The organism is Affinundibacterium amnicola (assembly GCF_014284275.1).
GTDB classification, from domain to species: Bacteria; Pseudomonadota; Gammaproteobacteria; order Burkholderiales; family Burkholderiaceae_D; genus Undibacterium; species Undibacterium amnicola.
This window is the reverse complement of sequence record NZ_JACOFU010000002.1, coordinates 57,672-115,342: the sequence shown is the minus strand read 5'-3', so window position 1 is coordinate 115,342 and position 57,671 is coordinate 57,672. Positions and strand designations below refer to the sequence as shown.

Here is a 57,671-nt window from a genome sequence, read left to right as displayed (position 1 = left end):
AATCAGATAAGCGACAATTCCTGTTAGCCAAAGAAAGATAATACCTAGTCGAAAATGTTCTGTTGGTATCCATTGCCCAGTTAGTTCGACTGACTCTAAGCTGATGCTGTGCTTACCGGGAATGACATTACCTCCAGTGATAAAACTGATCGCAACAACTTGGTCTAACTGAGGCCCCAGATGTTCAATGCTAGTGGGATGGGATTGTGTCCACCAAGACGCCACCATAAATTGACTTAATCTAAACTCCACAGATTCAGCAACCAGATTTGGGTCATAGACGACTTCATGGGGCTTGAGCGAGCCAGCTGTGTCGTTTGAATATGCAGGATTGAAATTGCGCAAGAAGACGCGGACAGGATTATGTTGTTCAGGACCAGTGCTGCGAATTTGTAATCGTAAGGTATCAAACTGATGAAGATTAATTCCAGAATTGTCGTCTTTTAATTTGATCGCTAGTTCGCAAAATGGCCATTGATAGGTGGCGGCAATTTCGCATTCCATTGTCAATGCGCGCTCACTTTTGATTAATTTTGCGACGCTATTTCCACCTTCCGGACGGTCATCTATGGCAGATACTTTGCCTTCAGACATGAAGTCAACTTGTAGGCGGCGCTTTATCCAATGCTCATTGGCATACAGTGCCAGCAAGCTGAGCACAACCAAGCCTAAAATGAATCGACGAAAAAAGTGATTCATTGATTGATGTTGAACTGACTGATTCACAATCTTCCACGAATAGCAGTAAATGATTTTTTATTCTACTCGTTTTTTACCTTACTTATTATCGAAAATCTCAAGTGAATGTGGTGAATTTGTCTAATTGATTTAATCCGCTAAAAATGCTTGCCTTACTCTCCTTATCACTAGATACTTGCACATATTTTTTAAATATATTAGCAGTGTGTATCGGTAGCTTTTTGTGTATTTAGTTCTGTTTTTAGTTCAAATTTTGGTCAATTTGGATCTAGGTTTGGATCAATTTTATTTAATGGTGGATCAATGATGAAAAGTTTTTTCTTAGTTGTGATGACGCTGCTGCTATCTGCATGTACTTTGCAAAGTAAGGAGCTTAGCGCAGGTTTGCTGCTGTGCTTCGCCTCGCTCGCCATTCTCTTTATCGGAATTTGGGCTAAGAATTTATACGCGATGCGTATTGCTGGGATTCAATGGCGATGGCCTCGACCAGTGGAAATTCTGATTGGCGCCATTACTGATTTTTTTGATACATTGGGAATCGGTTCCTTTGCACCAAGCACAGCATTTTTTCGCTTGGGGAAAATAGTTCCAGATGAATTGATTCCGGGAACCTTAAATGTTGGACACACTTTAGGAACCATCACGCAGGCGCTCATATTCATTCAAATTGTTGATGTTGCTCCTACGACTTTGTTGCCGATGATCTTGACGGCTGGCGCTGGCGCTTGGCTGGGAACGGCGATCGTTGGGAGCTTACCGCGCTTTCATATCCGCTTAGGTATGGGTGCCGCGCTCTTACTTGCAGCATTGATTATGCTGATGTCTTTGCTAGGATTGTTGCCGGCAGGATTGGATGCACTGGAGCTGACTGGTTGGAAGTGGTGGGTTGGCGTCATTGGAAATTTCGTGCTAGGGCTATTAATGCCGCTAGGAATTGGACTCTATGCGCCTTGCATGATTATGGTTAGCTTGCTTGGGATGAGCCCTTTGGCTGCATTCCCGATCATGATGGGATCTTGTGCTTTCTTGATGCCTATCAGTAGCATAGGATTTATTCGCAATCAAAAATATTTGCCATCAGCCGCACTCGGTGTCGCAATTGGTGGCGTGCCTGCCGTACTGCTCGCTGCCTTTATCGTGAAATCTTTACCGCTTGATTACGTGCGTTGGATTGTGGTGTTGGTGGTATTCATTGTTGCGATCACTTTATTGAGTTCTGCGTATCGCGAGCGGAGACTGTCAAAGGTCGCTACTTGACTGCATGAAGTTATTCGACATTTCAAAGTGATTCAATGGCTATCCTGTCACCACTAGGGACAAAACCCGGGATAAAACTAGTGATAAAAAATCGTCGCCTGCTACATATTTAGTTCAAACAAACGTTTGATTTATATGCTAGCATGCGCCTCATGAAAAAAATTGGATCACATGCAGAAGGTAAGACAAGTCCTTCCGGTAATTGTCTCGGATCAGAATCGACCGATTCTGGCTTTCGCACACCAGCAGTTGAAAAAAATGCTGCGGATAAAAATCTCCGTGCTGATGGGCAAGAGGCGCGCGAACGGTTGTTTAGTTGCGCTATGCGCTTGTTTGCTGAAAAAGGGTATGCGCGTACTTCAACGCGTGAAATCGCCATGACGGCGAAGGTGAATATTTCTGCGATTAGCTACTATTTTGGCGATAAAGCAAATCTCTATCGCACGATTTTTAATGATCCTGTAGGTAATCCTACGATACATCCAACGCAATTTTTGCAGCCCGGCCTGACTTTACGTGCAGGCTTGGAACTATTAATGCAAACATTTGTCGATAGCTTTAAGCAAAGTGAGCGTGCCCAAAATTGCATGAAATTGCATATCCGCGAAATGCTTGAGCCAACTGGATTGTGGTTAGAAGAGATTGACCACCAAATTAAACCGGCACATCAAGCCTTCGTCAGCTTTCTGGCAAAGCAACTCGGTATTCAACGCATCGATGATGATTTACATCGGCTTGCATTTGCCCTCTCTGGATTGGCTTTGACTTTAATGGTCAGCAGTGACGTGATCTTGGCGATACGACCAGGATTAATCAGTAAAGAAAAATCGATCGATGATTACGCAGAACGGCTGGTTGACTACGGCATGAGTATGTGCGAGCAGGAGCGACTGCGTCGACAGTCCAAGCGATCTGGTAAGTGATCTGGCAAGTGAGCCGACAGCCGTTGATGCTGTATGCATTTCGAAGCGATGAATAAAGTTAGATAGTGAACACAGATTTGATGAATTAACCAGATGAAGGATGTGACAATGAAGAACACCATGATGCCATTGAAGTTGTTAGTAGTAGTCTTGCTTAGTGTAGTGATTCCGGCGTATGCGCAAAGTTCTGCGAGCGCGAAAGCTAGTTCAGCAAGTGTCACAGGTGGCACAAAACCATCGCTAACGGTGACGGCAACGCAGGTCGGGCAATCACAAATGTCGACTAAGCTTGTTGCGAATGGCAGTGTAGCTGCATGGCAAGAAGCGATCATTGGATCTGAATCAAATGGTCTGCGGATCTCGGAAGTGCTGGTGAATATTGGCGATGTAGTGAGTCGTGGCCAAGTGCTGGCGCGTTTCGCGAATGAGGCGGTGAGTGCCGACGTAGCGCAAGCAAAAGCTGCGCTCGCCGAAGCAGAAGCAACTGCCGTTGAGGCGACAGTCAACGCTGATCGTGCGCGAGGCTTGCAAGCAAGTGGTGCCATCAGTAAACAGCAGATTGGACAATACCTAACCGCCGAGCAAACTGCGAAAGCGCGTGTTGCTGCGGCAAAAGCGAGTTTGGACGTGCAACAACTACGTTTGAAATACACGCAAGTATTGGCGCCGGACTCCGGTGTGATCTCCGCACGTACAGCGACGGTTGGTGCGGTTGTTGGCAATGGTGCTGAATTATTTCGCATGATCAGACAAGGGCGTTTGGAATGGCGCGCTGAAGTAACTTCTGCAGATTTGAGCAAGATTTCAAATGGTGCGCAAGCGATTGTGATCGCACCAAACGGCGAGCAAATTCAGGGCAAAGTACGGATGGTTGCACCAACAGTCGACGTCAGTAATCGTACCGGTTTAGTTTATGTTGATTTGTTGCAGCCCAAAGATAAAAAGCAAATGCACTCCTTTAAACCTGGCATGTTTGCTCGTGGAGAATTTGTTTTTGGTAGCTCACAGGCGATGACCGTACCACAGCAAGCCGTGGTGGTTCGCGATGGTTTTAGTTATGTATTTAAACTGAACGCAGATCAACGCGTAACACAAGTCAAAGTGCAGACTGGCCGTCGTATGCAGATCAATGGTAGCGAAATGATTGAGATCTTGAGTGGTGTTAATGCCGGAACTCAAATTGCTGCGAGTGGTGTTGGTTTCTTAAATGACGGCGATTTAGTCAAATTGGTGACCGCTTCATCGAGTGCTGCGGCACCGGTAAAGAAATAGAGGCGCACTATGAATTTTTCTACGCTTTCTATTCGAAACCCTATTCCGGCGATTATGCTGTTCGCATTGTTGTCACTGGCGGGTATTCTGTCTTTCCGCAGTACGATAGTACAAGATTTTCCCGATATTGAATTGCCATTGGTAACGGTCAACGCGAGTTTGCCTGGCGCCGCACCAGCACAGTTAGAGACCGAAGTCGCGCGTAAAATTGAAGACGCTGTCGCTAGTTTGCAAGGTGTTAAAAACGTTTATACCAAAGTGCTGGATGGTAATGTCTCTATTACCGTTGAGTTCATTTTAGAGAAAGTTTTATCTGAAGCGGTGAATGAGGTACGCGATGCGGTTGCCACTGTGCGTGCTGATTTGCCGAGTGAAATGCGTGATCCGACCGTGACGAAAATGTCGACAGCCGGACGTGTGATTTTGACCTACACCATCGAAGCTGCGCCACCTGCTAAAGATAATCCTAGCGTTGCTGGAGATAGCACCACACCAGATGAGCAAGATCTGAGCTGGTTTGTCGATAATACTGTCTCTAAACGTTTGCGAACTGTGCCTGGCGTCGGCGCGGTTAAACGTATGGGCGGCGTCAGTCGCGAAGTACGAATCGAATTAGATGCGAATAAGATGGCAGCCTTGAATGTTTCTGCCGTTGATGTTTCTCGTCGATTAAAAATCGTACAAAAAGAAGCACCAGGTGGAAGGGGTGATGTCAGTGGTGCAGAGCAAGCGGTACGTACAATCGCTACCGTCAAAAATGCAGAAGAGTTAGCTGCAATGGAAATTCCATTGCCAGACGGGCGTCACATCAGACTTGATCAAGTTGCGCAGGTGATGGATACCATCAGCGAGCCGCGTTCACGTGCTACATACAATGGTAAGTCGGTAGTCGGGTTTGAAGTGTTTCGTACTAAAGGCGCTTCTGAAGTCGACGTAGCAAATGGCACACGTGATGCAGTGAACGAACTGCAAAAAGCACATCCAAAATACTTGTTTAAGCATGCGATTGATAATGCCCAACCGGTCGAAGAAAACTTCGAAGGCTCGATGGAGTTATTGTATGAAGGCGCTTTGCTAGCAGTGTTAGTTGTGTGGTGGTTTTTGCGCGATTGGCGTTCTACTTTGGTAGCTGCTGCTGCCTTGCCTTTGTCCGTGATTCCTACTTTCTTAGGCCTGCAGTATTTTGGCTACACATTAAATACCGTGACCCTGTTGTCTTTAGCTTTGGTAGTTGGTGTGTTGGTTGATGATGCGATTGTCGAAATTGAGAATATCGCCCGGCACTTGCAAATGGGTAAAACACCGATGGAAGCAGCAACCGAGGCAGCTGATGAAATTGGTATGGCGGTGATCGCAACCACGTTTGCGCTGGTAGCGGTATTTTTGCCAACGGCATTTATGGGTGGTGTACCAGGTTTGTTTTTTAAACAGTTTGGCTGGACTGCGGTCATCGCGATTCTCGCCTCGCTCGTTGTGGCGCGATTGCTGACACCAATGATGGCGGCTTATATTTTGAAAGCGCCGAAGAAAGATGCCGAAGGAAATATTCATGAAAAGCCAGATAGCTGGATGATGAAACGCTATATGGCAACCATGCAATGGTGCTTGCGACATCGTCTTGTGACGATCATTTCTGCGGCAGCATTTTTCGTAGGATCGATTGCGCTTGTGGGTTTATTACCCACTGGTTTTGTGCCGCCATCGGATCGTGCACAAACACAGGTGAATATTGAATTGCCTCCTGGAAGTACTTTGTCTGAAACCAGTGAAATTTCTGAACAGGCCAGGGTTGCGATTATGTCCGTTAAGGGCATCACTGGGGTATTTAGTTCAATTGGTGGCGGTTCCAGTGGTGATGCGTTTGCGCCAGGTGCTGCGGCAGAGGCGCGTCGTGCGGTCTTGACGGTGACGGCCGTGCATAGAAATGATCGTAAAGAATCCATGTCAGATTTAGACAATGTGATTCGCAGCAAAATGAATGACATTTCTGGTGCGAAATTTTCAGTTGGGCCATTAGACACAGGCGTTAAATTGCAGTTAGTTTTGAAGAGCGAAGATCCGGTAGCTTTGTTGGAAACGGCTCGTCAGGTGGAACGAGAACTGCGCACTTTAAAAGGAATAGGGAACGTCAGTTCTAGCGCATCTTTGGTTCGTCCAGAAATTATTGTGAAACCTGATTCTGCCAAAGCAGCGGATCTTGGCGTTACTGCCGAGAGTATTGGTGAAACCGTACGCGTTGCGACAGCTGGTGATTATGATATGGCTTTGTCGAAAATGAATCTGGCGCAGCGACAAGTGCCGATTCGCGTCAAATTGCCTGACTACGTCAGGGCTGATTTGGCGGCGATTGAGCGCCTAACAGTTCCAGGAAAGTCTGGACCAGTGATGATAGGAAGTGTCGCCACCGTGACGATGGATTCTGGACCCGCTCAGATTGATCGCTTGAATCGCAGCCGTAACGTGACGCTTGATGTGGAGTTAGGTGGTCGTCAATTAGGTGAAGTTAACGAAGAGGCGCGCGCTTTACCAACGATGAAAAACTTGCCTCCTTCTGTCAGTATTGCGGAGTTGGGGGATGCGCAAGAAATGGCTGCCTTATTCGCTAGTTTTGGCATCGCCATGTTAATCGGCGTCTTGTGTATTTATGGTGTGTTGGTATTGTTGTTCAAAGATTTCTTACAACCAGTAACGATTCTTGCTGCCTTACCCTTGAGTATTGGTGGTGCGTTTGTCGCCTTATTGATCACCGGCAGAGCACTATCCATGCCGTCGATGATTGGTTTGATTATGTTGATGGGCATCGTGACTAAGAATTCGATTTTGCTGGTTGACTATGCAATTCTTGCCCGCAATGCTGGTATGGACAGATTTGCGGCATTGGTTGACGCCTGCCATAAACGTAGTCGTCCTATTATTATGACGACGATTGCAATGGGGGCAGGCATGATGCCACTAGCATTAGGGTGGGGTGCCGATCCTAGTTTCCGTTCACCGATGGCAATTGCGGTGATTGGTGGATTGATTACCTCGACTTTATTAAGTTTGTTGGTCGTTCCAGCAGTATTTACTTATGTCGATGATTTTGAGCACTGGATGAAACGCATGCTGGCGCGGGTTAAATCCTAGTTCTTTGACATGACGCTTTATATTACGTGTTTGTTTTAGGATTAAATGTAGAAGAACGCCGCGACAATGAACAAGGGCAAACTTAGTTTGCCCTTGTTCGTTTGGTTCATTTTGTTTAGTACTGCCTTCGTTAGCACGCCTAGCGGGAACAATTTTGCGTAAGCTGTATTAAGTTTGGATGATCGATTTTCAACTGACCGCTATTTGCTGAAAACCACCATAAATCAAACGTTTTCCATCAAACGGCATAGGCATATTTTCTGGTGACATGCGAGGATCTGCCATCATTTTTTCCCATCCCGCGTCACGTGCTTCTTTTGATGCCCACGTCATCCAAGAAAAGACCACAGTTTCATCCTCTTTGCACATCACAGCTTGCGGGAATGATGTGAGCTTGCCTGGCGGAACATCATCACCCCAGCAGTCAATAACGCTTAGTACGCCATATTCTTTAAATAAAACTGCCGATTGTTCTGCATAGGCTTTATATGCTTCTTTATTTGCTGTCGGTACTGCTGCAATGAATCCATCTACATAGAGCATGATCGTATTCCTTTGAGGTAAGCTTATTCGGTGTTGTAAAGTGAATTTTGCAACTGAAAGTACAGACTTCAATAGCAATTCAGAAGTGTAGAAAGCGATGCGTCGAATCGCAAGCTATATATAAAACGATAAAGCAAAACTTTTACCAAACATTGACCGAAATTTATTTTGAACTCTGGAAAAACACTGAAAAAATCCTGGTTGCACGGCTTTTCGCTTTGATAATGTGTCAAAATATCGGCTTATCGAACTTCCGCGTGATTCGTTTCTTTTTGCTGCATTAGCTCACAAGATGAGCATAAATTCTTGGAAAACATCCATTTTCCCACAGCATCGAAATGGCAATGGCAGCATACCCATGTTGCTCAGCTTGAGCCTTCACAAGTTGACTTGTTTGAAGTTGATCGGCTTGAACCATTTGCTTATGAAGAATTGAATTGTGGAATATAGGTCACATTTATTGGCAAGTAAGTTTTATTGTCAACGGATTGAGTTGCCTTCTCGTTTGATTTAGTTTTTCTTGTTCTATTAATTTTTGTAATGTCGATTTTTCTCATATTGGAGTTTTAACATGTTTCAGCACGTCGAAGCCTATGCAGGCGATCCTATCCTCTCCTTGAATGAAGCGTTCGGTAAAGATACCCGCCCAAACAAGATTAATTTGTCGATTGGGATTTATTTTGACGATAATGGCAAGATTCCGATGTTGCCTTCTGTTCGCGCTGCAGAATTAAAAGTGGTCGAAGCTGCTGGTGCACGTCCTTATTTGCCAATGGAAGGTGCTGCAAATTTCCGCACAGCGGTTCAGCATTTGTTGTTTGGTGCTGATCGTCCTGCTGTTAAAGAAGGCCGCGTCGTGACATTACAAACGGTGGGATCTAGCGGTGGTTTGAAAGTTGGTGCAGATTTCGTTAAGCGTTATTTCCCAAACACGACGATGTTAGTCAGCGATCCAACTTGGGACAATCATCGTGCGGTATTTGAAGGTTCAGGATTACCAGTCAAAACCTATCCTTACTATAACTCTGAAACAGGTGGTTTGCGTTTTGACGAAATGTTGGCGAGTCTGAAACAAGCCGAAGAAAAATCAGTGGTCTTGTTGCATGCTTGCTGCCATAACCCAACTGGTGTGGATTTAACGAAAGCGCAGTGGGAACAATTAGTACCGGTCTTGAAAGAGCGCAACCTGATTCCATTTTTGGATTTGGCCTATCAAGGTTATGGCGATGGTATTGAAGAAGATGCGTTTGCAATTCGTTTGTTGGCTGATCAAGGCTTAAGTTTCTTTGTGGCGAATTCATTCTCCAAGAGTATGAGTTTGTATGGCGAGCGTTGTGGTGCATTGAGTGTGGTTTGTCCAGATGCTGCACAGGCCGTCAATGTCTTAGGACAAATGAAAGCCATCATTCGTCGTAATTACTCTAATCCGCCTATGCACGGCGGCCAGTTGGTGGCAACAGTATTGACCGATCCAACTTTGCGCCCAATGTGGGAAGCAGAAGTGGTGGCGATGCGTGATCGTATTCAAGCAATGCGTAAAGCATTGCACGACGTATTGGTAGCGAAAGTACCTGGTCGTGATTTCAGCTATTTCTTAACGCAGCGCGGCATGTTTAGCTACACTGGTTTGACGGCAGCGCAGTGTGATCGCCTGAAAGAAGAATTTGGCGTGTATGTAGTGCGCTCAGGCCGTATGTGCGTGGCGGGTTTGAATACCCGTAATGTGGAAGCAACGGCAGCAGCGATGGCGGCGGTATTGGCTTAATTCGTTTAGTTGCTCAAAATAAAAAAGGACAGAGTTTTCTGTCCTTTTTTATTGCCGGTTGGCGGCGCAGCGGTGTGGTGCTGTGCTTGCACAGTGTTTGAAATTTTAGATATCTAATGTCCGTGCGACAGGGCTTGTTTCGCCTTGTGTGATAAATCCTAAAGCCATTTGTAAAGTGCTGGCGTCACCTGTTGTCCATGCCTGAAAAGATTGTGGTGTTTGATGACTAGCATTGCGTAAATGTTGCTTTTCCAAAAGATCAGATAAGCGTCGCGCAACTGCATCGCCGGTGTCGATGATGTGAATTGGCTTGATCTTATCTATCTGATGTTCGCGAATGACCTGGAGTATTTGCGGTTCGACGAAAGGATAGTGGGTGCAACCCAGTACCAATGTATCCACGCCCTGATCCAGCAAGGGGGAAACGTAGCGTCGCAGCAAATTCAAAATGGCGGCAGAGCTCAGATCGCCTTGTTCGATTTCATTCACCAAGCCGACACAGGCTTGCGGAATAAATTGCGTCTGGGTTTCTCGTCCTAGTTGTTCACTTAGTCGATTAAATTTTTCGCTTTGCAAAGTACTGCGGGTCGCTAATACACCGACAATTTTACTGGCACTTCTTGCCGCTGCAGGTTTGATGCCTGGCTCCATGCCGATGATAATTAAATTAGGGTAGCGTTCACGTAAGGTGGCGACGGCTGCCGCGGTGGCGGTATTGCAGGCAATAACCAAGGCCTTAATACCTTGCGCTAAAAAGAATTCGGTAATCTTGATACTACGGTTGATTAATTCTTCGTTGCTGCGTTCGCCGTATGGCGCATACGCTGTATCTGCAACATACAAAAATTTTTCAAGCGGTAGTTGTTTGCGCAAATGCTTGAGCACTGACAAACCACCGATGCCAGAGTCAAACACGCCGACAGGCGCATTGCTGTCGGCGTGTTTGTTTTCTGCTTGAGTCTCTACAATATTAAGCAACTGGAATAATCCCGATTTTTGCTTGCCATTCTTTTGGACCTGTATTGTGCACAGAGGTACCAGTGGAATCGACTGCGACCGTTACTGGCATATCGACGACATCAAATTCGTAGATGGCTTCCATGCCCAAATCGGCGAAGCCAACGACTTTCGCCGTTTTGATCGCTTTGGAAACCAAATAGGCAGCGCCACCGACAGCCATCAAATACGCTGATTTGTGATTTTTGATGGATTCAATCGCAGCAGGGCCACGTTCTGCTTTACCGATCATCGAGATCAAGCCAGTTTTTTCCAACATCATGTCGGTGAATTTATCCATCCGTGTTGCAGTAGTCGGACCTGCTGGACCAACTGCTTCATCACGCACTGGATCAACTGGACCAACGTAGTAAATCACGCGATTGGTGAAGTCAACTGGCAAAGTTTCGCCTTTTGCCAGCATGTCTTGAATGCGCTTATGTGCGGCATCACGACCCGTCAACATTTTGCCGTTTAACAGCAAAGTTTGACCTGGTGTCCAGGAGGCGACTTCTTCTTTGGTCAAAGTATTCAAATCAATGCGTTTGGATTTTTCCGTATCCGCAACCCAATGCACATCAGGCCAGTTAGAGAGTGATGGTGGCTCCATATAAGTCGGACCTGAACCATCCAACACGAAATGCGCGTGACGGGTCGCTGCGCAGTTAGGAATCATTGCAACTGGTTTAGATGCTGCATGGGTTGGATACATATTAATCTTCACGTCGAGTACGGTGGTTAAACCACCCAGGCCTTGCGCGCCTATGCCGAGTGCATTGATCTTGTCGCAGAGTTCGATACGTAATTCTTCTGTCTTATTTTGTGGCCCACGCAATTTGAGTTCATGCATGTCGATGTCTTCCATCAAGGATTCTTTCGCCATTAACATGGCTTTTTCTGCGGTACCGCCGATACCGATGCCGAGCATGCCCGGTGGACACCAGCCTGCACCCATGGTTGGTACGGTTTTCATAACCCAGTCAATCAAAGAGTCGGATGGGTTAAGCATGACGAACTTAGATTTGTTTTCTGAACCGCCACCTTTTGCTGCCAGTTGCACGTCAACGGTATCGCCAGGCACGAGTTCCATGTGCACGACTGCTGGCGTATTGTCTTTGGTATTTTTGCGATCAAATAATGGATCGGCAACGATGGATGCGCGCAATACATTGTCTGAAAAAGCATAACCACGACGCACACCTTCGTTCACGGCGTCAATAATCGAACCAGAGAAGCCTTCAAAGCGCACGCCCATGCCGATTTTTAAGAATACATTGACGATACCAGTATCTTGGCAGATCGGGCGTTTGCCTTCTGCGCACATACGTGAATTCGTCAAAATTTGCGCAATCGCATCTTTCGCTGCCGGACTTTGTTCGATCTCGTAAGCACGTGCTAAATGCGCGATGTAATCAGCAGGGTGGTAGTAGCTGATGTATTGCAAAGCAGCTGCAACGGATTCGATGAGGTCATCTTGTTTAATAATGGTTGTCATTGTTGGCTCTTGGCTAAGGAATGAAAAAGGAAATTTAGTGTTTTTGTGTCTGTTGATGTGTCTTGGACATGAGTTGATCGCAGTAGGCGATTGCTAATGCAGATAAAAGAAACACTACGTGAATTACGGTTTGCGCGATCAATTCTTGGGCGTCGTAAGACTTTACATTGATAAAAGTTTTGAGTAAGTGAATCGATGAAATACCGATAATTGCCATCGCTAATTTAACTTTTAAAACGGTTGCATTCACATGTGACAGCCATTCAGGCTGATCAGGATGGTTTTGCAAACCTAATCGAGACACAAAAGTTTCATATCCACCAACGATGACCATAATTAGTAAGTTAGAAATCATGACGACGTCGATTAGTCCCAAAACGACGAGCATGATAGTCGTCTCATTCAGTTTTGTTGGGCGTACCGTTTCAGCACCAGCAACCGAAACGGCATCCAATAAATGTTTTAATGCAACTTCATTTCCCATTGCTGCGCGAATTAGGTCAACTAATTCAACCCAAAAATGGAATACATAGACGCACTGCGCCAAAATCAATCCAAGATAAAGTGGTAACTGCAACCAGCGACTAGCAAAAATAAATTTGGATAATGCCGAGAGTTTTTGTGGAGGAAGTGCGGAAGATGATTGTGACATTCGAGGCCTTTTTTTAACCAATAAATAAACTCTTAGCCCAGTTAAATTTCTAAGAACAGAAGTTTTAGGCTAAGTGAGAAACCAATATAGAAACAGATATAAAAACAGAAGCAAAATTTGCCCGCATTTTACACCGATGAAGGTGCAATGTCTGCGGCTAACATTAATTGCGGTTTTATTGTGTTAAATCAAGTTAAACCTGTAGTAGATGCCCCTAATACCACTCACTAAAAAATAGCTTTTTTGGGCTGCTAGCCTTAGAATCAACGTCAAAACATAGTAAGTGGTGAATATCAAAAAGGCTTGAAGGCGAATTAGCGAATTTTCGTCGAGTGTGATGTTGAACTTGTCTATACATGTTACTGGCATCATCAATCCGAGTTTTTCTGATATTCACAACAGCATGGAGACAAAATGTCGGACTTCGAAATTAAGACTGAATCACGCATATTCCCCCCACCAGCGGATTTTGTAGCTAACGCCGCGATTTCAGGTATGGATGCGTACAACGCACTTTGTGCTGAAGCCGCTGATGACTATGAAGGTTTTTGGGCAAAGCTCGCTCGCGAACATCTGCATTGGCATAAGCCCTTTACAAAAACTCTGGATGAATCTGAGGCACCATTGTATAAGTGGTTTGACGATGGACTACTTAATGTTTCCTACAATTGCTTAGATGTAAATTTGCAAAAAGGCTTGGGTGACAAAGTCGCTGTCATATTCGAAGCTGATGGTGGCGATGTCATCAAAGTTACCTACACAGAATTACATGCCAAAGTGTGTCAATTCGCAAACGGCTTGCGCTCCCTAGGTGTAAAAAAGGGTGATCGCGTCGTTATTTACATGCCGATGTCGGTCGAAGGTGTGGTTGCCATGCAAGCATGTGCTCGTATCGGCGCTACACATTCTGTCGTGTTCGGCGGCTTCTCCGCTAAATCCTTGCAAGAACGTATCGTTGACGTTGGTGCTACATTGGTGATCACGGCGGATGAACAAGTACGTGGCGGTAAACATTTGCCATTGAAATCCATTGTTGATGAAGCTCTAGCTCTCGGTGATTGCGAAAAAGTTTCTAAAGTTGTGGTCTATAAACGTACAGGTGGCAATGCACCGTTTAATCCAGCACGTGATTTATGGATGCATGAATTGGTTGCGAATCAAGCGACAGAATGTGAACCTGAGTGGGTGAATGCAGATCATCCGCTATTCATTCTTTATACCTCTGGTTCGACTGGTAAACCGAAAGGTGTACAGCATTCTTCAGGCGGTTATTTATTGTGGGCGATGCTCACGATGAAGTGGACTTTCGACATTAAGCCTAGTGACGTGTTCTGGTGTACAGCGGATATCGGTTGGGTCACTGGCCATACTTACATCACGTATGGCCCACTAGCGATGGGAACGACGGAAATCGTTTTCGAAGGTATTCCAACGTATCCAAACGCAGGCCGTTTCTGGGACATGATACAGAAGCACAAAGCGACGATTTTTTACACTGCACCGACCGCGATTCGTTCTTTGATTAAAGCAGCCGATGGCGATGCGGCAATTCATCCGAATAAATATGATCTAACTTCTTTGCGCTTACTTGGCTCAGTCGGTGAACCGATCAATCCTGAAGCCTGGATGTGGTACTACCGCAATATCGGTGGTGAAAAATGTCCTATCGTCGATACCTTCTGGCAAACAGAAACAGGCGGCCATATGATCACGCCGTTGCCTGGTGCCACGCCTTTAGTTCCAGGTTCTTGCACCTTACCTTTGCCTGGAATTATGGCGGCGATTGTCGATGAAACGGGTGCCGATTTACCAAACGGGCAGGGCGGTATTTTGGTGGTGAAACGTCCATGGCCTTCGATGATCCGTAATATCTGGGGTGACACTGAGCGCTTTAAGAAAAGTTACTTCCCGGAAGAATTGGGCGGTAAAACTTATTTGGCGGGTGATGGCGCGATTCGTAATAAAGATACGGGATACTTCACCATTACCGGTCGTATCGATGACGTGTTGAATGTCTCAGGTCATCGCATGGGGACGATGGAAATCGAATCGGCTTTGGTTGCCAATCCATTGGTGGCGGAAGCGGCGGTCGTTGGTAAGCCTGACGATACGACGGGTGAAGCGATTTGCGCTTTTGTAGTCCTGAAACGCAGTCGTCCAACGGGCGAAGAGGCGAAGCAAATTGCTTTGGAGTTGCGTAATTGGGTAGCCAAAGAAATTGGTCCAATCGCGAAACCAAAAGAAATTCGTTTTGGCGATAATTTGCCGAAAACACGCTCCGGAAAAATCATGCGTCGTTTATTGCGTGTTTTAGCAAAAGGTGAGGAGATTACGCAAGATATTTCTACATTGGAAAATCCAGCGATTCTTGAGCAATTGAAGCAAGCACAATAAGTTGATTTGCTTGAATGAAAAAAGGCTTTGTCGTTTGGCAAAGCCTTTTGTTTTTAGCTGCGTCGAAATTGGAGGTTTTTGCTTGGTTATTTTGCAATTTTGTTATTGGGCGTTTGATTTAAATTTCGTTTTGGATTAGCCCAAAGGAAAGGCGAAGGCATGGGCGTATAGAGTTGTCTAATTTGTGAAACTGTTTTCTGAACAGCATTTCACGGTTATACTTACTCGCATCCTTCACAGGTCTGGATCCTTGCCGACTTGGGAGGTCATCGCCGCATAGTTAAATGCGTGTTGTTATTCGCCAGATATTTTTCCATTTCTTAATTATTCAGCATGAGTTCAGTTAAAAATCGCAAACCTAAAGGTAGTTTTAAGTTGTTTCCTCGTGGCGCGAGAAAAAATAATGGAGAACCACTTGGCGTTCCACGTAAGCCGTCACGCGGCATTTATCTGCTGCCGAACGCATTCACGACGGCAGCATTGTTTTGCGGTTTCTACGCCATCGTCATGGCAATGAATCAAAAGTTTGAACATTCTGGTTTAGCGATTTTTGCGGCGATGGTCTTGGATAGCCTAGATGGTCGCGTTGCCCGTATGACTAATACACAAAGTGAATTTGGCGCGCAATATGACAGTTTGTCAGATATGGTGTCGTTCGGCGTTGCGCCAGCTTTGATTGCCTATGAATGGGCCTTAAAAGGTATGGGTAAATTGGGTTGGTTGGCTGCATTCGTGTATTGCGCTGGTGCGGCTTTGCGCTTGGCACGATTTAACGCAAACATTACCGTGGTAGACAAACGTTACTTCCAAGGTTTACCAAGTCCCGCTGCTGCAGCTTTAGTCGCAGGATTTATCTTGTTGATGGATGATTTGGCGATTCCTGGTGTTGAAGTGCGCTGGTTTGCTTGGGCAGTCGCCTTGTTTGCTGGTTTAACGATGGTGACGAACGTGCCATTTTATAGCTTTAAAGATGTGAACTTGAAGCGCTCAGTGCCTTTCATTGCGCCATTTTTGATTGTGTTAGCTTACGTCGCGGTGGTGAGTGATCCGCCAAAAGTCTTATTCGCTTTGTTTGTTATTTACGCTTTGTCTGGCTATGTGTTGCTGCTGTGGCGTTGGCGCAAAGGCCGCCCTGTGAGCTTGGTGCAGTTGACACCAGAGGCACACCATGACGAAGCCGAGGACATTAAGAAATAATTGAGGGCGAGCTCTTGCGCTTTTGTGGAATCCCGCTTATAGTCTTTTCCATGAAATTCCCATCCACGACATCATATGCTCAAAAAGCATTCATTAAAGCAGATCGCTCCGGTCTGCTTTTGTCGTTGGCATTACCAGTTGCCGCTATCCTGGCATCTCTACTAGCATTGTCTCTAGCGAACACGCTACTAGCGCTCGCGCGCTAAATCCCATTACCCCACAACTTGAGTAGTCTCTCACCCGTGTGCGTCTTGCAAGGGGCGGGAAAGATCTATTCAAGTCATCGAGTTTTACTCAATTTTTTTAATCAATTGCATTTATTTTTATTATTTTATTTTGGTACTTATTTGTGTACCTTTCGGAGGCAAACATGGCAGACAAACTCATCATATTCGACACGACTTTGCGTGACGGCGAACAATCCCCTGGCGCATCAATGACTAAGGATGAAAAGGTGCGTATTGCTCGCCAACTAGAGCGTTTGAAAGTCGACGTGATCGAAGCGGGTTTTGCTGCCGCTTCTCCTGGTGATTTTGAATCGATTAAAGCAATTGCCGCTGCTGTACGTGAACCAATTATCTGTTCTTTGTCGCGTGCGAATGACAGAGATATTTCACGCGCCGCCGAGGCTTTGCAAAAAGCGCAGCGCAAACGTATTCATACTTTCATCGCGACGTCACCTTTGCACATGGAAATGAAGTTGCGTATGAGCCCTGATCAAGTGTTGGAGCAAGCGATTCAAGCAGTTCGTTTCGCACGACAATTTACTGACGATGTGGAATTTAGCCCGGAAGATGCAAGTCGCTCTGATTTTGATTTCCTTTGCCGTGTGATTGAGGCGGTGATTAAAGAAGGCGCAACGACCATTAATTTTGCGGATACGGTTGGTTACGGCGTTCCAGAGTTGTACGGTAGTACATTGAAGCGTTTGCGTGAAACCATTCCTAATTCCGATAAGGCAATTTGGTCGGTGCACTGCCATAATGATTTAGGCATGGCGGTAGCGAATTCCTTGGCGGGCGTGATGATCGGTGGTGCGCGCCAAGTCGAATGCACGATCAACGGCCTCGGTGAACGTGCAGGGAATACCGCATTGGAAGAAATCGTGATGGCGGTACGTACACGTAAAGATCACTTCAATTTGGATATTGGAATCGATACTACGCAAATTGTGGCGACTTCGAAAATGGTTTCGCAAATTACAGGCTTTGCTGTGCAGCCGAATAAAGCGATCGTCGGTGCCAATGCTTTTGCTCATGCCTCCGGTATTCATCAAGACGGCATTTTGAAAGCGCGCAACACCTACGAAATCATGCGTGCGGAAGATGTAGGTTGGAGTGCCAATAAAATCGTTCTCGGCAAACTTTCAGGGCGTAACGCTTTCAAGCAGCGCTTGCAAGAGCTCGGGATTGCCTTGGAATCGGAAACTGAAATCAACGCCGCCTTCGCACGTTTTAAAGAACTTGCCGATAAAAAATCTGAAATATTCGACGAAGACATTATGTCGGTTGTTGCGGATGAAGAGCATTCACACGATGCCGATCACTATCGTCTGGTGTCCATTAGTCAGCATTCAGAAACGGGTGAGCGCTCCTCGGCGGTCGTAGTGATGACGATAGGCGACAAAGAAAAATCCTGCATCGCGCAAGGTAATGGCGCGGTCGATGCTATCGTTGGTGCAATTGAATCCGAAGTAAAGAGTGAAGCAGAGCTGTTACTGTTCTCAATTAACGCGATCACAGCTGGCACGCAATCGCAAGGTGAGGTAACTATACGATTAAGTAAAGCTGGCCGTATCGTCAATGGTGTGGGTGCGGATCCTGATATCGTGGTGGCTTCTGCGAAGGCTTACATTTCGGCTTTGAATAAATTGCACTCTAAGGTTGAGAAGTTGAATCCTCAGATTTAGTATTTCTTTGTATTTTTGAAAAGCTTCTTGCAACAGAATTCGTATTGCGAGAGGCATTTCATGTTTTGCCTTGAGTTTTCGCTATTTTTCATGCTATAGTCGCGGTCTCATCAAATTCTGATGGGATTTATTTAATGGTATTTCACGATATCGAAGGTGTTGGTTCAAAAACCTAACTCTTGGTATCGCATGTAAAGGAAATAAGATGTCTATCGAAAAAAGTGCAAAAGCCGCTATCGTTGCGGATAATGCCCGTGGTCAAAACGACACAGGTTCTCCAGAAGTGCAAGTTGCTTTGTTGACTGCACGTATCAATGACTTGAACGGTCATTTCAAATCTCACTCTAAAGATCATCACTCACGTCGTGGTTTGATCATGATGGTTAACCGTCGTAAGAGTTTGTTGTCTTACCTGAAAGGTAAAGATTTGAACCGTTATCGTTCATTGATCGAAAAACTCGGCTTGCGTAAGTAATCTACTCATCAGAGTATTTTGCTAAACACAGCAAAGAATTAAAGTAAAAAGCCTGCGTCAGTTTGACTGATGCAGGCTTTTTGCCTTTGTGGTGCTGAATTAGCGCTGAAATTTGCTTAAATTTTGGGCGCTCTGAGTGGTAAAAGTAGTGAAAATGTTGGAAATAGTAAGGGTGATTCGAGGTTGAATTACTTGTGGTGAGGTGAACGACAGCCCCTGGAAATCTGTCGGAAAATAGTGAAAGGACACATCGTGTTTAATAAAGTTACAAAATCATTCCAATACGGTCAACATACAGTGACCTTGGAAACAGGTGAAATCGCACGTCAGGCTTCTGGCGCAGTAATGGTGTCGATTGAAGATACCGTCGTATTGGCAACCGTTGTTGCGAAAAAAGATGCCAAGCCAGGTCAGGATTTCTTCCCATTGACTGTGGACTATTTGGAAAAAACTTACGCGGCTGGTCGTATTCCAGGTGGTTTCTTCAAGCGTGAAGGTCGTCCATCAGAAAAAGAAACATTGACGTCGCGTTTGATTGATCGCCCGATTCGTCCATTGTTCCCAGAAGGTTATTTGAACGAAGTGCAAGTCATTGTGCATGTGTTGTCTGTGAACCCAGAAATCGATCCAGATATCGCAGCGATGATCGGTGCGTCTGCAGCGATTTGCGTATCCGGTATTCCATTTAGCGGTCCAGTAGGTGCGGCACGTGTTGGTTATATCGATGGTCAATATGTATTGAACCCGACTGCAACGCAATTGAAAACTTCGGCGATGGACTTGGTTGTTGCTGGTACAGAATCTGCCGTGTTGATGGTGGAATCTGAAGCGCAACAATTGTCTGAAGAAGTGATGTTGGGCGCGGTTGTGTATGGTCACACGCAAATGAAAGCAGTGATTGATGCGATTCATGATTTGGTACGTGATGGCGGCAAGCCGGAGGTGCAATGGGCGCCAGCAGCTAAGAACGAGCCTTTGATTGCGGCAGTTACTGCAGTAGCTGAGCCATTGTTGCGCGCTGCGTATCAAACTAAAGAAAAACAAGCACGTACTGAGCAGTTAAAAGCAGCAAGTGCAGCGGTCAGCGCGGCTTTGGCTGAACAGGCGGCAGCGGCTGGTACTGCGGCGCCAGATTCTGGCGATGTTGGTAACATCATGTTTGACTTGGAATCCAAAATCGTTCGCTCCCAAATTTTGGATGGTGAGCCACGTATCGATGGTCGTGACACACGCACAGTGCGTCCAATCACGATCCGTACTGGCGTATTGCCACGTACGCACGGTACAGCCTTGTTCACACGCGGTGAAACGCAAGCTTTGGTGATTGCGACTTTGGGTACTTCCCGTGATGAGCAAAAAATTGATGCTTTGATGGGCGAATACTCTGACCGCTTCATGCTGCATTACAACATGCCTCCGTTTGCTACTGGTGAAACAGGTCGCGTTGGTACACCTAAGCGTCGTGAAATTGGTCATGGCCGTTTGGCAAAGCGCGCATTGCAAGCTGCATTGCCAGCACCAGAAGATTTTAGCTACTCAGTGCGTTTGGTGTCTGAAATTACAGAATCCAACGGTTCTTCTTCCATGGCATCCGTTTGCGGTGGTTGTTTGGCATTGATGGATGCGGGTGTGCCGATGAAAGCGCATGTGGCTGGTATCGCGATGGGCTTGATTAAAGATGGCAATAAATTTGCTGTTTTAACGGACATTTTGGGTGATGAAGATCACCTCGGCGATATGGACTTTAAAGTTGCTGGTACTGCAGAAGGTATCACTGCTTTGCAGATGGATATCAAGATTCAAGGTATTACGAAAGAAATCATGCAAGTCGCTTTGGCGCAAGCTAAAGAAGGCCGTGATCATATCTTGGGCGAAATGCAAAAAGCAGTTCCAGTCGGTAAAGTGGAATTGTCTGATTTTGCGCCACGCTTGATTACTGTGAAAATCAATCCGGAAAAAATCCGTGATGTGATCGGTAAGGGCGGTGCGGTCATCCGTGCATTGACGGAAGAAACTGGTACGCAAATCGATATCAGCGATGAAGGCGTAGTAACGATCGCTTCTGTTGATGCAGCTGCGGGCCAAGAAGCAAAACGCCGTATCGAAGAATTGACGGCAGAAGTTGAAGTCGGCAAGATCTACGAAGGCACAGTATTGAAGTTGTTGGACTTCGGTGCGATTGTACAAATCATGCCAGGTAAAGACGGCTTGTTGCACATCAGCCAAATCGCTAATGAGCGCGTGAATGCAGTTGCTGACTACCTCAAAGAAGGTCAGCAAGTGCGCGTGAAAGTCTTGGAAACAGATGATCGCGGTCGCTTTAAATTATCGATGAAGGCTGCTGCTGAAGCTGCTGCGCCAACGGCAGATGTTGCTCCAGCAGAGTCTGCGCCGGAAGCATAAAAATTTGGTTTTGTTAGCCGACAATCGATGTATTGTCGAAAACAAATCAGCGTAAAATAAAAACCGTTCGTGGGAAGCTGCGAACGGTTTTTTATTTGGAAATTAATGTCCTTGTGGCTTGAGAATGTTGGAGTAAATTAATGCGAGCAATAGAAATTACGCAATATGGTAAGCCTGAGGTTCTGCAGTTATGTGAGCGACCGATGCCTGTTTTTGCTGCAGGTGAGGTATTGATACGTGTTCGAGCTGCTGGCGTGAATCGACCTGACGTGTTGCAGCGTATGGGGCATTATCCTGTGCCTGCTGGTGCTTCCGATTTGCCTGGCTTGGAGGTGGCGGGTGAAATTGTTGATGGTGATTTGTCCGGAAGTGGATTCTCGATTGGGGATTTGGTCTGTGCTTTGGTGCAGGGTGGTGGGTATGCTGAATTTTGTGTGGCGCCCGTGGTGCAGTGTTTGCCAGTGCCAAAGGGGTTGAGTTTGCTAGAGGCGGCTTCACTGCCGGAAACTTTTTTTACGGTGTGGTCGAATGTGTTTGATCGCGGTAGATTGTCTGTCGGCGAAACTTTGTTGGTGCATGGTGGTACGTCGGGTATTGGTGTCGCAGCGATACAGCTCGCGACAGCCATGGGGGTGAAGGTCATTGCTACGGTGGGTTCCGATGAGAAATGTCGTGCGGTAGAAAAGTTGGGTGTAGTTCGCGCGATCAATTATCGCGTCGAAGATTTTCTTGATGTTGTGCGAGCGGAAACGGTCGGCAGGGGTGTGGATGTAATTCTTGATATGGTGGCTGGAACGTATTTATCTAAAAATATTGACAGTTTGGCTGATGATGGGCGATTGGTCGTGATTGCCTTGCTGGGTGGTGCAAAGGCTGAATTGGATCTGTCGCAAGTGTTGCGTCGCCGTTTGCATGTGACCGGATCGACTTTGCGTCCACGCTCAACTGAATTCAAGGCGGAGATCGCAAATGCTTTATTAAAAAAAGTTTGGCCTTTGTTGGCGCGAGGTGAGATTAAGCCAGTTATTCATCGTGTCTTTTCGTTGAAGGATGCCAGTAAGGCGCATGAAATGATGGAGTCCAGTCAACATATTGGAAAGCTTATACTTGAGCTGTGATTTGATAAGTTGCACTGACTTTGTTTGGAGGATGTTCGTGACTGGCTAATTGCTTGGTAAGGTATTTTGTTGTTGTGGCATGTAAACCATTGTTTTCCATTATTAAACTTTTGGCTGGAAAATTGACCCCCATAGCTCTGGCGCGATACAATAGCCAGTTAATTAAATTTTGAATCCTATGGCACAACAGCGACGAACACTAATAGCCGGAAATTGGAAGATGAATGGCAGTCTTTCTGCGAACTCTGCTTTACTGGGAGAGTTGTCAGGCGCATCTATTGCCTCTGCTTGCGAGGTCCTAGTTTGCGTACCGTTTGTTTATATTCCGCAATGTGAAGTATTCTTGGCGAAAACGCAAATCGCATTTGGCGCTCAAGATGTTTCTCCGCATCAGTCTGGTGCCTATACTGGTGAAATTTCGCCAGCAATGTTGGCAGATTTTTCATGTAAATATGCGATAGTCGGCCATTCCGAGCGTCGTGCGTACCATCATGAATCGAATGAGTTGGTCGCGCAAAAGGCTCTGCAGTCCTTGCGTTCAAATATTTACCCGATTGTTTGTGTGGGCGAGACTTTGGAGCAGCGTGAGGCTGGTAAAACAAATGAGGTGGTAGTCGCTCAACTGCAAGCGGTGATGGATGTGCTTGATGAAGGCGCATTGGCGCGAATTGTTGTGGCTTATGAACCTGTTTGGGCAATTGGTACAGGCAAGACGGCAACGCCAGAGATGGCGCAAGACGTACATGCGGTGTTGCGTAAAACTTTAGCCGTGCGTAGTGATTTTGCGGCCGAAAAAGTGCGTATTCTTTATGGTGGAAGTATGAAGCCTGAGAATGCAAAAGAATTGTTGGCGATGCCAGATATTGATGGTGGTTTGATTGGTGGTGCATCGTTGAAGGCTGTTGACTTTTTGTCGATTGTGGCGGCGGCCTGATTTGAGTTGGTGTAAAAGTTTTGAGGAGCTGTATTGGTTTCTCTGTTCGTGTTTTATAAAAGATTAAATTGGATTGGATGTTTTAAATGAATACTTCTTTAGCTACGTTGGTGATGATCGTTCAGGTAATTTCGGCATTGATAATTGTTGGTTTGGTTTTGCTGCAACATGGCAAGGGCGCGGACATGGGCGCGTCGTTTGGTTCGGGTGCGTCAGGTAGCTTGTTTGGTGCAACTGGATCATCTAATTTCTTATCCAAATCAACGGCTGTTGCAGTGGCAGTGTTTTTTGTTGCGACGCTTATTTTGACTTCGTTCGGTGCAAATAAAGCGCCATCTGTTGGTGTGATGGATAATTTGCCTGCCGCGAAAACTGTTCCAGTAACTGCTCCAGCATCGAATGCGGTGCCTGCTCCTGCATCATCAACTTCGGCATCTGGTCAAGCGGCAGAAATTCCAAAATAACTTAATGTAGATCAGTTCGTCCGGCAAAAAAATCTTGAATTGCTGCAATTGTGCGTTGAACAATTGAGCTGAACCGAGTACAATGCTGGGCTTATGCCGACGTGGTGAAATTGGTAGACACGCTATCTTGAGGGGGTAGTGGCGAAAGCTGTACGAGTTCGAGTCTCGTCGTCGGCACCAAAGAATAAGTCAAGTTTTTCTACATATGACTTGATCGAGGAAGTGGTTGCGAATTAAGTTTGAATTGAGCAATCACTCAATCATGCAATTAACATCTCAATGTTGCGTTTTTATACGGATAAGCTAACGTGAACCTCGAAAATTATTTCCCAGTTCTTCTCTTTATTTTGGTCGGTATTGCGGTGGGTATTGTGCCGCAAGTTCTTGGGCGTGTTCTTGCGCCGCATCGGCCTGATAATCAAAAAACTTCCGCTTATGAGTGTGGCTTTGAAGCCTTTGAAGATGCACGTATGAAGTTTGACGTGCGTTACTATCTCATTGCAATTCTTTTTATTTTGTTCGACTTGGAAACTGCTTTCTTCTTCCCATGGGCTGTGTCTGTGAAAGAGTTAGGGTGGACTGGTTTCTTGGTGATGCTAGGTTTCATCTTGGAATTTGCGGTCGGTTTTTGGTACATCTGGAAAAAGGGCGCCCTGGATTGGGAGTGACCTAATAGGAAAAGCTTATGTCAATTGAAGGCGTGTTAAGCGAAGGCTTTGTTACCACTAGTTTGGACAAGCTGATTAACTGGACGCAAACAGGTTCAATGTGGCCGATGACGTTTGGTCTGGCTTGTTGTGCGGTTGAGATGATGCATGCTGGTTGTTCTCGTTACGATCTGGATCGTTTTGGTGTGGTGTTTCGTCCGTCACCGCGTCAGTCAGATGTGATGATTGTTGCCGGAACCTTGTGTAATAAAATGGCGCCAGCTTTGCGTAAGGTCTATGATCAGATGGCAGAGCCGCGTTGGGTTATTTCCATGGGTTCTTGTGCCAATGGTGGTGGCTATTATCATTACTCTTACTCTGTTGTGCGTGGATGTGATCGCATTGTTCCTGTTGATATTTATGTGCCAGGATGTCCTCCGACAGCCGAAGCCTTAATTTACGGCATTATCCAATTGCAGAATAAGATTAAGCGCACCAATACTATTGCTCGCTAATTGGTCTGATAGAGAAATTTACAAATTAAAGCAAAATGACTACCAAACTAGAAAATCTCGAGTCGGCAGTAAAGGCTGTTATTGGCGAGCGGCTCATGCAGTCGCATTTGGCGCTTGGAGAGCTTACTATTGTTGTCTCTGCTAAAGATTACCTGCAAGTGATGTTTGATTTGCGTGATAGCGCAGAAACTTACTTTGAGCAGTTGATTGATCTTTGTGGTGTTGACTACTCAACCTACGGTGATGGTGTTTGGGATGGTAAGCGCTTTGCTGTCGTGTCACATTTGACTTCGGTTAAGCATAATTGGCGTCTTCGAGTTCGCGTGTTTGCAGAAGATGATGAATTTCCGATCGTCGCTTCTTTGGTGGACGTGTGGAGTACTGCGAATTGGTACGAGCGTGAAGCTTTTGACTTCTTTGGTATTTTGTTTGATGGTCATAATGACTTGCGTCGCATCCTGACAGACTACGGATTTATTGGTCATCCTTTCCGTAAAGATTTCCCAGTTTCTGGCTACGTCGAGATGCGCTATGACGCTGATCAAAAACGTGTGATTTATCAACCGGTGACGATAGAGCCGCGTGAAAATACCCCGCGAATTATTCGCGAAGAGAACTATGGGATTAAGGGTTAAGGACGGATCATGGCAGAAATTAAAAATTACACCTTAAACTTTGGTCCTCAGCATCCGGCAGCCCACGGCGTTTTGCGTTTGGTGCTCGAATTGGATGGCGAAGTTATTCAACGTGCGGATCCGCATATCGGCTTGTTGCATCGTGCAACTGAAAAATTAGCTGAACAAAAAACATTCTTGCAATCAGTTCCTTACATGGATCGCTTGGATTATGTGTCCATGATGTCCAATGAGCATGCCTATGTCATGGCGATTGAGAAAATGCTTGGTTTGGAAGTGCCTTTGCGTGCGCAGTATATTCGTGTGATGTTTGATGAAATTACACGTATTTTGAATCACTTGTTGTGGATTGGTGCACATGGTCTCGACGTTGGTGCGATGGCGGTGATGTTGTACGCCTTCCGTGAACGTGAAGATTTGATGGATTGCTACGAAGCAGTTTCTGGTGCGCGTATGCATGCTGCTTACTATCGTCCAGGTGGCGTATATCGCGACTTACCAGATGAAATGCCTAAGCACAAGGCATCGATTCTGAAAAATGAAAAAGCTATTCGTTTATTAAATGAAAATCGTCAAGGATCTTTGCTCGATTTTATCGAAGACTTTACCAATCGTTTCCCGAAATACGTTGATGAGTACGAGACTTTGTTGACAGATAATCGTATCTGGAAACAGCGTTTGGTCGGTATCGGCGTTGTTTCTCCTGAGCGTGCTTTGGCGATGGGCTTCACTGGTCCTATGTTGCGTGGTTCTGGCATCGAATGGGATTTGCGCAAGAAACAGCCTTATGAAGTTTATGATTTGCTGGATTTCGATATTCCAGTTGGTGTGAATGGTGATAGTTACGATCGTTATCTGGTTCGCGTTGAAGAAATGCGCCAGTCAAATCGCATCATCAAACAGTGTGTGGAATGGTTGCGTAATAATGCCGGTCCTGTGATGTCAACGAATCATAAAGTTGCGCCGCCAAGCCGCGTGAATATGAAGTCGAATATGGAAGAGTTGATCCATCACTTCAAATTATTTACTGAAGGCTTTCACGTTCCTGCTGGCGAAGCTTATGCCGCAGTCGAGCATCCTAAAGGCGAATTTGGTATTTACCTGATGTCGGATGGTGCGAACAAGCCGTATCGTATGAAAATCCGCGCACCTGGTTTTCCGCATCTGCAAGGTTTAGATGAAATGGCCAAAGGTCATATGATTGCTGATGCGGTCACGATTATTGGTACGCAAGATATCGTATTCGGCGAAATCGATCGTTGATTGATTGTTGGTAGAAATAAATATTGATAGATGATCGGCTCTTTTTGAGAGTCGATATTTGAGGCAAAAGCGATGGTCTTATCAGAGCAAGCATTAAAAAAAATTGATCGCGAATTGGCGAAATTCCCTGCGGATCAGCGTCAGTCTGCGGTGATGGCGGCCTTGGCGATTGCCCAGGATGAAACTAGTTGGTTATCTCCTGAAGTATTGCAGTTCGTTGCTGATTACATCGGCATGCCTGCCGTTGCGGTGCAAGAAGTGGCGACCTTCTACAATATGTATAACACCAAACCAGTCGGTAAACATAAAATTACAGTTTGTACAAATTTGCCGTGCGCCTTGTCTGGTGGCGAACGTGCTGCGCATCACTTGAAGCAAAAACTCGGCCTCGACTATAAAAAAACCAGTGCTGACGGTAAATTCACCTTGATGGAAGGTGAATGCATGGGCGCTTGTGGTGATGCGCCAGTCATGTTGGTGAACAATAAGCGTATGTGCAGCTTTATGTCGAATGACAAAATTGATGCATTAGTGATTGAATTAAGCCAAACAACAGAAGCAGGTAAATAATGACGAGTCTACATAATCGCCATATCAAGCCACTGATTCTAGCTGGCTTAGACGGAAAAAACTGGCACCTGCAAGACTATATCGCGCGCGGTGGCTATCAATCTTTAAAACGTATTCTGGATGAAAAAATCCCGCCAGAGCAAGTGATTGCGGAGCTGAAAGCTTCCTCCTTGCGCGGTCGTGGTGGCGCAGGTTTTCCAACGGGTTTGAAGTGGAGTTTCATGCCACGTCAATTCCCAGGTCAAAAATATCTGGTTTGTAATACAGATGAAGGCGAGCCAGGCACATTTAAAGATCGCGACATTATTCGTTACAATCCACATGCTTTGATCGAAGGTATGGCGATTGGTGCGTATGCAATGGGCATCACCGTTGGTTACAACTATATTCACGGCGAAATTTTTGCTGACTATGACCGTTTCGAAGAAGCTTTAGAAGAAGCACGCGCAGCCAACATGTTGGGTGATCGCATTCATGGTTCCGATTTTTCATTCCAGTTGCATGCTTTCCACGGTTACGGTGCTTACATCTGTGGCGAGGAAACAGCCTTGTTGGAATCCTTAGAAGGTAAAAAAGGTCAGCCGCGTTTCAAACCGCCATTTCCCGCAAGTTTTGGTTTGTACGGTAAGCCGACGACCATCAATAACACGGAAACCTTTGCTGCTGTGCCATTTGTCTTGGCGATGGGCGGCGAGGCTTATGCTGCACTTGGTAAACCGAATAATGGTGGAACCAAGATTTTCTCTATGTCAGGTGACGTGGCTAAGCCAGGTAATTACGAAGTTCCGATGGGAACGCCGTTTGCGACCTTGTTAGAGTTGGCTGGCGGTATGCGCGATGGTAAAAAAATCAAAGCGGTTATTCCAGGTGGTTCCTCCATGCCAGTCTTGACTGGTGACGTGATGATGGCGACGGATATGGATTATGACTCTATCGCTAAGGCTGGTTCTATGCTTGGTTCTGGCGCGGTCATCGTGATGGACGAAACGCGTTGTATGGTCAAGTCTTTGTTGCGTTTGTCTTACTTCTATTTCGAAGAATCTTGCGGTCAATGCACGCCATGCCGTGAAGGTACAGGCTGGTTGTATCGCATGGTGCATCGCATCGAAAACGGTCAAGGTCGCCCAGATGATTTAGATATGTTAAATGCAGTAGCTGACGGTATTCAAGGTCGCACGATTTGCGCCTTAGGTGATGCCGCAGCAATGCCAGTTCGTGCATTTATCAAGAATTTCCGTGAAGAGTTTGAATACCATATCGAGCATAAGCACTGCTTGGTTCCGACTTATTTATAAACAAGGCTGTAGTTTGTTCTTGAATTGAGAATTCATTCAAGTCTGAATATTTATTCGCTTAGCGTACCCAGAGCACACCATGGTTGAAATTGAAATAGACGGCAAGAAAGTAGAAGTCCCTGCGGGCAGCATGGTGATGGACGCTGCCAATAAACTTGGCACCTACATTCCTCATTTTTGCTATCACAAAAAATTGTCGATTGCTGCAAACTGCCGCATGTGTTTGGTTGAGGTTGAAAAAGCGCCTAAACCTTTGCCTGCTTGCGCCACACCAGTGACACAAGGCATGATCGTTCGTTCCAATAGCGATAAGGCGGTCAAGGCACAAAAAGACGTGATGGAATTTTTGTTGATTAACCATCCGCTTGATTGCCCGATTTGTGATCAAGGTGGTGAATGTCAATTGCAAGATCTGGCAGTCGGTTACGGTAAAACCAGTTCACGTTACGAAGAAGAAAAACGTGTAGTGTTCCATAAAAATGTTGGCCCTTTGATCTCGATGGAAGAGATGAGCCGCTGCATTCATTGCACACGTTGCGTACGTTTTGGTCAAGAAGTTGCCGGCGTGATGGAACTCGGTATGCTTGGTCGTGGCGAGCACTCAGAAATTACCTCTTTCGTTGGCAAGACAGTTGATTCTGAATTATCTGGAAACATGATTGACTTGTGTCCAGTCGGTGCCCTGACTTCGAAACCTTTCCGTTACTCAGCACGTACTTGGGAATTGTCTCGTCGTAAATCTGTCAGTGCGCATGATGGCTTGGGTGCTAATCTGATCGTTCAGGTCAAAAATAATAAAGTGATGCGTGTCGTTCCTTTGGAAAATGATGCGGTGAATGAATGCTGGATTTCCGATAAAGATCGTTTCGCCTACGAAGGTTTAAATAGCGAAGATCGTTTGACTAAACCAATGTTGAAGCAGGGCGGTCAATGGCAAGAAACTGACTGGCAAACTGCGCTGGAATATGTGGCACATGGTTTGAAAAATGTGAAGCATGAGCATGGTGCAAACTCTATTGCTGGTTTGGCTTCTGCACATTCCACATTAGAAGAATTGAGCTTGTTGTCACGTGTCGTGCGTGGCTTGGGTTCGGATAATATCGAAACGCGTTTGCGTCAATCTGATTTTGCTTTAACTGGCAAAATCAAACCATGGTTGGGCATGTCAATCGCCGCATTTGCGCAATTAAAGCAAGTCTTTGTGGTTGGTTCTTTCCTGCGTAAAGACCATCCACTGTTAGCGGCTCGCCTGCGCCAAGCGGTCAAGTCTGGCACGAAATTAAGTGTCTTGCATGCGACAGATGATGAGCTCTTGATGAAGGTCGCAAACAAAGCGGTTCTTGCGCCATCCGCATGGTTGTCTTTCTTGGCTGAAGTCGCAACAGCGGTTGCCAGCGCTAAACAAATTACTAAACCAACTGGTTTGGCCGACGTCGCAGTATCGGATGCAGCCCAAGCGATCGCAACAAGTTTGTTGTCAGGTACTGATGCGCAATCAGCTGGCGTATTCTTAGGTAACACAGCGGCGCAACATCCAGATGCTTCTAAGATCCACGCATTAGCACAATGGATTGCACAAAATACCGGTGCTGGTTTCGGTTACTTAACTGAAGCGGCAAATACCGTTGGTGCTTATCTTGCGGATGCGGTTCCTACCAATGCAGATACAGCCGCGAATGTATTAAGCGATGCGCGTAAAGCGGTGGTGCTGTTGAATGCTGAACCAACATTTGATTTTGCGAATGCCAATCAGGCCCAAGCAGTATTATCACAAGCTGATATGGTGGTTGTCATGTCCGCGTTTAAACATGGTATGGAATACGCGGATGTCTTGTTGCCGATTTCTCCATTTACAGAAACAGCCGGTACTTTCGTCAATTGCGAAGGTCGTGCGCAAAGCTTCCACGGCGTGGTGAAACCATTAGGCGATACGCGTCCAGCTTGGAAAGTATTGCGTGTACTAGGCAATTTGTTAGGTTTGGATAACTTTGAGTTCGAAACGGCTGAAGCGATTCGTGACGCCGTTTTAGGTCAAGGACAAACTGACTTATCCGCTAAGCTCAATAATATTGCCGACGTAGCTGTGACTAGTGGCGTTGCGACTTCTGGTTTGGAACGTGTTTCTGATGTGCCTATCTATAGTACCGATGCCATCGTGCGTCGTTCTGAATCCTTGCAGCGTACCGCAGATGCAAAAGTTGCCGCCATTAGCTTGAGTGCCGCAGAGTTTGCACGCCTAGGTCTTGCCGATGGTGATTTTGTGAAATTGACGCAAGCAGGTAGCTCGGTGTTAGGTGCGGCTAAGCTTGATAAAACCTTGCCTGCGACTGTAGTACGCGTGGCTGCCGGTGTTTTGGCAACGCATCAACTGGGTGCGATGTTCGGCCCAATTAATGTGGAGCGTGCATAATGAATTTCTTAGATACGGTTCAATCTTACGGTGTGGAGTACCTTGGTGGTTTATGGCCGTTGGTATGGACATTGGTCAAGATCGTCTGCATCACCTTGCCAGTCATGGGCTGTGTCGCCTATCTGACTTTGTGGGAACGTAAAATGATAGGCTGGATGCACGTTCGTCTCGGCCCAAATCGTGTTGGCCCTGCTGGTTTGCTGCAACCAATTGCTGATGCTTTAAAATTACTGCTTAAAGAAATCATCATTCCAGCAAAAGCGAATAAGGTTTTGTTTGTGATTGCGCCGATCATGACGATTATGCCAGCCTTGGCTGCCTGGTCAGTGATTCCGTTTGGCCCCGATGTGGTATTGGCCAATGTAAACGCCGGTTTGTTATTGGTCATGGCAATCACGTCCATGGAAGTTTACGGCATCATCATTGCTGGTTGGGCGTCTAACTCGAAGTATGCTTTCTTAGGTGCGATGCGTGCTTCTGCGCAAATGGTTTCTTATGAAATTGCGATGGGTTTCGTATTGGTGATCGTCTTGATGGTCTCTGGTAGCTTGAATTTAATTGATATTGTGAATGGCCAGACTAAAGGCTATTTTGCTGAGCATGGCTGGAATTTCCTTTCTTGGAATTGGCTGCCATTGCTACCTATGTTTGTGATCTACATTATTTCTGGTATCGCCGAAACGAATCGCCATCCGTTTGACGTGGTTGAGGGGGAATCTGAAATCGTTGCAGGTCATATGGTTGAATATTCTGGTATGTCGTTTGCGATGTTCTTCCTCGCAGAGTATGCCAATATGATTTTGATTTCTGCATTGGCTTCCTTGATGTTCCTCGGTGGTTGGAACTCACCAATTGGTCATGCGGTTCCTGTATTAGGTTTGTTGGCTTACTTGCCTGGTTGGATTTGGTTGGGTGTGAAGACTTTCTTCGTGGTGTCTTTGTTTATCTGGGCACGTGCTTCTTTCCCACGTTATCGTTACGATCAAATTATGCGTTTGGGTTGGAAAGTGTTTATTCCTCTCACCTTGGTCTACTTGGTTATCGTCGCTGCATGGATGCAAACCTCCTGGAATATTTGGAAGTAATCGGCTAAAGCAAAATGCCAGCAAATAATGGAAGCAAATAATGGAAGCAATTAAGGATTTCTTTGGCAGTTTAATGCTGCGCGAGTTGATCAAAGGTTTAGCTTTGACAGGTCGTTATATGTTTGCGCGCAAAATTACGGTGCAATTTCCTGAGGAAAAAACACCGCAGTCACCACGTTTTCGTGGTTTGCATGCATTGCGACGCTACCCAAATGGTGAAGAGCGTTGTATCGCTTGTAAATTATGCGAAGCAGTTTGCCCAGCAATGGCGATCACGATTGAATCTGATCAACGTGAAGATGGTTCACGTCGTACCACGCGTTACGATATTGATTTGACCAAGTGTATTTTCTGTGGTTTTTGCGAAGAGTCTTGCCCTGTTGATTCAATCGTAGAAACCCATGTGCTTGAATATCACGGTGAAAAACGTGGTGATTTGTATTTCACGAAAGAGATGTTGCTCGCAGTGGGTGATCGTTACGAGCCAGAAATCGCGGCAGCACGTCAAGCTGACGCTAAATACCGCTAAGACTGGAAGAGCTGAACTATGGATTTTGTTACTGCCTTATTTTATGCATTCTCAGCGATTTTAATTCTCGCTGCGACTCAAGTGATTACTGCACGTAATCCGGTGCATGCTGCTTTGTTTTTGGTCTTGTCGTTTTTTACTGCGGCCGGTATTTGGTTGTTATTGAAAGCGGAATTTTTAGCGATCGTATTGGTGCTGGTGTATGTCGGCGCGGTAATGGTTTTATTCTTGTTCGTAGTCATGATGTTAGACATCAACATGGATAAGTTGCGTGAAGGCTTCTGGGGGCGTTTGCCATTGGCGGCTATCGTCGGTGTGATTGTTGCATTGGAAATGTCTGCGGTATTGTTAAAAGGTTTCCTGCGTCCGGACAATACAGTTCCTGCAGCTGCTTCAGAGATCGGCTCGACGAAAGCTTTAGGTATTGAGATTTTCACTAACTATATTTTTGCGTTTGAAGTTGCCGCAGTGATTCTGTTGTTGGCAATCGTTGCAGCAGTTGCTTTGACCTTGCGTCGCCGTAAAGATAGTAAATATTTTGATCCAGCTGCGGCAGTAAAAGTGAAACGCGCTGATCGTATTCGTATCGTTAGTATGAAAGCAGAGTCTGAGCGCGCAAATACGCAGGCAAATGCAGAAAACACAGGTGCATAAATGACTTTGACACTGACTCACTTCTTGATTTTGGGTGCGATCTTATTCGCCATTTCAATCGTCGGTATCTTCATGAATCGTAAAAACATCATCGTGTTGTTGATGTCGATTGAATTGATGTTGTTGGCAGTAAATATGAATTTTGTCGCATTCTCACATTATCTTGGGGATGCAGCAGGACAGATATTTGTGTTCTTTATTTTGACGGTGGCGGCAGCAGAATCTGCAATTGGTTTGGCGATTTTAGTTGTTATGTTCCGTAATCTGGACACGATTAATGTAGATGACTTGGGTACACTCAAAGGCTAATTAGTAATAGTCTTCCTGGTTTGAAAACATTTCGAGAATTTAAAAGAATCAAGATAACAAAGGGTCATTATGGCGGGGCAACTTAACCCACATTTATTGCTGGCAGTGCCGTTAGCACCACTTGCTGGTGCAGCAATCGCAGGTCTGTTAGGTACGAAATTTTTCGGCAATCTGGTCGGACGCAAGGTTTCGCATACGGCGACGATACTTGGTGTTTTGGTCGCTTTCGTTTTGTCCTGTATGACTTTGTCTGAAGTCTTGGACGGCGCAAAATACAATGCGACTTTGTATCATTGGATGACCGTTGGTAGTTTGAAATTGGAAGTTGGTTTTCTGGTCGATAGCTTGACTGCAATGATGATGTGCGTAGTGACTTTTGTGTCGCTGATGGTGCACATCTACACGGTAGGCTACATGGCAGAAGACGAAGGTTACAACCGTTTCTTCGCTTATATTTCCCTTTTCACCTTCTCGATGTTGATGCTCGTTATGAGCAATAACTTCCTGCAATTGTTCTTTGGTTGGGAAGCAGTTGGTTTGGTTTCTTATTTATTGATCGGTTTTTGGTACACAAAGCCAACCGCAATTTATGCGAACATGAAAGCCTTTTTGGTGAATCGCGTTGGTGATTTTGGTTTTATCTTAGGCATTGGTTTGTTGGTTGCTTACGCTGGTTCCATGGACTACGCGGAAGTGTTCGCGAAGAAAGATGAACTGGCACCACTAATGTTGCCTGGTACAGATTGGATGTTGATCACGGTTGCGTGTATCTGTTTGTTTATTGGCGCCATGGGTAAATCAGCGCAATTTCCATTGCACGTTTGGTTGCCAGACTCGATGGAAGGTCCAACACCAATTTCAGCTCTGATTCACGCTGCGACGATGGTTACTGCAGGGATTTTCATGGTGGCGCGTATGTCGCCACTGTTCGAGATGTCCGAAACGGCTTTGAGTTTCATCATGATCATCGGCGCTATTACCGCCTTGTTCATGGGTTTCTTAGGCATCATTCAAAATGATATTAAACGTGTGGTTGCTTATTCGACCTTGTCACAGTTGGGTTATATGACTGTTGCGCTGGGCGCGTCTGCCTATTCCGTTGCAGTATTTCATTTGATGACGCACGCCTTCTTTAAAGCCTTGTTGTTCTTAGCGGCTGGCTCGGTGATTATCGGTATGCATCATGACCAAGACATCCGCAATATGGGTGGCTTGCGCAAATACATGAAAATTACATGGATTACTTCATTGCTCGGTTCTTTAGCGTTGATCGGTACGCCATTTTTCTCCGGCTTCTATTCGAAAGATTCGATTATTGAAGCAGTGATGTTGTCGCACTTGCCTGGTTCTGGCTTTGCAAAATTCGCTGTATTGGCAGGTGTTTTTGTAACCGCTTTTTATTCTTTCCGTATGTATTTCCTCGTATTCCACGGTAAGGAAAACTTTGGGCATGCTCACGACGCACATGGTCACGATGATCATCATGATGACCACCATCATGGTTTGGCGCCAGGACAAAAACCGCATGAGTCTCCAGCGGTGGTTTGGGTTCCTTTGGTTCTATTAGCAATTCCATCTGTATTGATTGGTTTATATGCGGTTGAGCCGATGTTATACGGTGATTTCTTTAAAGATGTCATTTTCATTGATGCTGCTGCGCATCCGGCAATGAGTGAGTTGAAAGAGCACTTCCATGGTTGGCAGGCAATGGGAATCCATTCTCTGCAGACGGCACCATTTTGGTTAGCGGTAGCTGGTGTTGCTTTGTCTTACTACTTCTACATGGTGAAACCTTCGATTCCAACCATGATTAAACAGAAATTTAGTGCTGTATTTACTTTGCTCGACAATAAATACTACATGGACAAATTCAATGAAGTGGTGTTTGCTGGTGGTGCACGCTTATTGGGTGGTGGTTTGTGGAATATCGGTGACAAAGGTTTGATTGATGGCTTGGTCGTGAATGGTAGTGCGAAGTTGGTTGGTTTATTCTCCAAATTAATTCGCCTGTTCCAGACTGGTTTCATCTATCACTATGCGCTGGTGATGATTTTGGGTGTATTAGGCTTCTTGATTTATTTCATGCCTCTCCCGTTTGCTAAATAAGTGACCATAATAAGATAATCATGATGCTGTCAAACTCTCCATTATTAAGCCTGTCGATCTGGTTACCAATCGCATTTGGCGTTTTCGTATTAGCTTTTGGTCGTGATAAGAACCCTGGTTTGGTTCGTCTGATTGCCTTGGTTGGCTCGCTAATTAGTTTTGCTGTCACTATCCCTGTAATTCAAGGATTTGATAACGCCGCACATGGCATGCAGTTTGTTGAACGCATGAATTGGATCGAACGTTTCAATGCTTTCTATGCTTTGGGCGTTGATGGTATTTCTATGTGGTTGGTGCCATTGACGGCATTCATTACGGTGATTGTGGTGATTGCTGCATGGGAAGTGATAGAGAAAAACGTCGCTCAGTACATGGGTGCTTTCCTGATTTTGTCCGGCCTCATGATTGGCGTTTTTTGCGCTACTGATGGCCTGTTGTTCTATGTATTCTTTGAGGCGACTTTGATCCCTATGTACATCATTGTCGGTGTCTGGGGTGGTCCGAATCGGGTTTATGCAGCGTTTAAGTTTTTCCTCTACACCTTGTTGGGTTCTTTGTTGACCTTGGTCGCGATTATTTATCTCTACTTCAAATCGAATCAGTCTTTCGATATCTTGGCTTGGCATCAGTTACCGTTGACTTTGCATGAGCAAATTTTCTTGTTCATCGCTTTCTTGATGGCATTTGCGGTCAAAGTCCCGATGTGGCCTGTACATACTTGGTTGCCAGATGCCCACGTTGAAGCGCCTACCGGTGGTTCTGTTGTATTGGCAGCGATTATGTTGAAACTTGGTGCTTATGGTTTCTTACGTTTCTCTTTACCAATCGCGCCAGATGCTGGTCATTACTTGTCTGGCATGATGATTACTTTGTCTTTGATCGCAGTGATTTATATCGGTTTAGTCGCCTTGGTGCAAAAAGATATGAAGAAATTGGTGGCATATTCTTCGATTGCGCACATGGGTTTCGTCACGCTTGGCTTCTTCATGTTTAATGAATTGGCAGTGCAGGGCGCAATCGTACAAATGATTTCTCACGGCTTTATTTCTGCTGCGATGTTCTTGTGTATCGGTGTTTTGTATGACCGCGTGCATTCACGTGAGATTGCTGATTACGGTGGCGTTGTCAATACGATGCCAAAGTTCGCAGCCTTATTTGTTTTGTTCTCAATGGCAAATTGTGGCTTACCAGCGACTTCAGGTTTTGTTGGTGAATTCATGGTCATCATCGGTGCGGTTAAGTTTAATTTCTGGATTGGTTTGTTGGCTGCAACAGCCTTAATTTTCGGTGCAGCATATTCTTTGTGGATGGTAAAACGTGTCGTGTTCGGTGCGATCACCCACGATCATGTCGCAAAATTGACCGATTTGAATACGCGTGAATTCTTTATGTTGGGTGTGCTGGCGATTGCAGTGATTGCGATGGGTGTATATCCAGCGCCGTTCACCGATGCTATGCAAGTCTCCGTGGCTGATTTGTTGAAGCATGTCGCCACATCCAAAATTGCACCATAGTCGTCATTAGAAATTAGAAATCAATAATATGAACCTGATTCCACCATCACTTTATCCAGAAGTATTTTTGCTACTGTCGATTTGCGCGATCTTGCTGATCGATATGTTTCTTCCTGACGATAAGCGAAATGTGACATACGCCCTGAGCTTAGTGGCTCTGGGTGTTTGCGGCGTGTTGACAATGAATGCAACAGCACCGAGCTCGGTCTATTTGAGCAATAACATGTTCGTGTCTGATGCGATGTCGAATTTGCTGAAGATGTTTAGTTATATTGCGGTGGGTGTGACGTTTATCTATGGCCGCCAATATGCGACCGACCGCGCTATGACAAATGGCCTGCTCGGTGGTGAATATTATGTACTGGCATTATTCGCATTGCTTGGTCAAATGGTGATGATCTCTGGTAATAATCTTTTGATTATCTACCTCGGTTTGGAATTGATGTCCTTGGCTTTATATGCCTTGGTTGCACTGCGTCGCGATCATACGGTATCTACCGAGGCTGCGATGAAGTATTTTGTCTTAGGCGCTTTGGCTTCAGGATTTCTGTTGTACGGCATTTCCATGTTGTACGGTGCGACAGGTACTTTGAATCTCAATGAAATGTCAAAAATTGCGGCGTCTGCAACGGCAAATAAGACTATCTTGGTGTTCGGCATTGTTTTCCTAGTCGCTGGTTTGGCGTTTAAGTTAGGTGTTGTGCCATTCCATATGTGGGTACCAGACGTGTATCAAGGTTCTCCGACGGTTGTGACTTTGCTGCTGGGTGGAGCACCAAAATTGGCGGCGTTTGCCATTACCTTCCGTTTATTAGTAGAAGGCTTGTTCCCACAAGTGATCGATTGGCAGCAAATGTTGATGGTACTTGCTGTGATGTCAATGGCAATAGGTAACATCACTGCGATTGCACAAACCAATTTGAAGCGTATGTTGGCGTATTCGACCATTTCACAAATGGGCTTTATGTTGTTGGGCTTCTTGTCCGGTGTGTCGAATGGCAACATCACATTAGCTGGCGAGGCATATAGCGCTTCGATGTTCTATGCAATCACCTATGTGATGACAACTTTGGGTACGTTCGGCATTATCTTACTGTTGTCCCGTGCAGGTTTTGAAGCTGAAAATATTGCAGATCTTAAAGGTCTGAATAAGCGTAGCAAATGGTTCGCCTTTATCATGTTGCTGTTGATGTTCTCACTGGCAGGTATTCCGCCATTGATGGGTTTCTATGCAAAGTTATCCGTCTTGAGTTCAGTCGTTGCAGCTGGTCAGGTCTGGTTGGCAGTATTAGCAGTGCTGTTTTCTTTGATTGGCGCTTTCTACTACTTACGCATTGTTAAAGTAATGTACTTTGACGAGCCAGTTGATACGACACCTATTGTTGCGCACATGGATCTCAAAATTGTTTTGAGTGCTAATGGTTTGGCTGTGTTAGCTTTGGGCATCATGCCGGGTTCTTTATTGCAAAGCTGTGTTGATGCAATTAAGAGCACTTTAGCTTCCTAAGTTTTATCTTCTACATAAAAGAGAAGTGCTTTGAATACATCACTATCAAGTTGGCTTGTGATTATTGTGGCACTTCTTGCCGCAAGTCTCCCATTTTTCACTGAACGCGTATTTGGTGTTCTTCGATTGAATAGCAAGAAAACGGTTTGGTTGCGATTATTAGAATTGATCGTCTTGTATTTTGTCGTTGGTAGCTTGGGATTTTTGCTTGAATCGAATGCTGGCAATCGCTTTGATCAGCGTTGGGAATTTTTCGCGATCACTGCATGTTTGTTTATCGTGTTCGCGTTCCCAGGTTTCGTGTATCGCTATTTACGTAAAAATTCTGACTAAAGAATTGACTCAGCATGAATATTCTTGATCTGGGTTCGGATCAAAACCCCCAACTAGCAGAAATAAAGGTTGATAGCCAGCGTGTTTATCAAGGTAATTTCTTGCACGTTGAAAAAGATACCGTCAGGCTTCCAGACGGGAATTTGGTTACGCGTGAGTACATCAGACATCCGGGCGCAGTAGTGATACTTCCCTTGTTCGATGATGGCACTGTCTTGATGGAACGCCAGTTCCGTTATCCACTTCATCAAGTCTTTCTCGAATTCCCAGCTGGTAAAATTGATCCAAATGAAGACTCTTTAGTTTGCGCAAAACGTGAACTAAAAGAAGAAACGGGATACACCGCCAGCGACTGGCAATTTCTCTGTACCATCCATAACGCGATCGCTTATGCCGATGAACATCTGGATATCTATCTGGCACGTGGCTTAGTTGCCGGTGATGCCAAACTCGATGAAGAAGAGTTTCTGGAAACTTTTACTGCACCAGTCTCTGAAGTATTGGAATGGGTCAAATCAGGAAAAATCACCGATGTGAAAACCGTCATCGGTGCGTTTTGGTTGGACAAAATTCTTAAGCAAGAATGGACTTTGTGATTGAGAAATAATCTCTCGAATAGATGTAGACATTAGTCTAGAGTTCAGTTTTATAGTTGACACTGTTAAGCTTTGGTCAAAATACGTTTTTCTTAAATTGTATATATCAGATAGCGTTTTATGTCGGCTATCTTATTGTTATCAAATAATTAAGTCCTGTTCTTGTTAGCTAGATAGACAAACAATCTTTGGAGATTACATTTCAGACCTGCAAATGCAATTGGAATGAATATATTAAGTATTTAAATGATTTTTTATTTTTAATATCTAAGTGGTTTTTAAATCGATAATGATCTCTCTGTAAGTGTCAATTTGTTTGAGTGGTGGCCGCTCAGGTGCTAATAAAGTATTTTATTTGTATAAACGTATTTTTTTGAATTGAATCGTAGTTGGTTGACAATGAAGCATCAAATAGAATACATATTACTGCGCTAGCACCTTGCTTAATACATCAATAAGTTGAATATGTACTTTAATATTGGAAATAGTAAGTGTATATAACTCTTTATCATTTTCAGAGGTTGCTTTTTGTAAGTTTCGATGAGCATCGTCTAGAGCAAGTTCGCCAATTTTTTTTGAAATCCTTAATGATTCTTTAGCTTCAACCTTTTTGCCAAGAGCAATGAGTGCACGAGATTTCTCAATGTGACATCCATAGTTTGCATAATATACTGCTGTACAAGTATTAGATACTAACAGTGCATCTTTAAATTTACTTTGAGCGTAATAAGCATTTGCGAGATCTTGATGTATTTCGGATGTGAATTTGTCATCGAATATATTTTTACACTCCAAGCTGGCGAGCTTTGATAAGCGGATAACTGAGTCCCAATCTTCCGCAACCTTTGCTGTGACTTTTTCCTTGTAGCGAGAAATGCATTGTTTTCCCTTCTTTATTTTTTCTTCATCATTGTTATAGTGTTGTTCTTTTAGTTTTTCCACCGCAAGAATTTTTGTGGTTGTAGCGAAAGTAATAATTAGAGAAAAGAAAATCACTTGAATTGATTGATTAAATTTCATTCGAGAACCTTTGATGGATCATTTTATAAAAACGATTCATGAATTTTGCAATTAAGAATAACGATTTAGGTTTAAACGACGCATTGTTGTTAAATTTCAGAATTGAGATAACTAATTTAGCAGAGCTCAATGGATTTAATTTATTGCGTTGTATGAGCCACGATTATTTATTGAAATCCAATTTGGCGCACTCCAAAAATCACATACTCGGATAATTCGGTCCACCACCACCTTCAGGTGTCACCCACACGATATTCTGTGTCGGATCTTTGATATCGCAAGTTTTACAGTGCACGCAATTCTGTGCGTTGATTTGCAGGCGATCTGCGCCTTCATCTGTTTTTACAAATTCATATACGCCAGCAGGGCAGTAGCGACTTTCTGGTCCAGCATATTTCGCCAAATTAATATTGACTGGCACGCTGGCGTCTTTTAAGGTCAGATGGATGGGTTGATCTTCAGCGTGATTCGTGTTGGAGATAAATACGGAAGATAAGCGATCAAAAGTCAGTTTACCGTCTGGTTTAGGATAATTGATAGGCGTGAATTCGGAAGCTGGACGCAAGCAAGCGTGATCTGGCTTGGAGTGACGCAAAGTCCATGGCGCTTTGCCGCGCAATAACACCTGATCCAACCAGACGAATGGTGAACCGTAGGCACCTTTCTTCAAGAGATTTTTGACGTTACGGGCGACGTGCAATTCTTCATGTAACCAGGATGCTTCAAATGCTGTTGTGTACGCGGTCAACTCATCGTGTTGACGTTCTGCACCTAAGGCCTCAAACGCCGCCGTGGCTGCCAGCATGCCAGTCTTAATCGCAGCATGGCTACCTTTAATGCGGCTCATATTTAAGAAGCCGGCATCACAGCCGATTAAAGCACCGCCTGGGAAAGTCAATTTAGGCAGAGATTGCAAACCGCCCGCAGTGATCGCCCGTGCGCCGTAAGAAATACGTTTTGCCCCTTCGAAGAAATCACGAATTGTTGGATGGGTTTTAAAGCGTTGGAATTCTTCAAATGGTGAGATGTAAGGATTTTCGTAAGCGAGGCCGACGACAAAGCCCACTGCGACTTGATTGTTCTCTAGGTGATATAGGAAAGAACCCGCGTATTCACTCATCATCGGCCAGCCTGTCGTATGTACGACTAGACCTTCTTGATGTTTGGATGGATCAATTTCCCACAATTCTTTAATGCCGATACCGTAAGACTGAGGATCTTTGCCTTTGTCGAGTTCGTACTTTGCAATCATTTGTTTGCCAAGATGGCCGCGCGCACCTTCTGCGAACAAGGTGTACTTAGCATGCAGCTCCATGCCGATCTGAAATGACGGGGAAGCTTCACCTTCGCGGTTCACACCCATATTGCCAGTCGCTACACCTTTGACCGAGCCATCTTCATTGAACAAGACTTCGGCAGCCGTGAAGCCTGGGAAAACTTCTACACCCAGTGCTTCGGCTTGTTGCGCTAACCAACGTGTGACATTGGCTAATGAGACGATGTAGTTGCCTTCATTATGAAAACATTTTGGAACCAACCAATTCGGTGTCTTGAAAGCGCTATTTTCTGTCAAAACATAGATGCGGTCTTCCGTGACTGGTGTATTTAGCGGTGCGCCGAGTTCTTTCCAATTCGGAAAAAGTTCGGTCAAGGCAATCGGATCCATAATCGCGCCCGATAAGATATGCGCACCCGGTTCGCCGCCTTTTTCCAATACGACGACAGACACTTCCTTACCGCTTGCTGCTGCCAATTGTTTGAGTTTGATTGCGGCAGATAAACCAGCTGGGCCGCCGCCGACGATGACGACGTCGTATTCCATTGCGTCACGTGGACCGTATTCTTCTAGTAATTGTTGTGAAGTAGTCATAGTAATAAGGGCTTTCTAATGGGAATGCAATCGCTAGCAAAAGTTGATGCACGATCTTATGGGCACTTGTGCAAATGTGCAAGGTGATCGACTAGTGGTGGATTTCTAATGCGGCATTGTTGTTGTAATTTGAATTCGTGATGTGCCGTTTGCGTTATCGGTCTGAATTATCCCAGATTTTCGTCAAAATGCCTGTATATCAGCACCGGTAACGCCATGAATCGCCATCAAAAGTAGAATTTTTTTGATAAGACATTGATTTATGCCTGATTTCGGCTGTGGCAATTTCCCATCATGATGTTGATTGCGAGTATGATTCGGAAAAAGTTGTGGAGTGAAATAGGTGGCTGTGTAGCTCGGCAAAATTTTGCGGTGAATGAAACTTAGATCGATAAATTGTTGGAGATGATGATGGGAATAGAAGTTAATTTTGAGGGTAAAGTAGCCCTCATTACAGGTGCATCAAGTGGCTTAGGCGCGCGTTTTGCCAAAGTATTAGCCATGGCGGGCGCACAAGTTGTGCTGGCATCGCGCCGTATAGATCGACTAAAAGAGTTGCGCGCGGAGATAGAGGCCGATGGTGGCGCAGCGCATGTGGTCGCTCTGGATGTGACGGATTATGCGAGCATTAAATCAGCAATTGCCCACGCAGAAACCGAAGCTGGTCCTATCGACATTTTGATCAATAATTCTGGTGTGTCGACACAACAGAAGTTGGTCGACGTGACTCCAGAAGATTACGCTTTCGTGATGGATACCAATCAGCGCGGTGCTTTTTTCGTGGCGCAAGAAACCGCAAAACGCATGATCACTCGCTATAAAGGCGATCACAAAAAACAACACCGGATTATCAATATCGCCTCAGTGGCAGGTCTGCGCGTGATTCCGCAATTAGGCATTTACTGCATGAGCAAAGCCGCTGTGGTGCAAATGACGAAAGCGATGGCGGTGGAGTGGGGTAAGTTTGGTATTAATGTGAATGCGATTTGCCCCGGCTATATCGAAACTGAAATTAACGAAGATCATTTCAGAACCGAACAAGGTCAGAAATTAATTGATATGTTGCCACGCAAACGCGTTGGTACGCCGGAGGATTTAGATGGCTTGTTGTTGCTGTTGGCGGCAGAAGAGTCACGCTTTATTAATGGTGCAATTGTGTCTGCAGATGATGGTTTGAGCGCTTCGTAAATCCTTAAAGTCGTCAAAATCGTCAACTAGCCGAAACCTAGAATCCCCATGCTGTGAGAGGTATGGGGATTTTTTCATTTTGGTGCAAGTCAGTTGAAGGTGGTTGCAAATTAGTTGATCCGTAATAATTTATTAATCAATTCGCTCGATGTCGATGCATTGAGTTTTTTCATTAATTTGGCTCTATGCATTTCTACCGTGCGTGGGCTGAGATTGAGATTGCGGGCGATTAATTTGCTGGTCTGCCCATCGGCCAACAAGGCTGCGATTTCGCGTTCACGTGTTGATAGCTCCTGCGAGACTTGACGTTTCGCGCTCAGATCATCAAAAGTCCAGATGCCAGCGGCATGCACATCTTCAGGATGTAAAGAACGGCCTGTTACATGACACCAAAACAGGTCTTGATTCGCGCGTTTCATGATACGTTCGTCTGAATAGCTACCAACCGCGTTGATGATAGGCACAATGCGCGCACCCGTCCGTTCAAATTCATCTGAGCTTGGATACAACATCAAAAATGACTGCCCGATCAGTTCGTCTTGACGATAGCCAAACATCGTTGCTAAAGCCTGATTACAGGCAGCGATACGACGATTTTGCGAGACACACATGCCTATCGGCGCTAATTCAAAAATGCTTGCAAAGTCGATAGGCAGGGCTGTGGACATAAATGGGGCAGGAAGGGATCAGAAAATTAGTGGCTAGTACGAATTACACGCTGCGAGGCCTCTGCACAACCGTAGCGAGCGGTCGAAGTTTGGATCGAGAAGCGCACCTGTGCTGTGGCACAGCGAGCATCGGAGATTCAAAATTCGGTCGCGCAGTAGGTTGTGCAGAGGTCTCCTGCATAGAATACAACGAAGTAGTTGTTCTGGCGAGGGGCAACAAACTGGTTTGTGCATCACTGCATATCCGCTGTGCGATTTTCATGTAGTAGTTCTACGGTATTGCATTGTCCTCAATTGCACTCTATCCTAGATTTTTTTGGTACACCTAGAAAAGGGAGACGTATGAATAAGCTCTATCCTGATGCCGCAACGGCACTGGCAGATATAGTCCAAGATGGTCAAACCATTGCGGTTGGTGGATTTGGTTTGTGTGGTATTCCTGAAGCCCTGATCGGTGCTTTGCGCGATAGTGGTAAGAGAAATTTGACCGCGATTTCTAATAATGCAGGTGTCGATGGTTTCGGCCTGGGTCAATTATTAACGACCCGTCAAATTACCAAAATGATTTCATCTTATGTTGGTGAAAACAAGGAATTCGAACGCCAATATTTGGCTGGTGAATTGCAATTAGAGTTTACACCACAAGGCACTTTGGCTGAAAAATTGCGTGCTGGCGGTGCAGGCATCCCAGCATTCTTTACTAAAACTGGCGTCGGTACGATAGTCGCAGAAGGTAAAGAAGTGCGCGAATTTGATGGCGAACAATATGTGATGGAGCGCGCTCTGGTTGCTGACGTGTCTTTGGTCAAAGCTTACAAGGCAGATAAGGCTGGCAATTTGGTCTATCGAAAAACAGCACGCAACTTCAATCCGAATGTAGCGATGGCTGGCAAGATTACGATTGTGGAAGTGGAACACCTGGTGGAAATTGGCGAGATCGATCCGGATGAAGTGCATACTCCCGGCATCTACGTACATCGTATCGTTGTGAATGCGAATCCAGAAAAGCGCATCGAACAACGCACTGTAACGCCTAGCTAATCACACAGAAAAAGAGGACATCATCATGGCATGGAATCGTGACGAAATGGCTGCGCGTGCGGCCCAAGAATTACAAGATGGTTTTTACGTGAATTTGGGAATCGGTCTGCCAACTTTAGTGGCAAATCATGTACCAAGTCATATGGAAGTTTGGTTGCAATCAGAAAATGGCTTGCTCGGTATTGGACCGTTTCCAACGGAGGATCAGGTTGATCCCGATTTGATTAATGCGGGTAAGCAAACAGTAACGACTTTGGCTGGCTCATCAATTTTTAGCTCCGCAGATTCATTTGCCATGATTCGTGGCGGCAAAATCAACGTAGCGATTTTGGGTGCGATGCAAGTATCCGAAAAAGGTGATCTGGCAAATTGGATGATCCCAGGTAAAATGGTTAAGGGTATGGGCGGCGCTATGGATTTGGTCGCTGGTGTAGGTCGCGTAGTTGTCTTGATGGAGCATGTCGCCAAAGGCGATGCACACAAAATTCTAAAAGCCTGTAATTTGCCATTGACCGGTGTCGGCGTAGTCGATCGCATTATTACTGATTTAGGCGTGATTGATATTACGGCGAATGGTTTGAAATTGGTGGAATTGGCACCAGGTGTTACGAAAGAAGAAATTCAAGCGAAGACAGAAGCTGTCCTTGATATGAACGCTATCTAAAATTCGTGTTTTAAAAATAAAAAAACCTGAGGCAAACAAAGCCTCAGGTTTTTTTATTTAAAGGTAATGTTTAAGCTAGTGAAGTAGGGTGCGCTGTGCGCACCGCTTTGAACTTCAAATCGATCCTTAGTGCTGATGATCATGGTGCGCACGGCGCACCCTACCAGTAAATTTCGCGTTATTCATAAATGAATCGCGTAACACAAAATTTGATATTCCCGCGATCAATATCGTGAGTGAGTTACTGCGCAACCCAGCCACCATCCATATTCCAAGCAACACCGCGGATTTGTGTCGCAGCGTCGCTGCAGAAAAATACGGCTAAAGCACCTAACTGCTCCGGGGTGACAAATTCGCCTGAGGGTTGTTTCTCAGAAAGTAGAGATTTCTTTGCTTCTTCATTGCTAATCCCATCGCGCTCTGCACGCGCATCGACTTGTTTTTGTACTAAAGGTGTTAACACAAATCCTGGGCAGATCGCATTGCAGGTGATGGCGCTATCGGCTGTTTCTAAAGCGGTGGTTTTGGTGAATCCAACTAAGCCATGTTTAGCGGCGACATAGGCGGATTTTTGTGCGGAGGCGACCAAGCCATGTACCGACGTGACATTGATGATACGTCCCCAATTTTTTGCGCGCATTGATGGTAAAGCCAGACGGGTTGTGTGGAAGGCTGAGGTTAAGTTGATCGCAATGATCGCATCCCATTTCTCAACAGGGAAATCTTCAATCGCAGCCACATGCTGAATGCCCGCGTTGTTCACCAGAATATCGACACCACCGAAATCGCTTTGTGCCTGCGCCATCATGTCGGCAATTTGATTTGCTTGTGTCATGTCTGCATTGGAGTAACTGGTTTTGACCTGGAATTCTTGCTCAATGGCTGTGCGTAAATTCGCAATTTCTTGCGTATCACCAAATCCATTTAAGCAAATGTTTGCTCCTTCGGCAGCAAGTGACCGCGCGATTCCCAAGCCAATACCTGAGGTGGATCCAGTGACTAAGGCAGTTTTTCCGACGAGTGATCGAGATTGCATGCTGTTTCCTATAGAAAAATCAAAAATAGTGAGAGAAAAAAGATGTTCACAAGGATTTTATGCTAAACCCTCGGTAAAATGGCAGCTTACTTTCCTAATCTAACAAAGAATTTTGCTATGACAGTTAGCCGTCAATTTGTGCAGTGTATTTCTCCCGCAGGCCTCCATAAGATGTCATATAAAGAATGGGGTGATCCGCAAAATTCTAAAGTGCTTATTTGTGTCCACGGCATAACCCGGGTGGGAGATGATTTTGATGCATTAGCAGCGTCTTTGCAGGATGAGTATCGTGTGATTTGCCCAGATGTGGTTGGGCGCGGACAATCAGAATCTTTACCCAATCCACAGCTATATCAAATTCCTCAGTACGTGAGTGATATGGTGACTTTGCTGGCGCGATTAAAGCCACAAACAGTGGATTGGTTTGGTACGTCGATGGGGGGCTTAATCGGTTTGATTCTGGCGTCAATGAAAAATAATCCTATACGCAAATTGATTTTAAATGATGTTGGGCCGAGTTTGAATTTTGATGGATTAAAACGCATCGGTGATTTGATCAGTCAAGATGTTCGTTTCGATACCTTCGCGCAAGGTGTTCAATTTATTCGTGAGGTTTCTAATTCCTTTGGCCCACACACGGAGGCCCAATGGGAAAAGTTGGCACGCGACGTGTTAAAGCAAAATGCGGATGGTAAATGGATACGTCATTACGATTTAGGCCTGGCGGTTCCCGTGCAGGCAACGACTGCAGAAACAGCTGCTATTGGCGAAAAAATGTTGTGGGCAGCTTATGATGCAATAAGCTGCGATACTTTATTAGTGCGCGGTAGTGAGTCCGATTTACTGAGTACGGCGACAGCACAAGAAATGCAGAGACGTGGGCCACATGCCAAATTGGTGGAGATCGCTGGCGTTGGACATGCGCCGACCTTTGTCAGTGAAGATCAAATCGCTATCGCAAAAGAATTTTTACTGAGCTAATTGATTCAGTGGATGTATCGTTTGAAATTGAAATATTTTTGGAGTTAGATCACTATGCAACGTTTTCATGTCGGACCACGTTTGTCTGAGTTTGCTATATTCAATAAAACAATTTATCTAGCTGGACAAGTGCCAGAAGATACTAGTCAAGATATCATTGGGCAAACCAATAATGTACTCATGCAAATTGATCGCTTGCTGGAAGAAGCTGGGAGTGATAAATCTCGTATCTTGATGTGCCAGATTTTTATCACGGATATGGCGAACATGGCAGGCATGAATCAAGCTTGGGATGCCTGGGTTGCAGCAGGGAATACGCCACCGCGTGCGACTGTACAAGCGGCTTTGGCCAATTCCGAATGGTTAATTGAAATCGTCGTTACTGCAGCACAAAAATAATACCTGAATAATATGGTCTCTCTCTCTGCTACGCTTTCTGAAGCACAATTGGTCGAAGGCTTGTCGCTTGCTGATGCTGCACGTATAGCGCAGGCATTAGAATTCGTTACGCCATTCTTTGAAGATAGAACTATCGTTACTGAGCAAAATACTTTGCAATTTGCGATTGGTGTGGCATCGACTTTAGCGATGTTGAAAACCGATGCCGATACGCGTATTGCAGGAATATTGTTTGAGCTGTCGGAAATGAATCCTCTGGCGGCAGAAAAAATCGAAGCGAAATTTGGCAACGAAATAGCTGAGTTGGTTGCTGGTGTCAGACGTTTAATGCGCTTACGAGAAGCCACTTTGACGCAACACGATGTTGGGCGTGGTAAAGATGAAGCGGAGCGCACGGCGTCGCAAATGGAAGTGCTGCGCAAAATGGTGTTGGCGATGGCGAATGACATGCGCGTTGTACTTGTGCGCTTGGCATCTCGCGTCACGACTCTACGTTATTTTGCAGAATGTAAGCGTGATGACGGTGCGGTTCAGCAGTATGCCAGTGAGACCATGGATTTATATGCGCCGCTGGCAAACCGTTTGGGTGTGTGGCAATTAAAGTGGGAATTGGAAGATTTATCATTCCGCTTTTTAGAGCCTGAACAATACAAACGCATCGCTAAAATGCTGGAAGAAAAACGGGTAGAGCGCGAAAGTTTTGTGGTGTCTGCGATCGCACGCTTGGAAAAAGAATTGGCGGCGGTTGATGTGAAAGCTGAGGTCAGTGGACGGCCTAAGCACATCTTCAGTATCTGGAAAAAAATGAAGGGCAAGAAGGTCGACTTCGATGAACTTTATGATGTGCGGGCTTTTCGTGTCATCGTTGATGACATTAAAGATTGTTATACGGTGTTGGGCATCTTAAATAATTTGTGGACGCCTATTCCCAAGGAATTCGACGATTACATTTCACGTCCAAAACCAAATGGCTATAAATCACTGCATACAGTTGTGATTGTTGATGACGGTCGTCCTTTAGAAGTGCAAATTCGCACCAAGGAAATGCATCAGTTTTCTGAATTCGGTGTGGCAGCGCATTGGCGTTATAAAGAAACTGGTGGCTCGAATTTTTCTGCACAAGAATATGACGAGAAAATTGCTTGGCTGCGTCAATTATTAGCTTGGAAAAATGAAGTTTCTGATGTGGTTGTTGATCATGAACAATTGCAGCGCGAATGGGTAGAGAAAGTAAAGGCGGCGACGCTGGACGATAGGATTTATGTCTTGACTCCACAAGCACGCGTCATTGAATTGCCAACCGGCGCAACGCCAGTAGATTTTGCTTACCAACTGCACACCGATGTCGGTCATCGTTGCCGTGGTGCGCGCGTCGATGGCGTGATGGTGCCGCTCAATACTAAATTGAAAAATGGTCAGACAGTTGAAATCATTACGCTTAAAATTGGCTCGATTCAAACGGGCCCTTCACGTGATTGGTTGACGCCTGAATATACCGTTGGTACACGTACACGCAGCAAAATTCGCGCATGGTTTAATGCGATTGACCAAGAAATTACTTTGTCGACAGGTCGTGGTTTGATCGAAAAGACCTTGCAGCGCGAAGGTAAAACCTCGGTGAATTTGGAAGAGCTGGCACGTAAGCTCAGTTTTGCTAGTCTCGATGATTTATTTTTGGCGGTTGGCAAAGAAGAATTTAGTTTACGTCAGGTTGAGACAGCGTTGCGCGATGATCCTGTTGTCGAGGAAAGCCCTGAATTTGTTATCTCTCATAAAATTCGCGCATCCAGTGTTGTTCATGGCGCGAAGTCTGGCGTATTGGTTGTTGGTACGGATGGTTTGATGACGCAGTTAGCACGTTGTTGTAAGCCTGCGCCACCAGACGATATAGTCGGGTTTGTCACGCGTGGCAAAGGCGTTTCAATTCATCGTTTAAGTTGTAAAAATTTTGCCGAGATGCGTAATAAGGCACCGGAGCGAGTGATTCAGACGACGTGGGGCGACGGTGGAAAAGATACGGTCTATCCGGTTGATATTTTTGTCATGGCACAAGACAGACAGGGCTTACTGCGGGATATTTCCGAAGTGTTTTCTCGCGAAAAGATCAATGTGATTGGTGTGAATACGCAAAGCGCGAAAGGGCAGGCGAAGATGTCTTTCACTGCTGAAATTAATGGAACCAGCCAGTTGCAAAAAGCCATGACGGTTATCCGTGAAGTCGGCGGCGTGCAGGAAGTGCGTCGTGCATAATTGTTTAGATGTGTGCAATTTTTTTGATCACGTGTGAATCTAATGTGAATCTGTTGGAACTTATTCGCTATTTTTAGTTCTGAAGGCTGTGTAGTAAAACTGATAAAAATGAAGTGTTATCTTGATTGGTAACGCGTACTAACAAATTGAAGAGTGGAAAAATGAATAAAAAGATGACCGTGAACATAAAAGCGCTGTGCTCCTTGGCATTGATTTCTCAATGTCTGATTTTGTCTGGTACTGCTTATGCTCAGACTAATAACATCGCTGCGGCTAAAACAGCTCCAGCCTTGCCAGCGGCTATGCAGGCAACTGTGGAACGTATTTCGGCGGATTCCATGCGTGGGCATTTGAGCTTTTTGGCTTCTGATTTGTTAGAAGGACGTGATACGCCATCGCGTGGTTTGGATTTGGCGGCGGAATACATCGCGGCGCAATTTCGTGCAATTGGTTTAGAACCAGCAGGTGGTGATGGTTATTTTCAAAATGCCGATTGGAATATTTTAAAGAAAGAAATTCGTCGTCGTCCAGGTGCGCCAGTGCCACCGGCAGAGGCGGAACCGACTTCTCCAACCATCGTTAGAAATGTGATCGGTGTGCTGCGCGGATCAGATCCTGTGTTGCGTGATAGTTATGTGTTGGTGACAGCGCATTACGATCACGTCGGTATCAAGGCGAATGCAGAAGGCGATAAGATTTTTAATGGTGCGAATGACGATGCTAGTGGAACCGTATCTGTGATCGAATTAGCCAAAGCTTTCGCTGGTATGAAAGAACGTCCAAAACGCAGTATCGTGTTCATGACTTTCTTTGGTGAAGAAAAAGGCTTGGTCGGTTCGCGTTACTACGGTAAGAACCCGGTTTTCCCTATCGAAAAAACGATAGCTGGTATCAATATTGAACAAGTTGGTCGTACTGATGATTCCGAAGGCCCGCAAGTTGCTTCAGTTGGTGTCACCGGATTTGATTTCTCGGAAGTTGGTGCCATTATCAAACAGGCTGGTGATAAAACCGGCATCAATGTTTGGAAGCATCCTGTGAATAGTGATAAATATTTTGGTGCCAGCGATAATCAAGCGCTTGCAGATCAAGGAATTCCGGCGCATACCATCAGCGTTGCCTATGGCTTCCCTGACTATCATGGCCTTGGCGATGAAGCGCACAAAATTGATTACGATAATATGGCAAAGGTAAATCGTGCGGTTGCGGTTGCGGTTGAACAGATTGCCAATAGCAAAACGATTCCTAAATGGGATGAGAAAAATCCTAAAGCATCGAAATATCTGAATGCTTGGAAACAGCGTCAATCTGCTCAGTAATTCACGGAGCCCTCGCTTATCTTTGCAAAAAAACGACTTGAGTAAACTTTTACTCAGGTCGTTTTTTTTATGTTCAGTCAGAATCGATTTGACACCTAATTTTCTAGTTTTAAGCTCAAAAAATAAAAATGAAATCTAACAATCAATCCATATTAGCGCTCAGCCTAGTTGCTTGTTTGAGTAGCATGTCTGCGTCCAGTTTTGCGCAAAAATCCTCTCAAGCAAAGGCTCAGGACTGGCCGCAAGCACGTTTCGAACAAAATAATTATCAGAGTACAAGCACCGTTGCCGATGTAGCGCAGTTTATGGCGGCTTTGCAAAAGAAGGATAAATCGCTGACAACCTATCAGCCGAAAACTGCGCCACGCAATACCGAAACGGGGCAGGCATTAAATGCTTGGCGTTTGGCTGCAACGGGAAAAGATCCCCTGCGCGTGTATATCAATGCAGGTATTCATGCTGGTGAAGTTGAGGGAAAAGATGCGATGCAAATTATCTTGCGCGAATTAGTGCAAGGTAAATATCCCGAGATACGTCAAGCGATAGAAATCGTCACCTTGCCGACCTACAATGCAGATGGCGCTGATGCGCAAGATCCTTTAAATCGCCGCCATCAACCGAATCCAGATCATGGTGTTGGGCCACGTGAAAATGTCTTTGGGATAGATTTGAATCGCGACATGATGAAAGCTGCGGCGGCAAATACACGCTGGATGCTGGCGATGTATCAAGACTTTCAACCAGCGGCGGTCTTTGATTTACATACGACCAATGGTAGCTATCACGGCTTTCATATTACCTATGAACCTGCATGGGCGACAGGTGGTGATGCACCTTTGCAGGCACTGAATCGCAAAATGCTGACGGATGTGCGAGCCACGATGCTGCCGCGTGGTATGCCCACTTATGATTATGGGAATTTCCGCTTTAACAAAGATAAGCAGATTGTTGCTTGGGAATCGGCATTTTCTTCGCCCAATTTGGTGAGTAATTATCCGACCCTGCAATATGCGCTGGGCATTTTGGTGGAATCCTATGTGTACCGTAGTTTTAAAGACCGAATTGAAGATAATCGACTCTACGTGGTGGAGTTGTTGCGTTGGTTAGCTGCGAATAAAGAGCAAGTTAAGCGCGAACAATTCGCCGCAAAAGCACGCTGGGCAGATCAGTGGAAAAACAATGATGCACGTCTGCCTTTGCGCACAGAAATGAGTTTGGCGGAGACCTATAGTTTTGAGGTGGTAGATCCGGTTAAAGACGCCAACGGTCAAATTATCGGTGAAAAATCACGCACAAAGATGGACTTGCCCGCTTATGTCGCCTTCAAAGCGGTCGATGAAATCCGCGTACCACAAGGCTATCTGGTCGATCCAGCCTATGCCGAAAAATTACGACCAATATTGGAAGCGCATGGCTTGAAAGTTTTGCCAGGATCAGCGCGTCCTAAAGATCAGGCTTTGATGTATTTCCATGAAACGGAACGAAATATTGCGAAAGATACTTTCCAAGGGATTTTTACCTCGCAAATCAAGGGACAGTGGAAAGAACAAGTTCCAGAAAAGCGGGCTGGCTATTCCTGGACAAAAGAGACTTTGGATAAAGCGCTATACGTGCCTTTGAATCAGCCCTTAGGTCGCTTGGGATTCTATTTGCTCGATCCGCGCAGTGCTGATGGTTTGGTGTATTGGGGCTATTTGCATGCTTACTATGCGCGTGGAAAAGGCATGTGGGGTGAGCCACCTCGTCAACCAATATTGGCGGTGGGTAGCGCAGCGGCAAATCATACTGCTGATAGTGTTGTAGTAAAGCCCGAGCGAGTGCAAGAATAATGATTGATGGATGAAAGCAATCAAGTAGGGTGCGCCATGCGCACCAATGTCCGAACAAGGATAGCTGTCTGCACAATACTAATACCTGGTGCGCACGGCGCACCCTACTATCCGTAATGTGTTGCCGTCTATCTATGCTTCAATTTGTGTTTGTTTAGTGCTTATTTGCATAAGACAATTGACACTTTATTACTCAATAAAATGTGAAAAAAAGTGCTGCGATAGGAAATCACCCAGATGTTTCGGGTTATAATCGCGGCACTTGATCGGGAGAGAGCTGTGACTCACAGAGTGCACCGCCGCCGAAGGGGCTAATACCCAACAAACTCTCAGGCAAAAGGACCGATCAGCGGGGTTGTGTGAAAACTCCCCTACTCTGGAGAGCGGTAGCAGTGTGCTGAACTATCAGACATTGAACTACCCACCGAAGGTGCGACGAGAATCAGTTTAGGGGCAGTTTAAACTCAATTCTCGTAATCTCTCAGGTACCAGGACAGAGGGGTAACGATTTTATTGGTCACCTCTATAATCCGATTATGAGGCGCACTGCGTTGTCGGTTTTGCAAATGCGATCCTCGCAAAACCAATGTATAGCAGCATTTGCGCCTAGCATTGCATCCTCAAAATCGAATTCTAGAGATAACCAATTACATACGAAGAAGTCACAAAATCGTATGTTTTTTTTCGTCCCTTTTTTTGTCCATTATCGGTACTGAGGCTCTCACATGACGCAAGCAACTCTTAAAGTAACTCCCTTGAACGCAGCACATCGTGCAGCCGGCGCGAAGATGGTTGATTTCGGTGGCTGGGATATGCCAGTTAACTATGGTTCTCAAATTGAAGAACATCACGCTGTGCGTACCGATGTCGGTATGTTCGACGTTTCCCACATGTGCGTGGTTGATATCAAAGGCGAGAATGTCCGCAGCTTCTTGCGTGGTCTGGTTGCGAACAATGTCGATAAATTACAAGTTTCTGGTAAAGCCCTGTATTCAGCGATGTTAAATCCTGAAGGCACAGTGATCGATGATTTGATCATCTACTTCATGAACGAAAGCTGGTTCCGCCTGGTGGTGAATGCTGGCACAGCAGAAAAAGACGTCGCTTGGATGAATGCGCACAATGCCGCTACCAAAGCTGGTGTCACGATTACTCAACGTCGCGACGGTGCAAATTCTTACGGCTTGATCGCAGTACAAGGCCCGAACGCGCGCGCTAAAGCATGGGAAGTACTGCCAGAAACTAAAGCAGTCAGTGCGGAAATGAAACCATTTAATGCTGTGATCGTTGATGGCACAGCCTTCGGCGAGGTCATGGTGGCACGCACTGGTTACACTGGTGAAGACGGTTTTGAAATTGCAGTTTCTGCAGAACGCATCACGGACTTGTGGAATGCCTTGGCGGCAGTTGGCGTCAAACCAGCAGGTTTGGGCGCACGCGACACTTTGCGTTTAGAAGCGGGTATGAATTTGTATGGTCAGGATATGGATGAAACTGTTAATCCATTAAATGCTGGTTTGGCGTGGACGATTGATCTGGTGGCAGAACGTGATTTCGTCGGCAAAAAAGCTTTGCAGGAACAAGGTCAAACCCAACAATTTCTAGGCTTGATTTTGCGTGAAAAAGGCGGCATTTTGCGTGCCCATCAAAAAGTTGTTACACCGCATGGCGATGGCGAAATCACTAGTGGTACTTTCAGCCCAAGTATGCAAGAAGCAATCGCCTTGGCACGTTTGCCTATGGGTGTAGCGATTGGCGACACAGTACACGTACAGATTCGCGATAAACAATTAGCAGCAACTGTAGTGAAATTGCCGTTTGTGCGTAATGGTAAGGTTTTAGTAGCTTAGGGAGTCACCACAAATCCAATTCTAGAGCGCATTCCGGCGTTGTAAATCCTCGCAATACCGACGTATTGTTCCGGTTTACGTCTTAGACTGCATCTCTATAATTGAATTTTTGGCGATCCCTGATTATTCAGAAGTACAAGAAGAAATTATTTCGAATTATTTTTAAATTTTTTTGGAGAACAACATGACAGTTCCAGCAGATCGTAAATACACAGAATCCCACGAATGGGTACGCGTTGAAGCCGACGGTACAGTGTCCGTTGGTATTACTGATTTCGCACAAGATGCATTGGGCGATATCGTTTTCGTTGAAGTACCAAAAGTCGGTACGGTATTGGCTGCGGGTAAAGATTGCTGCGTGATTGAATCTGTGAAAGCAGCGGGCGATGTGTACGCACCAGTCGCTGGTGAAGTTGTTGCAGTGAATGACGCAGTTGTTGATGCACCAGATTCTATCAATGCAGGTGCATTTGATGCATGGTTGTTCAAATTGAAGCCAGCAAATGCAGCGGATGTTGATGCACTCATGAGTGCAGAAGCATACCAAAAAAATATCGGCTAAATTTTTGATGCCCCGATAAACTCAATTCTCGGGCGCATTACGGCGTTGCAAATGCGCGCAATATCGACATATTGCTGTGCGAGTTTTTTGCTCCTTGCCTTGTACTGCATCCCGATAATTGACTTTCTCGGGGCATCAAATAGATCCGGAGATTTCGAACCATCCGTGATTTGCCAAAATCTGTTCTAACCAGTTTTCACCCCCACAAATACCATGACACGTACTAGCCTTTCCCAACTTGAGGCACATGATGCCTTTATCGCCCGTCATATCGGCCCATCAGAAGCAGAACAAGCTGCTATGCTCAAAGTGTTGGGCTATGCGAATCGTACCGCGTTAATTGACGCGATTGTTCCGGCGAATATCCGTCGTCACGACGTTTTGCCTTTAGCGGATTTCACTGAAGCAAAATCTGAAACAGAAGCTTTGGCAACATTGAAAGCCTTGGCGAGCAAAAATAAAGTGCTCAAGTCTTTCATCGGTCAAGGCTATTACAACACGCACACGCCAGGCGTGATTTTGCGTAATATTTTTGAAAATCCAGCTTGGTATACGGCATACACGCCATATCAGCCAGAAATTTCTCAAGGTCGCTTGGAAGCGATTTTGAATTTCCAACAAGTCATCATGGATATGACTGGCATGGACATCGCGAACGCGTCTATGCTGGACGAAGGTACAGCCGCTGCAGAAGCGATGACCTTGATCCAACGCGTTGGCAAATCTAATTCCAATGTGTTTTACGTCGCTGACGACGTTTTGCCACAGACACGTGAAATCATCGAAACACGTGCTAAACCTTTGGGTATAGAAGTGCGTACCTGCACAGGTAATGAAGCAATCGAAAACGACTGTTTCGGCGTACTCTTGCAATATCCAAGCGTAGACGGTGAAATCCGTGATTACCGTGAATTTGCAACGGCGATTCACGCAAAAGGAGCAATGGTCATTGCAGCAGCAGATTTGTTGGCATTGACTTTAATTGAAGCGCCAGGCACTTGGGGTGCAGACGTCGTGGTTGGTAACAGCCAACGCTTTGGTGTACCGCTTGGCTTCGGCGGTCCACACGCTGGTTTCATGGGTACGAAAGATGCGTTCAAGCGCTCTATGCCTGGCCGCTTGGTTGGTGTGACAGTGGATGCACAAGGCAAACAAGCTTATCGCTTGGCACTGCAAACACGTGAACAACATATCCGCCGCGAAAAAGCGACTTCGAATATTTGTACAGCACAAGTGTTGTTGGCAGTGATCGCGTCTATGTATGCGGTGTATCACGGCCCAGCAGGTTTGAAACAAATCGCGCAACGCACACATCGTTTGACTGGCACATTGGCTGCTGGTTTGAAACAAATGGGTGTAGCAATTGCCAACAGCAGTTTCTTCGACACATTGACCATCAATGTT

At 45.4% G+C, this 57,671-nt stretch carries 49 protein-coding genes, 1 tRNA gene and 2 riboswitches (2 of these 52 cut by a window edge); of the genes, 41 read left to right on the top strand and 9 right to left on the bottom strand.

Annotated elements, in window-relative coordinates; translation table 11 throughout:
• Positions 1–699, bottom strand: the 5' end (the start) of a protein-coding gene (locus H8K33_RS04830) for a sensor histidine kinase (RefSeq protein WP_186889878.1). It extends 1,770 nt beyond the left edge of the window; the window shows 699 of its 2,469 coding nt (coding positions 1–699); it begins with the start codon at positions 697–699; the stop codon falls past the left edge of the window.
• Positions 700–1,002: 303 nt separating this feature from the next.
• On the opposite strand from H8K33_RS04830, the gene H8K33_RS04825 reads away from it, so the two are divergent.
• The 4 genes from H8K33_RS04825 to H8K33_RS04810 all read left to right on the top strand — a co-directional run bounded on the left by H8K33_RS04825 (position 1,003) and on the right by H8K33_RS04810 (position 7,277).
• On the top strand, positions 1,003–1,956 hold the full coding sequence (locus H8K33_RS04825; RefSeq protein ID WP_222613296.1) for a sulfite exporter TauE/SafE family protein: 954 nt from the start codon (positions 1,003–1,005) through the stop codon (positions 1,954–1,956).
• A 152-nt stretch (positions 1,957–2,108) separates the two neighbouring features.
• The gene (locus H8K33_RS04820) at positions 2,109–2,879 is read left to right on the top strand and encodes a TetR/AcrR family transcriptional regulator (protein WP_186889877.1); all 771 of its coding nucleotides are present in this window, start codon (positions 2,109–2,111) and stop codon (positions 2,877–2,879) included.
• A 108-nt stretch (positions 2,880–2,987) separates the two neighbouring features.
• A complete protein-coding gene (locus H8K33_RS04815; protein WP_246443345.1) occupies positions 2,988–4,151 on the top strand; it encodes an efflux RND transporter periplasmic adaptor subunit in 1,164 nt (387 codons plus the stop codon).
• 9 nt (positions 4,152–4,160) lie between these two features.
• Positions 4,161–7,277: an efflux RND transporter permease subunit gene (locus tag H8K33_RS04810; protein WP_186889875.1), complete on the top strand. Its 3,117-nt coding sequence runs from the start codon at positions 4,161–4,163 to the stop codon at positions 7,275–7,277.
• Between the two features lie 189 nt (positions 7,278–7,466).
• Here the strand turns inward: H8K33_RS04810 and H8K33_RS04805 are convergent, their stop codons facing one another.
• Positions 7,467–7,820 (bottom strand): DUF1428 domain-containing protein, encoded by a 354-nt coding sequence (locus H8K33_RS04805; RefSeq protein WP_186889874.1) that lies wholly within the window; start codon positions 7,818–7,820, stop codon positions 7,467–7,469.
• A 571-nt stretch (positions 7,821–8,391) separates the two neighbouring features.
• Between H8K33_RS04805 and H8K33_RS04800 the strand changes: the two genes are divergently transcribed.
• A complete protein-coding gene (locus tag H8K33_RS04800; protein ID WP_186889873.1) occupies positions 8,392–9,585 on the top strand; it encodes an amino acid aminotransferase in 1,194 nt (397 codons plus the stop codon).
• A gap of 105 nt (positions 9,586–9,690) precedes the next feature.
• Here H8K33_RS04800 and murI read toward each other — a convergent pair whose 3' ends face one another.
• The 3 genes from murI to H8K33_RS04785 are packed head-to-tail and all read right to left on the bottom strand — an operon-like array spanning position 9,691 to position 12,728.
• Entirely contained in the window at positions 9,691–10,563 is an 873-nt protein-coding gene (gene murI, locus H8K33_RS04795; RefSeq protein WP_222613295.1) for a glutamate racemase, read from the bottom strand.
• Positions 10,556–12,076, bottom strand: a complete 1,521-nt coding sequence (locus H8K33_RS04790) for a fumarate hydratase (RefSeq protein WP_186889872.1) — start codon at positions 12,074–12,076, stop codon at positions 10,556–10,558. The genes murI and H8K33_RS04790 overlap by 8 nt, the downstream gene beginning before the upstream one ends.
• Positions 12,077–12,110: 34 nt before the next feature.
• Positions 12,111–12,728 carry a TIGR00645 family protein gene (locus H8K33_RS04785; RefSeq protein ID WP_186889871.1) on the bottom strand — a complete coding sequence of 206 codons (618 nt, stop codon included), beginning with the start codon at positions 12,726–12,728 and terminating at the stop codon, positions 12,111–12,113.
• A gap of 414 nt (positions 12,729–13,142) precedes the next feature.
• Between H8K33_RS04785 and acs the strand changes: the two genes are divergently transcribed.
• The 25 genes from acs to H8K33_RS04660 all read left to right on the top strand — a co-directional run bounded on the left by acs (position 13,143) and on the right by H8K33_RS04660 (position 39,590).
• Entirely contained in the window at positions 13,143–15,122 is a 1,980-nt protein-coding gene (gene acs / locus H8K33_RS04780) for an acetate--CoA ligase (RefSeq protein WP_186889870.1), read from the top strand.
• 333 nt (positions 15,123–15,455) lie between these two features.
• Positions 15,456–16,319, top strand: a complete 864-nt coding sequence (pssA, locus tag H8K33_RS04775; protein ID WP_186889869.1) for a CDP-diacylglycerol--serine O-phosphatidyltransferase — start codon at positions 15,456–15,458, stop codon at positions 16,317–16,319.
• Positions 16,320–16,689: 370 nt separating this feature from the next.
• Complete coding sequence (locus tag H8K33_RS04770) at positions 16,690–18,228, top strand: 2-isopropylmalate synthase (protein WP_186889868.1); 1,539 nt, start codon at positions 16,690–16,692, stop codon at positions 18,226–18,228.
• A 205-nt stretch (positions 18,229–18,433) separates the two neighbouring features.
• On the top strand, positions 18,434–18,703 hold the full coding sequence (gene rpsO, locus H8K33_RS04765) for a 30S ribosomal protein S15 (RefSeq protein WP_186889867.1): 270 nt from the start codon (positions 18,434–18,436) through the stop codon (positions 18,701–18,703).
• Between the two features lie 252 nt (positions 18,704–18,955).
• Positions 18,956–21,106, top strand: a complete 2,151-nt coding sequence (gene pnp / locus H8K33_RS04760) for a polyribonucleotide nucleotidyltransferase (RefSeq protein WP_186889866.1) — start codon at positions 18,956–18,958, stop codon at positions 21,104–21,106.
• 140 nt (positions 21,107–21,246) lie between these two features.
• Positions 21,247–22,224: an NAD(P)H-quinone oxidoreductase gene (locus H8K33_RS04755; RefSeq protein ID WP_186889865.1), complete on the top strand. Its 978-nt coding sequence runs from the start codon at positions 21,247–21,249 to the stop codon at positions 22,222–22,224.
• Between the two features lie 178 nt (positions 22,225–22,402).
• Positions 22,403–23,158 (top strand): triose-phosphate isomerase, encoded by a 756-nt coding sequence (tpiA, locus tag H8K33_RS04750; RefSeq protein WP_186889864.1) that lies wholly within the window; start codon positions 22,403–22,405, stop codon positions 23,156–23,158.
• Positions 23,159–23,244: 86 nt separating this feature from the next.
• On the top strand, positions 23,245–23,622 hold the full coding sequence (gene secG / locus H8K33_RS04745) for a preprotein translocase subunit SecG (protein ID WP_186889863.1): 378 nt from the start codon (positions 23,245–23,247) through the stop codon (positions 23,620–23,622).
• 95 nt (positions 23,623–23,717) lie between these two features.
• Positions 23,718–23,802: transfer RNA gene (locus tag H8K33_RS04740), tRNA-Leu, on the top strand.
• Positions 23,803–23,930: 128 nt separating this feature from the next.
• Positions 23,931–24,290 (top strand): NADH-quinone oxidoreductase subunit A, encoded by a 360-nt coding sequence (locus tag H8K33_RS04735; protein WP_186889862.1) that lies wholly within the window; start codon positions 23,931–23,933, stop codon positions 24,288–24,290.
• Positions 24,291–24,307: 17 nt separating this feature from the next.
• The gene (locus H8K33_RS04730; protein WP_186889861.1) at positions 24,308–24,784 is read left to right on the top strand and encodes a NuoB/complex I 20 kDa subunit family protein; all 477 of its coding nucleotides are present in this window, start codon (positions 24,308–24,310) and stop codon (positions 24,782–24,784) included.
• A gap of 35 nt (positions 24,785–24,819) precedes the next feature.
• Entirely contained in the window at positions 24,820–25,419 is a 600-nt protein-coding gene (locus H8K33_RS04725) for an NADH-quinone oxidoreductase subunit C (protein WP_186889860.1), read from the top strand.
• Positions 25,420–25,428: 9 nt separating this feature from the next.
• Positions 25,429–26,682 carry an NADH-quinone oxidoreductase subunit D gene (locus H8K33_RS04720; RefSeq protein WP_186889859.1) on the top strand — a complete coding sequence of 418 codons (1,254 nt, stop codon included), beginning with the start codon at positions 25,429–25,431 and terminating at the stop codon, positions 26,680–26,682.
• Positions 26,683–26,754: 72 nt separating this feature from the next.
• On the top strand, positions 26,755–27,252 hold the full coding sequence (gene nuoE, locus H8K33_RS04715) for an NADH-quinone oxidoreductase subunit NuoE (RefSeq protein WP_186889858.1): 498 nt from the start codon (positions 26,755–26,757) through the stop codon (positions 27,250–27,252).
• Complete coding sequence (gene nuoF / locus H8K33_RS04710; protein WP_186889857.1) at positions 27,252–28,547, top strand: NADH-quinone oxidoreductase subunit NuoF; 1,296 nt, start codon at positions 27,252–27,254, stop codon at positions 28,545–28,547. The genes nuoE and nuoF overlap by 1 nt, the downstream gene beginning before the upstream one ends.
• A 79-nt stretch (positions 28,548–28,626) precedes the next feature.
• The gene (nuoG, locus tag H8K33_RS04705) at positions 28,627–30,957 is read left to right on the top strand and encodes an NADH-quinone oxidoreductase subunit NuoG (protein ID WP_186889856.1); all 2,331 of its coding nucleotides are present in this window, start codon (positions 28,627–28,629) and stop codon (positions 30,955–30,957) included.
• On the top strand, positions 30,957–32,042 hold the full coding sequence (nuoH, locus tag H8K33_RS04700) for an NADH-quinone oxidoreductase subunit NuoH (RefSeq protein WP_186889855.1): 1,086 nt from the start codon (positions 30,957–30,959) through the stop codon (positions 32,040–32,042). The genes nuoG and nuoH overlap by 1 nt, the downstream gene beginning before the upstream one ends.
• 40 nt (positions 32,043–32,082) lie before the next feature.
• Positions 32,083–32,571, top strand: coding sequence for an NADH-quinone oxidoreductase subunit NuoI (gene nuoI / locus H8K33_RS04695; protein WP_186889854.1), 489 nt, complete (start codon positions 32,083–32,085; stop codon positions 32,569–32,571).
• A gap of 18 nt (positions 32,572–32,589) precedes the next feature.
• Positions 32,590–33,225: an NADH-quinone oxidoreductase subunit J gene (locus H8K33_RS04690; protein WP_186889853.1), complete on the top strand. Its 636-nt coding sequence runs from the start codon at positions 32,590–32,592 to the stop codon at positions 33,223–33,225.
• A complete protein-coding gene (gene nuoK, locus H8K33_RS04685; protein ID WP_186889852.1) occupies positions 33,226–33,534 on the top strand; it encodes an NADH-quinone oxidoreductase subunit NuoK in 309 nt (102 codons plus the stop codon).
• 69 nt (positions 33,535–33,603) lie between these two features.
• Complete coding sequence (gene nuoL, locus H8K33_RS04680; RefSeq protein ID WP_186889851.1) at positions 33,604–35,640, top strand: NADH-quinone oxidoreductase subunit L; 2,037 nt, start codon at positions 33,604–33,606, stop codon at positions 35,638–35,640.
• Between the two features lie 20 nt (positions 35,641–35,660).
• A complete protein-coding gene (locus H8K33_RS04675; protein WP_186889850.1) occupies positions 35,661–37,154 on the top strand; it encodes an NADH-quinone oxidoreductase subunit M in 1,494 nt (497 codons plus the stop codon).
• Positions 37,155–37,182: 28 nt separating this feature from the next.
• Positions 37,183–38,661, top strand: a complete 1,479-nt coding sequence (gene nuoN / locus H8K33_RS04670; RefSeq protein ID WP_222613294.1) for an NADH-quinone oxidoreductase subunit NuoN — start codon at positions 37,183–37,185, stop codon at positions 38,659–38,661.
• 30 nt (positions 38,662–38,691) lie between these two features.
• The gene (locus H8K33_RS04665) at positions 38,692–38,994 is read left to right on the top strand and encodes a DUF2818 family protein (protein ID WP_186889849.1); all 303 of its coding nucleotides are present in this window, start codon (positions 38,692–38,694) and stop codon (positions 38,992–38,994) included.
• Positions 38,995–39,008: 14 nt separating this feature from the next.
• A complete protein-coding gene (locus tag H8K33_RS04660; RefSeq protein WP_186889848.1) occupies positions 39,009–39,590 on the top strand; it encodes an NUDIX domain-containing protein in 582 nt (193 codons plus the stop codon).
• Positions 39,591–40,013: 423 nt separating this feature from the next.
• Here the strand turns inward: H8K33_RS04660 and H8K33_RS04655 are convergent, their stop codons facing one another.
• Together H8K33_RS04655 and H8K33_RS04650 are read right to left on the bottom strand one after the other, a co-directional pair.
• The gene (locus H8K33_RS04655) at positions 40,014–40,610 is read right to left on the bottom strand and encodes a hypothetical protein (protein WP_186889847.1); all 597 of its coding nucleotides are present in this window, start codon (positions 40,608–40,610) and stop codon (positions 40,014–40,016) included.
• 199 nt (positions 40,611–40,809) lie between these two features.
• Positions 40,810–42,480, bottom strand: a complete 1,671-nt coding sequence (locus tag H8K33_RS04650) for an electron transfer flavoprotein-ubiquinone oxidoreductase (protein ID WP_186889846.1) — start codon at positions 42,478–42,480, stop codon at positions 40,810–40,812.
• A gap of 411 nt (positions 42,481–42,891) precedes the next feature.
• Between H8K33_RS04650 and H8K33_RS04645 the strand changes: the two genes are divergently transcribed.
• Positions 42,892–43,668 (top strand): SDR family oxidoreductase, encoded by a 777-nt coding sequence (locus H8K33_RS04645; protein WP_186889845.1) that lies wholly within the window; start codon positions 42,892–42,894, stop codon positions 43,666–43,668.
• A gap of 110 nt (positions 43,669–43,778) precedes the next feature.
• On the opposite strand, the gene H8K33_RS04640 is transcribed toward H8K33_RS04645, so the two are convergent.
• Positions 43,779–44,336 (bottom strand): LuxR C-terminal-related transcriptional regulator, encoded by a 558-nt coding sequence (locus tag H8K33_RS04640; RefSeq protein WP_186889844.1) that lies wholly within the window; start codon positions 44,334–44,336, stop codon positions 43,779–43,781.
• 342 nt (positions 44,337–44,678) lie between these two features.
• Here H8K33_RS04640 and H8K33_RS04635 point away from each other — a divergent pair, with 342 nt between their 5' ends.
• On the top strand, positions 44,679–45,377 hold the full coding sequence (locus H8K33_RS04635; RefSeq protein ID WP_186889843.1) for a CoA transferase subunit A: 699 nt from the start codon (positions 44,679–44,681) through the stop codon (positions 45,375–45,377).
• Between the two features lie 25 nt (positions 45,378–45,402).
• A complete protein-coding gene (locus tag H8K33_RS04630) occupies positions 45,403–46,041 on the top strand; it encodes a CoA transferase subunit B (protein WP_186889842.1) in 639 nt (212 codons plus the stop codon).
• 241 nt (positions 46,042–46,282) lie between these two features.
• Here the strand turns inward: H8K33_RS04630 and H8K33_RS04625 are convergent, their stop codons facing one another.
• Complete coding sequence (locus H8K33_RS04625; RefSeq protein ID WP_186889841.1) at positions 46,283–47,077, bottom strand: 3-hydroxybutyrate dehydrogenase; 795 nt, start codon at positions 47,075–47,077, stop codon at positions 46,283–46,285.
• Between the two features lie 117 nt (positions 47,078–47,194).
• Between H8K33_RS04625 and H8K33_RS04620 the strand changes: the two genes are divergently transcribed.
• From H8K33_RS04620 to gcvP, 8 genes are all read left to right on the top strand, one after another.
• Entirely contained in the window at positions 47,195–48,058 is an 864-nt protein-coding gene (locus H8K33_RS04620) for an alpha/beta fold hydrolase (RefSeq protein WP_186889840.1), read from the top strand.
• A 54-nt stretch (positions 48,059–48,112) separates the two neighbouring features.
• Positions 48,113–48,457, top strand: a complete 345-nt coding sequence (locus tag H8K33_RS04615) for a RidA family protein (protein ID WP_186889839.1) — start codon at positions 48,113–48,115, stop codon at positions 48,455–48,457.
• Positions 48,458–48,469: 12 nt separating this feature from the next.
• A complete protein-coding gene (locus H8K33_RS04610; RefSeq protein ID WP_186889838.1) occupies positions 48,470–50,707 on the top strand; it encodes a RelA/SpoT family protein in 2,238 nt (745 codons plus the stop codon).
• A gap of 161 nt (positions 50,708–50,868) precedes the next feature.
• Entirely contained in the window at positions 50,869–52,026 is a 1,158-nt protein-coding gene (locus H8K33_RS04605; RefSeq protein ID WP_246443339.1) for a M28 family peptidase, read from the top strand.
• A gap of 128 nt (positions 52,027–52,154) precedes the next feature.
• Positions 52,155–53,855, top strand: a complete 1,701-nt coding sequence (locus H8K33_RS04600; protein ID WP_186889837.1) for a M14 family zinc carboxypeptidase — start codon at positions 52,155–52,157, stop codon at positions 53,853–53,855.
• Between the two features lie 257 nt (positions 53,856–54,112).
• A riboswitch (glycine riboswitch) is annotated at positions 54,113–54,210 on the top strand.
• 11 nt (positions 54,211–54,221) lie between these two features.
• A riboswitch (glycine riboswitch) is annotated at positions 54,222–54,362 on the top strand.
• 218 nt (positions 54,363–54,580) lie between these two features.
• Positions 54,581–55,705, top strand: coding sequence for a glycine cleavage system aminomethyltransferase GcvT (gene gcvT, locus H8K33_RS04595; protein WP_186889836.1), 1,125 nt, complete (start codon positions 54,581–54,583; stop codon positions 55,703–55,705).
• Between the two features lie 184 nt (positions 55,706–55,889).
• Positions 55,890–56,267, top strand: a complete 378-nt coding sequence (gcvH, locus tag H8K33_RS04590) for a glycine cleavage system protein GcvH (protein WP_186889835.1) — start codon at positions 55,890–55,892, stop codon at positions 56,265–56,267.
• A 213-nt stretch (positions 56,268–56,480) separates the two neighbouring features.
• A protein-coding gene (gene gcvP, locus H8K33_RS04585) for an aminomethyl-transferring glycine dehydrogenase (protein WP_186889834.1) crosses the window boundary here: on the top strand, positions 56,481–57,671 show its 5' end (the start). 1,689 nt of this gene lie beyond the right edge of the window; the window shows 1,191 of its 2,880 coding nt (coding positions 1–1,191); it begins with the start codon at positions 56,481–56,483; its stop codon lies beyond the right edge, outside the window.

Coding starts and splice junctions, on each gene's coding strand:
- rpsO (WP_186889867.1), top strand. CDS start 18,434: ATGTCTATCGAAAAAAGTGCAAAAGCCGCTATCGTTGCGGATAATGCC.
- H8K33_RS04640 (WP_186889844.1), bottom strand. CDS start 44,336: ATGTCCACAGCCCTGCCTATCGACTTTGCAAGCATTTTTGAATTAGCG.
- nuoI (WP_186889854.1), top strand. CDS start 32,083: ATGGAAGCAATTAAGGATTTCTTTGGCAGTTTAATGCTGCGCGAGTTG.
- nuoN (WP_222613294.1), top strand. CDS start 37,183: ATGAACCTGATTCCACCATCACTTTATCCAGAAGTATTTTTGCTACTG.
- H8K33_RS04825 (WP_222613296.1), top strand. CDS start 1,003: ATGATGAAAAGTTTTTTCTTAGTTGTGATGACGCTGCTGCTATCTGCA.
- H8K33_RS04790 (WP_186889872.1), bottom strand. CDS start 12,076: ATGACAACCATTATTAAACAAGATGACCTCATCGAATCCGTTGCAGCT.
- H8K33_RS04620 (WP_186889840.1), top strand. CDS start 47,195: ATGACAGTTAGCCGTCAATTTGTGCAGTGTATTTCTCCCGCAGGCCTC.
- H8K33_RS04645 (WP_186889845.1), top strand. CDS start 42,892: ATGGGAATAGAAGTTAATTTTGAGGGTAAAGTAGCCCTCATTACAGGT.
- nuoG (WP_186889856.1), top strand. CDS start 28,627: ATGGTTGAAATTGAAATAGACGGCAAGAAAGTAGAAGTCCCTGCGGGC.
- secG (WP_186889863.1), top strand. CDS start 23,245: ATGAATACTTCTTTAGCTACGTTGGTGATGATCGTTCAGGTAATTTCG.
- H8K33_RS04820 (WP_186889877.1), top strand. CDS start 2,109: ATGAAAAAAATTGGATCACATGCAGAAGGTAAGACAAGTCCTTCCGGT.
- H8K33_RS04725 (WP_186889860.1), top strand. CDS start 24,820: ATGACTACCAAACTAGAAAATCTCGAGTCGGCAGTAAAGGCTGTTATT.
- H8K33_RS04600 (WP_186889837.1), top strand. CDS start 52,155: ATGAAATCTAACAATCAATCCATATTAGCGCTCAGCCTAGTTGCTTGT.
- H8K33_RS04660 (WP_186889848.1), top strand. CDS start 39,009: ATGAATATTCTTGATCTGGGTTCGGATCAAAACCCCCAACTAGCAGAA.
- gcvH (WP_186889835.1), top strand. CDS start 55,890: ATGACAGTTCCAGCAGATCGTAAATACACAGAATCCCACGAATGGGTA.
- nuoL (WP_186889851.1), top strand. CDS start 33,604: ATGGCGGGGCAACTTAACCCACATTTATTGCTGGCAGTGCCGTTAGCA.
- H8K33_RS04810 (WP_186889875.1), top strand. CDS start 4,161: ATGAATTTTTCTACGCTTTCTATTCGAAACCCTATTCCGGCGATTATG.
- gcvT (WP_186889836.1), top strand. CDS start 54,581: ATGACGCAAGCAACTCTTAAAGTAACTCCCTTGAACGCAGCACATCGT.
- H8K33_RS04730 (WP_186889861.1), top strand. CDS start 24,308: ATGTCAATTGAAGGCGTGTTAAGCGAAGGCTTTGTTACCACTAGTTTG.
- H8K33_RS04815 (WP_246443345.1), top strand. CDS start 2,988: ATGAAGAACACCATGATGCCATTGAAGTTGTTAGTAGTAGTCTTGCTT.
- H8K33_RS04625 (WP_186889841.1), bottom strand. CDS start 47,077: ATGCAATCTCGATCACTCGTCGGAAAAACTGCCTTAGTCACTGGATCC.
- H8K33_RS04770 (WP_186889868.1), top strand. CDS start 16,690: ATGGCAGACAAACTCATCATATTCGACACGACTTTGCGTGACGGCGAA.
- H8K33_RS04605 (WP_246443339.1), top strand. CDS start 50,869: ATGAATAAAAAGATGACCGTGAACATAAAAGCGCTGTGCTCCTTGGCA.
- H8K33_RS04800 (WP_186889873.1), top strand. CDS start 8,392: ATGTTTCAGCACGTCGAAGCCTATGCAGGCGATCCTATCCTCTCCTTG.
- H8K33_RS04635 (WP_186889843.1), top strand. CDS start 44,679: ATGAATAAGCTCTATCCTGATGCCGCAACGGCACTGGCAGATATAGTC.
- H8K33_RS04650 (WP_186889846.1), bottom strand. CDS start 42,480: ATGACTACTTCACAACAATTACTAGAAGAATACGGTCCACGTGACGCA.
- H8K33_RS04805 (WP_186889874.1), bottom strand. CDS start 7,820: ATGCTCTATGTAGATGGATTCATTGCAGCAGTACCGACAGCAAATAAA.
- H8K33_RS04690 (WP_186889853.1), top strand. CDS start 32,590: ATGGATTTTGTTACTGCCTTATTTTATGCATTCTCAGCGATTTTAATT.
- pssA (WP_186889869.1), top strand. CDS start 15,456: ATGAGTTCAGTTAAAAATCGCAAACCTAAAGGTAGTTTTAAGTTGTTT.
- H8K33_RS04630 (WP_186889842.1), top strand. CDS start 45,403: ATGGCATGGAATCGTGACGAAATGGCTGCGCGTGCGGCCCAAGAATTA.
- tpiA (WP_186889864.1), top strand. CDS start 22,403: ATGGCACAACAGCGACGAACACTAATAGCCGGAAATTGGAAGATGAAT.
- H8K33_RS04720 (WP_186889859.1), top strand. CDS start 25,429: ATGGCAGAAATTAAAAATTACACCTTAAACTTTGGTCCTCAGCATCCG.
- nuoF (WP_186889857.1), top strand. CDS start 27,252: ATGACGAGTCTACATAATCGCCATATCAAGCCACTGATTCTAGCTGGC.
- H8K33_RS04615 (WP_186889839.1), top strand. CDS start 48,113: ATGCAACGTTTTCATGTCGGACCACGTTTGTCTGAGTTTGCTATATTC.
- nuoK (WP_186889852.1), top strand. CDS start 33,226: ATGACTTTGACACTGACTCACTTCTTGATTTTGGGTGCGATCTTATTC.
- H8K33_RS04755 (WP_186889865.1), top strand. CDS start 21,247: ATGCGAGCAATAGAAATTACGCAATATGGTAAGCCTGAGGTTCTGCAG.
- acs (WP_186889870.1), top strand. CDS start 13,143: ATGTCGGACTTCGAAATTAAGACTGAATCACGCATATTCCCCCCACCA.
- H8K33_RS04785 (WP_186889871.1), bottom strand. CDS start 12,728: ATGTCACAATCATCTTCCGCACTTCCTCCACAAAAACTCTCGGCATTA.
- nuoE (WP_186889858.1), top strand. CDS start 26,755: ATGGTCTTATCAGAGCAAGCATTAAAAAAAATTGATCGCGAATTGGCG.
- nuoH (WP_186889855.1), top strand. CDS start 30,957: ATGAATTTCTTAGATACGGTTCAATCTTACGGTGTGGAGTACCTTGGT.
- H8K33_RS04675 (WP_186889850.1), top strand. CDS start 35,661: ATGATGCTGTCAAACTCTCCATTATTAAGCCTGTCGATCTGGTTACCA.
- H8K33_RS04610 (WP_186889838.1), top strand. CDS start 48,470: ATGGTCTCTCTCTCTGCTACGCTTTCTGAAGCACAATTGGTCGAAGGC.
- H8K33_RS04655 (WP_186889847.1), bottom strand. CDS start 40,610: ATGAAATTTAATCAATCAATTCAAGTGATTTTCTTTTCTCTAATTATT.